Genomic DNA, 57671 nt, shown 5'->3' with positions numbered 1-57671 from the left:
CGCCGACCTCGACCGGATCGTCGACGAGTCCTGGACCCCCGCCGTCACCGTCGGCGTGCGTCTGGCGAGCGTGCTCTCCGACGACCTGCAGCACGCCGGCCAGGCCGCCTTCGTGCGCGGCCTCGCCGACCGCGCCGGCGTCTGACCCCGGTTTACTCCCGTACAGAACAGTACCCAGCGTGCGGTGAGTTCACCCCGGCACAGGGTCGACCTCCGCAGTCGGCCTGCCCCGAGCGAACTAGCCGCCTACAGTCTGCCCGGTAGGGTCCGGAGCCGGCGAACGATCTGGTCGCGCACCGTCACAGTGCGCCAGTCCAGCCGGTGGGCGGCGATGGGGCCGCCGCCGGCGAGGGCCGGGTCGTGACCGAGCACCACGAGAATCTCGCGCCCAAACTCCGACCAGAGGGCGTCGAGCAGCCCGGCAGTGCCCGGGCGCCGACCGTTGGAGATGGCCACAACGGTTGTGCGCGCCAGCCCCGCCTCGCTGTACCTCGCCCGCACTGCCTGCAGCACACGATGCGCGGCCGCGAGCCCGATCGGAGTGTTCGCCGTCACCACGATGCCGAGACCGCTCGGTGATTCGAGCAGGTCGAGTCCTTCACCCTCGGCGTGCGCGCCCAGGTCATGCAGCAGGACCGTGGGGTCGACCAGGGCGGAGCCGTCGCCCCTGGCCAGCCGCGCGCCGAGGTCGCCCGAGGTGTGGTCGGCCAGGGTGGCGACGCCGCCCGAGGTGGAGACGCGATCGAACAAGAGTGCCGTGAGGGTGGTTGTACCCACACCGCCGGCTGTGCCGGCGAGCACGATGCGCACGGTCACGAGACCACCACCGGCACGCGCGCCTGGGCGATCTGCACGATGCGCGGCCGGTCACCGCGTCGCACCAGACGCCCGCGCCCTGGCGGGAGCTGCTCGGCATACACACCGGGTGAGATCTGCCCTTCGGAGCGTTCGCCGTTGAGGATCAGGCTCGTGGCCCCGGTGTCACGCAGCGACTGCAGCACGACGTCGTAGAGTGCCCGCGTCGCGCCGGCGACCGGACGCGTCACGATGACGTTCAGTCGCAGCTCGCGGGCGCTCGGCAAAAACGGCAGCAGCGGGTTCAGCGGTTCGGTGCCGCCGGAGGCGAGAATATCGAGGTCGTCGGCGATGACGACGATGCGCGGCCCCACGGTGCGGTCAGCGGATGCCTGCCGCGCCGTCAGTTCCCCAGCGATCGCCGTGGCGAGCGTACGGGCCTCGCCGCTCGATGCGGCGACTCCGCCCAGGTAGTCGTCGGGGCAGGCCACCGAGATTTCCCCCCGCACGTCCATGATCGCGATGACGAGCTCGTCGGGTGTGTACCGATCGGTCAGGCCCTGGATCAGGCCCTGCAGCAGGGTGGACTTGCCCGAAGCGTGGTCACCGAATACCAGCAGGTGCTGGTCGGTCGCGGCCAGGTCGAGGTAAGCGGGTTCCATGGTGTCCTGGCGCAACCCGAACGGCACCGCGTCGGGGGAGTCGATCGCGTCGGGCAGTTCGTCGGCCGAGAAACTCTCCGGCAGCAGTCGAATCGGTGCCGCCGCCGGGCCCTCCCAGCTGCGCGCCGAGCGGGCGGCGAGCGCTGCGAGTTCGTCACCGATGAGCTCGTCGGCGGTGTCTTCGAGTACCGGCAGCGCGATCTGCGCGAACAGGCCGGAGTCGGTGAGCGCTCGCCCCGGCTGGTCGACCCGCAGCGTGGCGGACAGTTTGCGGCCCATCTGCGAATCCATGGCGTCGTTCAGGCGCAGTTCGATGCGGGTGCCGATGAGGGGTTGCTGCGCCATGCGCAGCTCGTTCCAGCGGGTCATCGACATGACCACGTGCATGCCGAAGCTCGACCCGCGTGCCAGCAGGTCGTAGAGCGCCGGTTCGAGGCCTTCGAAGTCGGCGCGCAGCGCCCCGAGCCCGTCGACCAGCAACACGATGTCGGCGGCCACGAGCTCCGGAATGCGTCCGGCGGCGTGCTGGCTGCGCAGGGTGGCGAGCGAGTCGATGCCGCGTTCGGCGAACAGGCGTTCTCGCACGTTCAGCATGGCGGCGAGTTCCTCCAGTAGACGCCGCAACCGGTCCGGATTCGACCGGGTCGCGACGCCGCCCACGTGCGGAAAACCGTCGATCCGGGTGAGTCCGGAACCGGTGAAGTCCATCGCGTACACGCTGACCTGCCGCGGCGTGTGGGTCAGCGACAGCGATACGGCCATGGTGCGCAGAAAGGTGCTGCGCCCGGTCTGCGGGGCCCCGAAGATGGCCAGGTGGCCGCCGCTACGGGTGAGGTCGACCAGCCACGGGTCCTGTCGTTGCTTCTCGGGCTCGTCGAGCAGGCCCATCGCCACCTGCAGATTCGACGCTGGCGCGTCCGCGATGATGCGGGAGAGCGCCATCCGCTCTGGCAGTGGCGACAGCCAGATCGGCGGCACGGCCTGGTCGGCGTGGCGCAGTTCGTCGACGGCGGCGTCAACGAGGATGCGCCCGGTCGTCGGTCGGGCGAGGGCCTCTTCGGCGGTCTCGGAGTCGTCACGCTGGCCGAGCCCGTTGTACAGCGGCAGCCGGCGGGCTTCGAGCCGGTCGCCGCCGAGGTCGCTCGGCGTCAGCTCAGCCAGGGCGAGGGCGCCGGAGACGTAGCCGGAGCGGAACCGGCGGTACACGGAGGTGTCGACCTTGAGATAGGCGAAGCCGGGAATGGCCGGCAGGTGAAAGGCATCGGGCGTGTCGAGCACGATCGAGCTTTCCGAGGCCGAGAACGTGCGCAGCCCCACGCGATAGGAGAGATACGTTTCGAGGCCGCGCAGTTTTCCGGCTTCGATGCGCTGGCTGGAGAGCAACAGGTGTACCCCGATCGAGCGCCCGATGCGGCCAATGGTCAGCAGCAGGTCGACGAAGTCAGGTTCGGCGGCGAGCAGCTCGCCGAACTCGTCGATCACGATGAGCAGGTGCGGCAGTGCCGGCAGGTCGGGCCGGGTGGCCTGCAGCTCGCGGTAGTGGGTGATCGAGGGGGAGTTGTCGGCGTCCTTGAGCAACTGCTGGCGCCGCACCACCTCCCCGGCGATGCTCACGCGGGCCCGCTGGGTGAGCTGCGGGTCATCGGCGAGGTTGTCGATGATGCCGGCCACGTGCGGCAGACCGGCGAACGGGGCGAAGGCCGCGCCGCCCTTGTAGTCCACGAGCACCATGCTCACGTCCTTGGGTCCGTGCGAGAGGGCGAGCGCCAGAATCAGGGTGCGCAGCAGTTCGCTCTTGCCCGAACCGGTCGCCCCGATGCACAGGCCGTGCGGTCCCATGCCGAGCTGGGCGGATTCCTTCAGGTCGAGCAGCACCGGTTCGCCGAAATCATCGAGCCCGATCGGCACGCGCAGAAAGTCACGCGGTGAACGCTGTTCCCAAGCGGATGCCGTGTCGAAGTTGGCAATGTCGTCGATCTCCAGTAGCTCGGCGATATCCACGGCTCGCGCTGATTCCACCTCGTCCTGACGGGTGAGATTCAGCCGCAGCGGCGTGAGCATGCGGGCGACCGTCTCGAACAGCGCCCCGGAAATGCGGTCGAGCACGGCCCGCTGCACCGCGACCTGACCGTCGGCGTCGTCGCGGGCATCCGTTATTTCGGCGTTTCCGTCGGCGACCGTCACCCGGATGGTCACGTCCGACGGCTCGTGCAGCCGATCGCTGAGCAGGTGCACCATGGTGATGCGCAGGTCGGACGGCGACAGGTCGGCATCGGGCACTGGCAGGGCGGATGCCACGTGGCCGTAGTCGTCGACAAAAACGATGAGCCGGGAGTTCTCGGCGACCACGGCGTTGCTGCCGCTGCGCTTGGATGTCGCGGCGAGCTGCGCCCGATCTCCGAGTTCCTGGCCGAGCACCTTGCGCAGGGCCGTGATATCGGGCGCGACACGGCGAGCCGGAACCGGCCCGTCGAAGGTGGATTCATCGACGAAGTGCGGGAGCAGGTCGACGCCGGCCCAGTCGCCGGCCGCACCGGGTGGGTAGGCGATGGCGAGGTGCACATCGTCAGGGGCGTGCAGGGCCGCCAGCTGCAGCATGAGCGCACGCGCGACCTGCACGGTGTCGGAGCGGTCGCCGATGATGGCGACGGTGCCGGCCCCGTCGAGCCGCAGCTCGATCGGCATACCGCGCAGGGTGGAGTAGTGCAGGGCGACCTGGCCGGCTTCGCCCGCAAGAATCGGGTCGAAGGGCTGCACCGGGTTCTGTTCAGCCGGAATGATCAGGTCGAACCAGGTCTGATCGCCCAGACCGAGCCGGGGACGCAGAAAATCGGCGTGCTGGCGGCGGCGCTCCCACAGGCGGCCGGGATCGCGGACGAGCTCGATCAGGGCGGCCGGTTCGGGGCTCAGCAGTGATGCCAGCGCGCGTACATCCTTGCCGCGGCCGCGCATACGGGAGCGGAGCCGTTCGAGGTAGTCGAGGTAACGTTCGCGCTGCACGCGGCGGGTGCGGGCGGCGTTGCCGCGCTGGGTGAGGGCCATGGCCAGGCCGCCGACGATCGCGACGATGAGAATGAGAGCGCCGATCACCATGAACAGGGCGTTGCCGCGCAGCGTCACCATCATGACCACGCTGGTCGCCGCGCCGAGCACCGGGATGAGCGCCTGGATGGGCAGCCCACCCTGGGCTCCGTCCTGCATGGCCGGCGGCGGGGAGATGATCTCGGGTTCCGGGCGTCGCAACGGCCGGGTGACCCGGGTGGGACGGTGGATGAGTTTCAGGGTCATCGCCGGGCCTCGATTCGGGCGGGGCCCGGCAGCAGCGTCAGCTGCGCCTCGGCCAGGATGGTGCCCGCCAGGATGGCGTGGGCGATGCGGGCTGCCGTGCTCAGGTCTTCGCTGGCCACGGGGGTGGCGCCGCCGGCCGCCGCATCGTACGGCACGTGCACGATCGGCACGCCGAGGTGCGGCAGTATGCCCAGGCGGGGCGTCAGTCGTGCCCCGCCACCGACATCGACGATCACGAACACGATGCGGGGGGCATCGGCCCGGCCGAGCAAGGCCGGAACGATCGCGGCCGCTTCTTCGATGGCGTGGCGTTCCGACCGGGTGACGACGCAGATGACGTGGCTGGCCACGGCCACCTGGGACAGGTCGATCTGCCAGCCGCGTACTCCCCAGTCGGTGATGACGAGGTCGAAGAAGCGCGAGCGCGGGTTGATCAGGTCGAACCAGGTGCGGCTCGCGGCCGGAGTGGTCGGTTGCGACGGGTCGCGCAGTTCCAGCCCGATCAGGCCCGACGGTGCCACGCCCAACCCCGCGGTGGCGTGCCGGGTCTCACTCGGCGTCGCCGGCGCGGCCTGGCCCGCGACGGCGTCACCGCTGCCGACTCCGGCGTGCCAGAGCATATTGTGCGAACCGGCCGAGGCGTTCACGCCGAGTACCAGACCGGTGCGGCGGTGCGCGAAGATGCTGGCGATGCTCGCCGCCACAACGGATGCCCCGACGCCGCCGGCCACCTGCACCACCCCGATGCGCCGGTTGAGGGTGAGTGGCATGCGAATGCGCGCATCCGCTTGGGTGAGGTCGTGCAGGCGGGCGCTCGCGCTGCCCAGCACGGCCAGCGGAAGCGAGCGCAGCGCCGACGCGATGCGTGACACTTAGAACGTTCCCAGCAGGTCGGGGTAGATGCCGAAAATGCCCAGCAGTACGGGCAGCAGCGAGACGACAGCGAGCATCTCGATGCCGTTGCCCACCCGTCGCAGTCGGGCCCTGGTGTGCGGCGGCGGGGTCAGCGCCACGGTCACCAGGGTGATCGCGGCCAGCGCCACGAGCGCGACGATGATGCCCCAGCCGTCGGCGTGCGCGAATGCCACCAGCACGAGGGTGAGCAGCGCCGCCGCCCACAGGGTGATCGCCTGGGCGGCCAGCGGAAAGGCGCGCGTGCGCAGGGCCGTGACCACGGCGAGGGCAGCGCCGAGCGCGATCGCCCACCCGTTGGCCGAGGCGGCGAGCGCGGTGGCGGTGACGAAGAGCGGCACGGCCACGGCCACCGTCGACCAGGTCAGCGAGCGATAGGCGTCGTTGACGGTCGTCAGCACCGCCGCGCGGTGGGTGAGCCGGCCCGCGATCACGAGGTCATCGAGTCCGGTCAGTCCCGAACTGTTCATGGCGTACCAGGGCAGCAGGCCGCACATCAGAGCAGCCGTGATTCCGACGATCCCGGCCGTTTCCAGCCCGCCGACACCGATGAACGGCAGCGCGAGTGCGAGAACGACCAGAATAAGGGCGAGGGCGCTCGCCCGCAGGGCCGGGCGGAGGCCCAGACCGATTCCGAGGGCCAGGCCGATCGTGAGCCAGGCGAGGCCGAAGGCGACGATGGCGGCGGGGGCTGCGGCATCCGTTGGCAGCAGAGCGGATGCGAGAGCGAGCGCCGTCGCCGGAACCAGGCCGAACGCGGCGGCGGTGAAGCCGATGGCCGGCCAGCGTCGACCGAGCAGGCCGAGGGCCGTGGCGACGGCGAGGCAGCCCAGAAAGGCGATGCCGAGCCCGAGCGCGACCGGGGTGGCCGACGTTCCCAGGGGGATCGCGAGCCAGCCAGCGGTGCCGGTGAGCAGGCCGACCAGCACGGCACCGACGCCCTGTCGGTGTGCAGCCTGCCAGAGGCCGCGCCGATCGTCGCGGGCTTCAGCGACGACGTCGGTCACGTCGGCGACTTCGGGCGGCGCCGGAGCTTCGTCCACCCGCAGCAGGCGCAGCAGCTCACCGGCCGCGACCTCCTGGTCGGCCAGCGTCAACGCGGTGTCCAGCTGCTGACCGGTCGCGCGTACGAGGGTGAGCGGGCGGGCCACGGACCCGGTGTTCTCGTCGAGCAGGTCCATCAGCTGGGGAATGAGCGCAGCGATCGTCTCGTCGTTGGGCACGACGATTTCGGCCTTGCGCGTGCGGCCCACAATGGTGAGCCGGGTGAATCCACTCACGGGGTGTCCGTTTCTACTGCTGTCGTCGGTGTGGGCACCGGGGCGACGGGGGTCTGGGTCTGGCTGGCAGCAGCGGCGCGCTGCGCCAGCAGGTCCACCACGAACGAGACGCCGATGCAGCCCGCACACAGCACGGCGGCCAGCACCATGCTCCCGATCACTCGGCGCACATTGTCATTGGCCGTGCGACGCTCCGACAACTCGCCGAACAGAAAGGCGGCACGCAGCCGGTCGCGGTGCGTTTTGACTGTTTCCAGCAGCACCACATCGTGGTCAGAAGACACCGGCCGACCTTCTTTCCATTGTCTCGGCGTTGGTGGTCTCAGGCACGCGCACCCCGAAGGTACGATCGCCGAGCTCCACCGTGCAGCCGCTGGCGGCGGCGGTGGGTGTTCCGGCGACGAGGCGCATCCGCTCGCCTGACGGCGTCACCAAGGTGGTTCCGTTCGCGGAGCCGAGGTCGGTCACCCAGAGCAGTGATCCCGACCAGGTGAGCAGGGCATGCGTCTTCGACAGGGTGCGCGACAGGTCGGCCCAGGCGAACAGCGGATGCTGCGCGCCATCCGCTCGATTGGCCGGTCGTCGACCCATCAGCAGCGACGACGCGACCTGCAGGGTCTGGTCGTTGTCGAGCACGATGCTGACCATCGCCACTTCCGGCGGCTTCGGCGCGTAGCCGTCGTCGGCCGGCTGCACCGCGCGCGCGGGTACTGCGGGTGCTGCGGGTGCTGCGGGTGCTGCGAGTGTCGCCGGTGCGTCGAGCGGATGCTGCGCCACGGGTTCGCGCGCAACCTCCGGCATCACCGTCGCTGGCCCGGCCGCATCGATGCTGACGGCTTCGAGGCCGCCGGTGTGCGCGGTCGAGTGCGAGGGGCGCACGTTGTGCCCGAGTTGGTCGGCGCCGAGCGGGGGCAGGGCGGGAGCAAGCGGGTCGCGTCCGCGACGCAGGTTGGTGGTGACGGTCGCGCCCGCCGCCTGGGGCGTCACGACCAGCACCGAGGCCGCGGCCCGAACAGTCGTCGGCGGCAGGCCGGTGAGGGAGTCGACCGTGCGCAGCCCGAGCAGCAACCGACCCACGCTGCGCCCGAACGTGGTGAAGAGTGCGACCTGAAGCACCAGGAACGCCGCGAGCAGCAATGCGAGCAGGACAGCCACGGCACCGTGCCCGGTGAGCGCCCCGCCCACGGCGAGGGCGACCAGCACAACGGCTGGGACGGCATCGAGAGAAAGGGACCAGAGCCGCAGGCTGACGCTGGCCGGCACGACGCCGCCGAGCATGCCGTGGCTCGATCCAGGCGCCAGGGCTGCGATGCACACGACGCCGCAGCGGTCGCAGTAGTGGCCGAGGGTGGGCAACCGGGCGCCGCACCGGCCGCAACTGATCGCGCCGAGGAGTGCGTTGCCCACGTGTGCACCCCAGCTTCCGATAGATCACCCACAGTGGGGTTCCCCGGCGCGCCAACGACGTCGCCCCATTGCCCAAAATCCCCGAGGTTAATGAGTAGCCTATCCTGAGGTCTCACCCACCTTGGGGGTGGGGTGGGCGCTGCGCGTACGGGGGGTAGCATTTCATCTAGGATTGTGCAGCTTTACCCAAAAACCCCCGCTGTACAGCTTGGTGGCCTATCCTGAGGGCTCACCGACTATTGGGGGTACACGATGTCCGGCATGAAGTTCGCGATGGGGGCCGACGTTCTGTCGCATCTCGTCAAGAAGACCAGCACGTCGTCTGACGACCTCGGCACGCTGGTGAAGCAGTTGTTCGAGGCCGCTGCGCCGCTCGAGGGCCGGTTCAATGGTGCTGGCCGTGCGGCATTCGATCGGTTCAAGAACGAGACGGATTCCATTTCGGCTGAGTTGAACGGCGCGCTGTCGTCGATCCTCACCGGTATCGCCGACCAGGATGTGGCCTTCGGCCAGGCCGACCAGGAGCTCGCTGACCAGACGACATCAGCACAATCCGGGGCGGGTTTCGACTCGGCTCGGTTCGGTTCACGGGGATAGGGGCACTCTCATGGCTTCAGGCGGTAACGCGGCGGATCGTCGCGACTATGACATTGCTGCATCACAGAATGCGCAGGACAACTTCAACGCTATTGCGGGTCGACTCGAGGCCCTCATCGACCAGCGCGACGCCGATGTGAAGGCCATGATGGCCGATTACCAGGCAGACGGCGTGTCGGAAGAGTACGCGTCGAAGGAAATTCGTTGGAACACGGTGGCCGGGCAGGTGAAGCAGATCATCACGTCCCTGCGCACCTCCCTCGCGTCGAACGATGAGACCGCTCAGGCCGCTCTCGCTCGTGGTCGTTCCGCCGTTCAAAACATCGGATAAACGTCTGCCTTCGGGCGCACGGAAAGGCTCGGGGGAATGAGCGGCTGGAGTATCAACGCGCCTGGCGTGCAGTCCGTGCTCGCATCGGTGGAAACCGCCGCGACCGAGCTGAGCAGTGCGCTCGACGGCATGTCGACGGCATTCTCCGAGCTCACCAGCGGTGCCGGCTCCGGCCTGGCCGACGTTCCGGCAGCCGTGCAGGCGCTGATCACGAGCGAGCAGAACCGCCTGATCGCCATCGGCAACCGCATCACGGCGGGCTCGCTCGGGGCCAGCACCGCCACCATCGGGTATGTGCAGGGTGACGAGGAGATGGCGGCGACCGCGCAGGCGGCGGCGAGCCAGGCCGCGTCATCCGGTGACCTGTCGTTCTTCACCGGTGCGTCCTGATGGCCGCGCAGATGTGCCTGGTTGATGGCGATCTGATTCAGCCCGATCTGATTCCGGGGGCGGATATCGATCCGGCGACGCTGGCCGGGTCGGCGACGGGCTTTTCGACGGCGGGTACGGCGGTGACCGAGAAGGGCGCCGCGGTTGTCACGCAGTGGGCGGGGTTGTCGGGTGTGTATGTGGCGCCGGAGTCAGCCGAGTTGCTGGAGGTGATGGCGCCGGTCGCCGTGGATTCCGCGGCGCTGGGGCAGACGTTCTCGTCGTTGTCGACGATTATCGCCAACTTCGCCGACGATGTGGCTCCGGTGAAGGCGCGTTTGGCGATCATTCGCGAGGAGGCTCGGGCGTTCGTCGCCCGGGTGTCCGACGGCGTCACCGTCGACATTTGGGACGGCGACCACCCCGCTTACAACGCGGGCGTCTTGAGCTTCATGGTGACCGATTTCGCCGATATGGGACCGACGGTGATCAACTGGCGTGAGCACAAGCCATCCGTGGAAGAGAACAAAGACCTGATCCACCGGGTGAACGTCGAGGTCGCCGCGCTCGACACGGTACGGGTCGACTGCGTGAACGCGATCAATGCGTTGCGCAGGGACGTGTGTGTGGTCGACGCCATGGCGCTGACCGTCGCCGACCTTGACAGTGAGGGCGTGTCCCTGCCGTGGGGCGCGGCTACTGACGGTGACCGGTCGTGTTCCGAGTCGTTCGGCGACGGCATCGCCGATTCTGCCGTGGGCATGTGGGAGGGCGGCGGCGCACTCCTGAGCTACAACTCGGACACCGGACAGTGGGGCGACGGCCAGCTGGCCGGGCAGGTGTGGTCTGGCCTAGGCATGACCGTGGCCGGTCTCGCCCTGGTCGGGCCGATCTCGATTCTGTCGATGACGGTGCCGAAGTCGTCGGTTCCTGGCTGGCTGCACGGCACCCAGAACTTCGTCAACGGCTCGCAGGAGGCGCTGTTCGCTGCGGCAAAGGGAATCGTCGCGGCCGACAAGTGGGCCGAGAACCCGGCTGAAGCGGCCGGAACGGCACTGCTCAACATCGGCACCTTCTTCATCCCCGGAGGCGCGGTCGTCGGTGGGGTGAAGGCCGGCACGATCACGGCGCGCGTGTCGTCGATCATCGGTCACACCATCGACGTCGTCTTGCCGGGCGTGACGGTAGTCACCCGGGCCGGCGGCGCAGTACTCCACGTCGGCCAGGGTCTCACGGTTGTCACCGACCTGGCCAAAACCGGCCTGTTCTCCGGTGTCTCGACCGGTCGCGCCGCGCTCGCCCAGGCGTTGCACTCCATCGCCGACCAGACTCCCGCGGTGCACATCGAGCCCGGCTACCTGGCCGTGACTCCGGACGGCGCTGTCGGGTTTGGCGCGCCGCCGCACCTGGCCGTTGGCGAGGCTGGCAGCGGCGGGAGCGCGCTGCACAGCATCGCCGACCGCGTAACGCCTTCCGCCGCAGCGGCCGCACCTCCGGTCGCTGCGCACGTCGACGTGCCCGTTGACGCCGCGCCCCGCCCCACAGCGGATGCGCCCGCGGGCGCAATCGACGACGTCACGCCCCACGCGACGTCGTCCGATGCACCATCAACTGATGCTGGCCCCGCCGGAACGGTGTTCAATGGATCCGCGCCGGTGGCCTTGGAGAATGGAACCTCGTACACACCCGCGTTTTCCGACAGCGGGATCGCAGCGGCCGGATATTCGTCCTTTGAAGACAGCCTGCCGGTGGTTCTCGATCGTGCCGGTGTATCGATGCCGGAATTCACACGCCTCGTCGAGACGCCCCTGGCGGGCCTGACGCGCCACGAGATGTCACTCCTGATTGATATCCGGGATGCCCTGCCCTCTCCCGATAACACCGGTCACCTGCAGAAGACGGTTCCGTGGGAACAGGCCGAGATTATCATCGATCAAATGCCAGTCACGATGCAGGACCTGCAAGGTTTTGTGGCTCGCCCGGCGGACACGGCTGGAATGACGCCGACACAGATGCACGATGCACTGGGACTCAACTATCCCGGCAGCCAGTACACCAGCGATATCGCCGCGGGGCGCCCGTACTTCGACGTGCGCTTCGAAACCTCGGGCGTTGCCGCCCCGCGCGTACCGGATTCAGCAGTGCAGTGGATGGAGGCCGAGTTGCCGGACAGTATTTTCAGCATCTCAGATGCGATCCTGCGTGCTGACGCCGTCCAGGCCTTTTGGGACAATTTGTTTCCGGCCGAGAAGTCCGCCCTCGAGGTACGACACCCCTCCCTCGTTCGAGAACTCGCGCAGGCACTCGACCCGAAGAATCCGTTCCGCGGTTCGGGCTTCTCTGGAACCGGCTCGGGTTTCGTACCCGAGGCAACCTTTGGTCGCAATCGGATCGCCTTGCCGGACGGCAGCGAGTTGTGGCGCACGCTGCCCGATGGCACTCGGGAGCTTGTGGGCGTCTTCGACCGGTCGAACCCATCGATCGCTGGCAGCTGGGTCCTCGTCGATTCGCTGAACCCACGGTCGTTCTTGGACGCCACGCCATCAGGTTTTGCCGCACCCGTTCGATGAGTTCCCGAGGTGCTGCCCCCTCTGGAAGACTGGATGGGATTGCGGCGGTTGCCGGCGGCGCGCGCGCGGTCGATTTCGAGAAGGAGTCCAGCCGTGATTTTCGACAATGACCCGAGCGACCTGACTCATCCGCGTGATCTGAGTATCTTGCGCGACCGAGCCATTCCGGGGGGTCGCGTGCACCTAGAGGGGTGGGCACGGTTCAACGGGGTTCGCGTTCACGTGGAGTCGGTCAGCCCGCGGGGTTTGGTGGCCGTGAACGGTGAACTGCCCCTCAGCGGTGTGCACAACCTCAAGTATCTCGACGGGAGCTACCCGGGTTCGCGATTGCCGTTGATGTCTGGCGAGGTGAGTTTTCTTGATCTCGATCGCTTCTGGTTGACTCGCACGTCGGTCTTCGACGTGATCGACGACGAGACACCCCTGCCCGGATTATTGACGACGATCGACGGTACGGACTTCGGCGTTGCCGATTCCGCAGGCACGGTCAGCCTGGCCGGCGTGCCGCAACTTCAGCTGGTCTGGTTGGACGATGGCGAGCCGCCGGGCGATGAGTGGCAGCCGGACGGGTATCAGTCGTTCACCCGTCTGGTGCCGCGCGACCAGGTGCCGGGACTGCGGTATGTGGAATGGACCGCGGTGTGGCGTGACATCACGGTGAAGGTCGCGGGAATCCGAGGCACCCGCGCGCACATCTTCGTTGAGCGTGGAGGACTGCCAGCGGTCGAGCATCCCGAAATTCGGCACGGGGCGAACGTGAAGAGCGGATGGTCGGCAGTCGTCTCGCGCACCGAGCTCAGCCTGCGTTCGTGGTCAAGTGCAGAACGGCCCGTCGGCCGGGGAACGGTCATCGGGTGCGTGGCACACGTTCGCGGACGAGCGGGCGTCGTGGTGCTACCCGGCGACCGGGATGAGCACGACGAAGGAATCATCGTGCGCAAGGACCTCGGTGAGACCGTGACCGAAGACTATGGGCTCTACGCGCTCGGCACAGAGCGACATTCCCCCATGGAATGGCGCACGATCGTCGCGCCAGGCGATGCCGAAGAGGATGTGACCAGCGCTCGGCGAATAGAGTCCGCTGTTGAGTGGCAGGGCGAAATGCGGGCGGTGGAGGGTCTCGACGAGCCAAACGACGTGGCATTCGTGTCCGCGGTTTCAGCCCCGCTCGAGCAGGTCTCTCAACTGCGCTACACGATTCACCCGGTGGCGCTGTCAGACTTGCCTCGGTTCGGTTGGCAGATGCCCGATCGGCGCCGTCACTAGTTCTCGCACATTGCGATACGTCGCGTTCACAGCCAGACAATCATCGAAGTTGGAGATCACACAGTGAATACGGTTCTGCAGAAAGTTGTCACACCGCAGGCCAGCGCCGCATATCTGACGTCCGGGTGGGATCGCGTCTCAGGTTTCGCAGTCCAAGCCGGTGACGTGGCCTTCGCGACAACGCCTGCACAACTGTTCGAGATCCACGGCCTGGGCTATCCCGGGTCGCCATTCTCGGCAAGCGACCCATACCTCGACGTGCTCCGTTTTCCGTCCACTCCGACCCAGCAACTGGTCAACGCCATCGGCGGCATCGACCAGGCGACTCGGTCGATGACGGACGGGCCCTTCGTTGATCGGGCGCCTTTCACGGGAACCGGTTTCGCGACGGCCGGTGAGCGAATCGTACCTCTGTGGTGGCTCACCCATACTCGTCTCGCTCCCGACTCGGTGCTTGTGCGGATTTTTACCGACGGGTCGAGTCAGGAACTGGCGCGGTATCCGGATGTTGGCCATGGCTGGGTGGTCGACGGCCTGGCAGTTGCGCGTCGGTCGCCACGCTCCCGCTTCGTCGGAACGCTCGCGTCGTTCAATCAGGCGTATTACCTCGCAGACGTGTTGGATGGCGGAACCCGCATTGCACTCGCGATGGATGAGCAACCCGCGGATCCGTTGTTCGCGCAGACCGCTCCCGGCAAATGGCGACGAGAGATTGCCCGGGCGGAAGCTGGAGATATTGTCGAGCTCAACGTGGAGGCGAGTTGGAATGGCCTTCGCTTGCGCATTGTCGACGAGTGGAGTGACGACACCGGCGTCGTCCTGTCGCGGGGTTCATATGTGGGCCACAATGCGGACCTCGCGGAGGGATTGCGCCTGATCAAACTCGAGGCCGGAGTCTATGAGATAACGCTTCCCAAGGCCGCCTTGGAGGACGTAAAGACCATTCAGCTGACCTCGCCGTAATGGGGCGACTCACTGAAATGGGAGGGCCGCTGCAGGCCGAGGTGCTGCTCCTTCGGTCAGGAATCCGCGCCGCGACCGAGCGTCACCTCGGCCACCCCATCAATTTCACCAAGTGGATCGACACGATGGGCGGGCCCAAATCGGGCAATGATCTCCTGCTGGAGCGGCTGAAATCTGCGCTGCGCTGCCTGCACGAGCTGACGCTCCTCATTCCCGGTGCCGCGTTGCAGCTGACCCGCAATTCGGTCTGCATCGACGTGCCCGGCGCACCAGCGATGATGGTGACCTTCGACGCCCACCAGAGTCGCCTTTCAGCCCTCGCCTCGGGCGTGGAACGAGAGCTCGGCGTCTTCGCCAATCCCGATCTGCTCCTGCGGGCTGTCGTCTGGTCGATCGGCGCCGCAGCGTGGGGCGACCGATGGATCGACCCGCCCGCGGCACCGCTGTCGATCCTGCCTCCGGCCGATGGTCGGGGCTATCGCCTCGAGGATCCGGATCAGTCCGGCGGGGCGTGGCCCGAGATCGCGGCGGAGTTCGATGCGATCACGCTGTCGCGGGCCTGCGCCCACCCGATCGCTCACCTCATTACTGCCGCGACCACGCTCGCCGTGCCCGACTCGGTCGGCCTCGCCGAGCGAAAAACTGCGGCACAGGTCCGGCATCGGGATCGGGTGCGTGGCTGCCTGGTCGGCGGTGCCATCGGCGATGCCCTCGGCTATCCGGTGGAATTCTGGTCGGCCGAACGCATCCTCGCCTCGGTCGGCGCGGCGGGCGTGCTGCACTATCTGGCCCTGCCGAACCGCTCGCTCGGTGTGGTCAGCGACGATACGCAGATGACGCTGTTCACAGCGGATGCGCTCGCTCGCGACTCGACGCGAGCCAGCGACCCGCCGGCCACGCGAAACGCGCTCGCGCGGGCCTATCTCGACTGGTATGACACCCAGAACGGGTGGGAAAACCGCCCTATGCGCGAAGCCGCGACTTCGGCGTTGATGAGCGAACGGTGGCTCTACGTTCGACGAGCTCCCGGAAACACGATTATGGGGGCGCTGTCCCAAATCACGGATCGCACACTGTCGGTGCCCGACGCGCAGAATGACAGCAAGGGCTGCGGCACTGTCATGCGCAGCGCGCCGTTCGGGTTGGTTTTGCGGTGGAGCCCCGAGACGGTCTTCGCGGCCGCGGCATCCGCTGCTGCGATCACCCATGGCCATCCGGTTGCGCACGTCGCTGCGGGGGCATTGGCCCTGCTGGTGCGGCTGCTGGCTGCTGGCGGCGATCTCGAGCTGAGCGTTCTGGCCGCCCGGGATTACGCCGCTTCCCAGGAAGGGTACCGGCTCACGCTCACGTCGGAATCGCTGGACCAGGCTTTGCGGCTTTCCCACACGGCGTCCCCGACGCTGGCGACAGTGGAATCTCTCGGGGCTGGTTGGATTGCGGAGGAGGCCCTCGGCATTGCGGTCTATTGCGCGCTCGCGTTTCCGGCTGCGCACCAGGTCATGGAAGCCCTGACGCTCGCGGTGACGCACTCCGGTGACAGCGACTCGACCGGCGCGATCTGCGGCAACATCCTCGGTGCTCTCCATGGAGAGTCAGCGCTGCCCTCAGCGCTCGTGGCCGGAGTCGAGGGTCTGGCCACGACGCGCGGTGTAGCCGATGCCCTCGCCGAAGCGCGATGATGGAAGACGCACCTGCCCGTAGCGAGAGACGAGAGGCTGCTGGAACACCACATCGCCGCCATCCCAACGGATGCCGGCGCCCTCGCCCGACCCGATATCCTGAGCTGACGGGCGGATCGGGGGACGTGGTGACGGGCAAGGTGAGCGTCGAGCATCCGCTGGTCGATTTTGTCGGCGACGGCTTCGTCGCGACCATCACCACGGCGTCGCTCATCGCAGCGACCGAGGGTTTCGCGAGTCTCGTGGTCGACGCCGCCGGGGTCGGCCGGCGCGTGTTGCTGGTCACCGGGCGCGGGTCGCGGGTCACATTCGGCCTGCTCCAGCTGCTTTCGGCGACCGGGGCTGCGTGGGTAGTGCGCAGCTCCGACGGGGCACTGCGCAACGCCCTGACCGGCCGCACCCTGGCTTCCTTCGACGACGCGTTCCGGGAGACTGGCACAACGGGTGCCGCAGCCGACCCGGTATTGCCGCTCGAGCCCGTCGAGGCCTGGCTGCAGGTCACCGCATCCGTCACCCACCAGGCCCGGGACGAGACCACGCTGGGCGGCACCCTTGAGCTGCTCACCGCTCAGCTTGCCGACGCGGCGCCGGTGGGGTGGGGCGTGAACGAACCGGCAGGCCTGCACTGGAATCGCGCCAATGTGACGCGGTTCGTGCGCGGCCGCATGCCGCGCGTTTCCAAAATCTACGTGGCCGGGCGGGGCGAACGGGCGATGACGGCCACGGTGCGGGTCAGCCGCAGCGCCAGGGGCGTCACCGAGGAGACCAAGATGCTCGTCGCCCTCGGCAGCGATGAGGGTATCGCCCGGCAGCGGATTGTGGACGCCCCGGCCGTTTTGGGGAGGCTGGCCGATGCGCAGACGGTGCTGGTCGCATCCGCTGTGCTGCTGCGCGGTCGCGCCGATCTGTCGATCGACCCGGTACTCGCCGCTCCGCCGGTTCCGGTGGCGGTTGTGCTGGGTCCGCGCGCCGTGCAGGATCTCCATCTGGATCTGACGGATCTCGAGACTCGCTTCGGGGCCTTCCGCGCCGGTCGGCCGCGCATTCCGGCGCTTGTCGTACCGTTCACCGAGGGCGACGGCTGGCCGCAGTTCGTGAACCTTGCCCGCGAGTTCAGTGTGATCGACCTGGCGAAGGCGCTCGGCCTGCCCGCTGTGACGGAGGGACTCTGATGCCTCGCGAACTCGTTATCATCTCGCGGCGACCTGTCGACCTGGCCGATCACCTCGTGGCAGCGGTCGAGATCGACCCGAATCTGGGGCTGCGCACGGTGTGGAACGGCGGCGGCACACAGGTTTGCGCGGTCGACGGCACCGCGCTCCTCACGGTGCTGCGTACCAAGGGATTCGACGTTGCCGACGACGTGGAACGCCTGCTCGGCGCGAGCCTGGCCGCCGACCAGGTGTTCTGGACCGAGCTGTATGCGCCGCGCGGTCCCGCCGGCGCCGTCGGCACGACGATCGCGCAGGCCCTCGCCGCTACGGTCGGCGGCACCCTGTTCCAGCGTTCCGACCCCTGACGCTGTTTTTCCTCCGTTGGCGGAGAATGGGGGATTAGGACCCCGCGAGTGGGGTTTGTGCTTTCACCCAACACGCTGCGTTGATGTTGTGGCGGAGAATGGGGGATTAGGACCCCGCGAGTGGGGTTTGTGCTTTCACCCAACACGCTGCGTTGATGTTGTGGCGGAGAATGGGGGATTAGGACCCCGCGAGTGGGGTTTGTGCTTTCACCCAACACGCTGCGTTGATGTTGTGGCGGAGAATGGGGGATTAGGACCCCGCGAGTGGGGTTTGTGCTTTCACCCAACACGCTGCGTTGATGTTGTGGCGGAGAATGGGGGATTAGGACCCCGCGAGTGGGGTTTGTGCTTTCACCCAACACGCTGCGTTGATGTTGTGGCGGAGAATGGGGGATTAGGACCCCGCGAGTGGGGTTTGTGCTTTCACCCAACACGCTGCGTTGATGTTGTGGCGGAGAATGGGGGATTAGGACCCCGCGAGTGGGGTTTGTGCTTTCACCCAACACGCTGCGTTGATGTTGTGGCGGAGAATGGGGGATTAGGACCCCGCGAGTGGGGTTTGTGCTTTCACCCAACACGCTGCGTTGATGTTGTGGCGGAGAATGGGGGATTAGGACCCCGCGAGTGGGCGTTGTGCTTTCACCCAACACGCTGCGTTGATGCTGTGGCGGAGAATGGGGGATTCGAACCCCCGAGGGCTTTCACCCAACACGCTTTCCAAGCGTGCGCCATAGGCCACTAGGCGAATTCTCCTGGCCGCCATCGCAGTAAAGCAACGGCACCAGAGAATCTTACCTGTTTCCAGCGGATGCTGCCGCCACCTCGCGCAGACCACGCCCGGTTGGTGCCGCTCGGCCTCGTGCCCTAAACTAAACTTCGGCTCCTCGCGTGGCGCCACCTTGGCCAATTCCCCCAGGACGGAAACGTAGCAAGGGTAACCGGGCTCTGGCGGGTGCGCGAGGAGTCTTTTCTATGCCCCGCCCCGCAAGGGTAACCGGGGCTGCGCCGTTGTGCCGAGGTGCGCGAGGAGTCTTTTTTCGTGCCGAAAGCCGCAAGGGTAACCGGGACTGCGCCGAGGTGCGCGAGGCGTCTTTTCTGTCCCCGAACATAAAGATTGCGTGAAATCGTGACCCCCATTTAGCCGAACACGCGGGAGTCGGGACCTTTGGCACTGGGGTAGACGCCGAGGCTCAATAGTATGGAAGCAGCGCGGCTGTGTCGCCGCGCGACAACGCGGAGGACCGATGATCGACGATTCCGGCACCATGACCTGGCCTTCGCGCGCGCCGAAACCGCTCAGCGCAGCGGCCCTCGACAGCATCGACGCCTGGTGGCGTGCCGCGAATTACCTCGCCGTCGGTCAGATCTACCTGCTCAGCAACGCCCTGCTCACCGAGCCGCTCACCCGCGACCACGTCAAGCCGCGCCTGCTCGGCCACTGGGGCACCACGCCCGGCCTCAACTTTCTCTACGCGCACCTCAACCGCGCCATTCAGGAACGCAGCCAGAGCACCATCTACATCACCGGACCGGGCCACGGCGGCCCCGGCATGGTCGCCAACGCCTACCTCGACGGCACCTACACCGAGGTCTACGCCGACATCGAGCAGAACGCGCACGGCGTGCAGAAACTGTTTCGCCAGTTCTCCTTTCCCGGCGGAATCCCCAGCCACGCCTCGCCCGAGCTGCCCGGATCCATCCACGAGGGCGGCGAGCTCGGCTACGCCCTGAGCCACGCCTACGGGGCCGCATTCGACAACCCGAACCTGCTCGTGGCCGCGGTCGTCGGCGACGGTGAGGCCGAAACCGGCCCGCTCGCCACCAGTTGGCACTCCAACAAGTTCATCGACCCGCTGCAGGACGGCGTCGTGCTGCCCATCCTGCACCTCAACGGGTACAAGATCGCCAACCCCACCGTGCTCGCGCGCATCCCCGAAGACGAGCTGCAGGATCTCATGCGCGGCTACGGTCACACCCCTTATATAGTCTCCGGCGGCTTCGACGGCGAAGACCCCATGCTCGTGCACGCGCGCATGGCCGAGACCCTCGACGCCGTGCTCAACCAGATCGCCGAGATCAAGGCCGCAGCCGCCGAGGCCGACAAAAACCACGAAGACTTCGCCCGCCCGCGCTGGCCCATGATCATCCTCCGCACCCCCAAGGGTTGGACCTGCCCCGCCGTGATCGATGGCGTGCAGGTCGAGAACACCTGGCGGGCGCACCAGGTTCCGCTCGCCAACGCCCGCGACACCCCGTCCCACACGAAAATTCTCGAACAGTGGATGCTGTCCTACCGTCCTCGAGACCTGTTCGACTCACACGGTGCCCCCGTGCAAAAGATCCGGGATCTCGCCCCGGCGGGTGCCCTGCGAATGAGTGCCAACCCGATCGCCAACGGCGGCCTGCTGCGCCGCGACCTGCACCTGCCCGACTTTCGCGATTTCGCCGTCGACGTGCCGAAGCCGGGCGCAACGGTGGATGAGGCCACGCGGGTGCTGGGCGGCTACCTGGCCGAGGTCATCCGCTTGAACCCGGATAATTTTCGCATCTTCGGACCCGACGAAACCGCCTCCAACCGGCTCGCCCCGCCGGTCTACGAGGTCACCGCCAAGCAGTGGAACGCCGAGCTGCGACCCGGCGACACCAACCTCGCCCGGGCCGGCCGCGTCATGGAGATGCTGAGTGAGCATCAGTGCCAGGGCTGGCTCGAGGGCTACCTGCTCACCGGGCGGCACGGGCTGTTCAACTGCTACGAAGCGTTCATCCACATTGTCGACTCGATGTTCAACCAGCACGCCAAGTGGCTCAAGGTGACCGCCGACATTCCCTGGCGGGCACCGATCGCGAGCCTGAACTACCTGCTCAGCTCGCACGTCTGGCGGCAGGATCACAACGGGTTCAGCCATCAGGATCCCGGTTTCATCGACCACGTCGTCAACAAGAGCGCCGACGTCGTGCGGGTCTACCTGCCCTTCGACGCGAACACGCTGCTGAGCACCTACGACCACTGCCTGCGCAGCGTCAACTATGTCAACGTCGTCGTGGCCGGCAAGCAGCCGGCGCCCAACCTGCTCACCATGGAACAGGCCGTCGCGCACTGCACCCGCGGGCTCGGCATCTTCGACTGGGCCGGCACCGAGGTGCCCGGCCTCGCGCCCGACGTCGTGCTCGCCGCTGCCGGCGACGTGCCGACCCTCGAGGTGCTCGCCGCCGCCGAGATTCTGCGCCAGAACCTGCCCGATCTCAAGGTGCGGGTCGTGAACGTGGTCGACCTCATGCGCCTGCAATCCGAGGACGACCACCCGCACGGCCTGAGCGACAGCGCCTTCGACGCCGTCTTCACGCCCGACAAGCCCATCATTTTCGCTTATCACGGCTATCCGTGGCTGATCCACCGGCTCACTTACAAGCGCCACGGCCACGAAAACCTGCACGCCCGCGGCTACAAGGAGATCGGCACCACGACGACCCCGTTCGACATGGTCATGCTCAACGACCTCGACCGGTACCACCTCGTCATGGACGTCATCGACCGCACCCCCGGTCTTGCCGCACGGGCCGGGCTGCTCCGGCAGCAGATGCAGGATGCCCGCCTGGCCGCACGCCAATACACCCGCGACCATGGGGAAGACCTCCCCGCGGTCACCGAATGGTCCTGGTCGTCCCAAACGGATGCCGCCCCGACCGCCGCCGAGACCGGCAGCGACAATGTCTAGCGCCTGACACTTTTTGACATCCCGGGCCCGCCCGGCTCTCTCCCAACCCGAATACGTTTGAAATGGACATCGTGGCTCGAAGCATCTACATCACCAGTGCCGAAGGTAATACCGGCAAATCCTCGATCGCGCTCGGCGTGGTCGACACGCTCACCCACCTGGTGGAGCGGGTCGGCGTGTTCCGCCCCGTCGCCCGCACCTCGACCGAACCGGACTATGTCGTCGACCTTCTGTTGCGTCACCTGCAGGCCAACGCCGGTCCGGGCGCCGCAGCCGGGCAGACCTACGAGCAGAGCATCGGTGTCAGCTACGACGACGTCAACACCGACCCCGACGCCGCGCTGGCCCGCATCGTGGCGCGCTACAAGGCGGTCGAGGCCAACTGCGACACGGTCGTCGTCATCGGCAGCGACTACACCGACGTTGGCAGTCCCACCGAGCTCGCCTTCAACGCCCGCATCGCCGCGAACCTGGGCGCGCCCGTGCTGCTCGTGCTCGGCGGCCGCGTCGGCCCCGGCGAGGGCGAACGCCTCGGCCAGAGCGACGCCCGCTCGGCCGTGGACATCGGGCACCAGACCGACGTGGCGCTCGCGGAATTACGCGACGAACACGCATCCATTTTGGCGATCATCGTCAACCGGGCCGACGAAGTGGCCCTGACCGAGATCATCGACTCGGTGCGGGCCACGACCAACGCGCAGCCGGCGCGCTCGGGCGGAGCGTTCGGCGTGCCGATCTGGGCCATTCCGGAAGACCCCTACCTCGTGGCCCCGAGCATGCAGAGCATTATGGAGGCGACCGAGGGCACCCTGATCAAGGGCGACCCGGCGCTTCTGGCCCGCGAGGCGCTCGGCGTCGTCGTGGCCGCCATGTCGATGGTCAACGTGCTGCCGCGCCTGATCGAGGGCGCCGTCGTCGTGGTTCCGGGCGACCGGGAAGACGTGCTGCTGGCCGTGCTGCTCGCCAATGCCTCCGCGACGTTCCCGTCGATCGCCGGCATCGTGCTCAACGGGGGTTTCGAGCTGCCCGACGCGATCCAGCGGCTGATGGAGGGCCTCGCACCGTCGCTGCCGATCATCAGAACCTCGCTCGGCTCCTACGACACGACCATGCGCATCACTCGCACCCGCGGGCGACTCGCCGCGGATTCGCAGCGCAAGCACGACACCGCGCTGGCTCTGTTCGAGACGCACGTCGACGCATCCGCTTTGCTCGATCGGCTTGAAGTCAGCCCGACCGAGGTCGTCACCCCGCTCATGTTCGAGTATGCGCTGCTCGAGCGAGCGCGCCAGCACCGCAAGCACATCGTGCTGCCCGAGGGTGAGGACGACCGCGTGCTGCGCGCCGCCGCCACCCTGCTGGCCCGTGATGTGGTCGAGCTGACCATTCTCGGTGAGGAGTTCGAGGTGCGTTCGCGCGCCATCGGCCTCGGCCTCGACATCTCCCGGGCCCACGTCGTGAGCCCCTACGACGACTTGCTGCGTCTCAGGTTCGCGCAGGAATACATGGAGCTGCGTGCGCACAAGGGCATCACCCTTGACCAGGCCAATGAGACCGTCACCGACGTGAGCTACTTCGGCACCATGATGGTGCAGCAGGGGCTTGCCGACGGCATGGTCTCCGGCGCCACGCACACCACCGCGCACACCATCCGGCCCAGCTTCGAGATCATCAAGACGCAGGACGGCGTCGGTGTGGTGTCAAGCGTGTTCCTCATGGCCCTCGCCGATCGGGTGCTCGTGTACGGCGACTGCGCCGTCATCCCGGTTCCGACCGCCGAGCAGCTCGCCGACATCGCCATCTCGGCTGCGGCGACGGCGGTGCAGTTCGGCATCGAGCCGCGCATCGCCATGCTCTCCTACTCCACCGGTTCGTCGGGTGAGGGCGCCGACGTCGAGAAGGTGCGCGCCGCCACCGCCCTGGTGCGTGAGCGGCGTCCCGACCTGCTGGTCGAGGGCCCGATCCAGTACGACGCAGCAGCGGATGCCGCCGTCGCCGCCACCAAAATGCCCGGTTCCAGCGTGGCCGGCCGCGCCACCGTGTTCATCTTCCCCGACCTGAACACCGGCAACAACACCTACAAGGCGGTGCAGCGCAGCGCCGGCGCCGTCGCGATCGGACCCGTGCTTCAGGGGCTGCGCAAGGCCATCAACGACCTCTCGCGCGGCGCCCTGGTGCAGGACATCGTGAACACCGTCGCGATCACCGCCATCCAGGCGGCCGGGTTAGCGGATGCCGCGACCCCGGTTCTCGTCGCGACCCCGGCCGGAGCCACCCGATGACCGCGGTTCTGGTCGTCAACTCCGGCTCGAGCTCGTTCAAATACCAGCTCATCGAGATGGACACGGAGACCACCCTGGCCAGCGGGCTGGTCGAGCGCATCGGCGAGGTCATCGGCGATTCCGTGCACTCCATTGCGGGGGTGGCGGCGACCGTGTCGGCGGCGGAGGCAGCAGCGGAGACGCACGTGCCGGCATCCGCTGATCGAAAATGGAAGCGCGAGCTGCCCATTCCCGACCACGCGGCCGGATTCGCCGTGATGCTCGAAGCCTTCGCCACCCACGGGCCGTCGCTCACCATCCACGTGCCGGTTGCTGTCGGGCACCGCGTTGTGCACGGCGGGGCGCGCTTTCACCAGCCCACCCTGGTCACGCCGCAGGTCGAGCGGGACATCGACGAGTTGTCGGGGCTCGCGCCGCTGCACAATCCGGGCGCGCTGCAGGGCATCGTCGCGGCCGTTGAGGCGTTCGCCGACGTGCCGCACGTGGCCATTTTCGACACCGCCTTTCACCAAACGCTGCCGCCCGAAGCGTTCACCTACGCGATCAACGCCGACCTGGCGGAGAAGTTTCGCATCCGACGCTACGGATTTCACGGCACCAGCCACGGCTTCGTCGCGCGCGAGGCGGCCAACTTTCTGCAGCGCCCGGTCGAAGACCTGAACCAGATCGTGCTGCACCTCGGCAACGGCGGGTCGGCCTGCGCGGTCGAGGGTGGGCGTTCGGTCGAGACCAGCATGGGCATGACGCCGCTCGAGGGGCTCGTCATGGGCACCCGGTCCGGCGACATCGACCCGGGCGTGCTGTTTCACCTGCACCGCCGAGCCGGACTCGACTTTCCCGAAATCGACAAGCTGCTCAACCGGGGCAGCGGGCTGCTCGGCCTGACCGGACGCGGCGACATGCGCGATGTGATCATCGCGGCGGCCGCCGGTGACGGGCCCTCGCAGCTCGCGATCGACGTGTACGTGCACCGGGTCAAGGGCTACGTGGGGGCTTACTACGCGCAGCTCGGCCGGGTCGACGTGATCTCCTTCACCGCCGGTGTCGGCGAGAACGCGCCGCTCGTGCGTGAGCGCGCCCTCGCGGGTTTGGAGGCGCTCGGCATTCGCATCGACCCCGAGCGCAACGCCGCGGCCGACCGCGGCGCCCGCATCATCAGCGCCGACGACTCCGCGGTGACCGTGCTGGTGATTCCGACCAACGAGGAGCTGGAGATCGCCCGCCAGACCCTGGCGACGGTGGGTTAAGCGGCATCCCGCGAGTCCTTCCAGCCGTGCAGTGCATAACTGCCGAGGATCGTCGCGTTCGGCCGGGCGATTCCTGGTGTGGTCAGGCACGCATCGCTGACCCCTGACCCGTACGTAATTGCGGAGATGTGGTTCACCGCATTCTGAATCGGCCTCGTGGCGAGCGATCCTGCGTGGTTGCGTACCTGGCTCTGCCTGGTCAGGCTTCGCGGGGGCGAGTGTCGGTGCGGGCAAGTACCATGGAGAACGTGGTTACCGCCCTGTATCGCCGCTACCGGCCAGAGACCTTTGCCGAGATGATCGGCCAGTCCCAAGTGACCGATCCGTTGATGACGGCGCTGCGCACCAACCGGGTGAATCACGCCTATCTCTTCAGCGGCCCGCGCGGCTGTGGCAAGACCACGTCGGCGCGCATCCTGGCCCGCTGCCTCAACTGTGCAGAGGGACCGACCGACACACCCTGTGGCGTTTGCCCCAGCTGTGTCGAGCTGGCCCGTGACGGCGGCGGCTCGCTCGACGTCGTCGAGATCGACGCGGCCAGCCACAATGGTGTCGACGACGCCCGCGACATTCGCGAGCGCGCCATCTTCGCGCCCGCTCGCGACCGCTACAAGATCTTCATCCTCGATGAGGCCCATATGGTCACGCCGCAGGGCTTCAACGCGCTGCTGAAGATCGTCGAAGAGCCCCCGGAACACGTGAAGTTCATCTTCGCGACCACCGAACCCGAAAAGGTGATCGGCACCATCCGCTCGCGTACCCATCACTATCCGTTCCGGCTCGTGCCGCCGGGGCCGATGCTGGAATACGTGCAGCAGATGTGCGAGACCGAGAAGATGGTCGTCGCGCCCGGCGTTCTGCCGCTCGTGGTGCGTGCCGGCGGAGGCTCGCCGCGCGACACCCTGTCGCTGCTCGACCAGCTCATGGCCGGGTCTGACGGGCAGTCCATCGAGTACGAGCGCGCCGTCGCGCTGCTCGGCTACACGAGCGCCTCCCTGCTCGATGAGGCCGTCGACGCCATCGGCGCCCGCGATTCCGCCGCCGCGTTCGACGCGGTCGACCGGGTCATTCAGACCGGGCAAGATCCGCGCCGGTTCGTCGAAGACCTGCTCGAGCGCCTGCGCGACCTCATTATTGTCGCGGCTACCAGTGTGGCGGGCGCCGCGGCCGTGCTGCGCGGGGTGCCGCAAGACGAGCTCGAGCGTATGAACGTGCAGGCCGCAGCTTTCGGGCCGGCCGAACTTTCGCGTACCGCCGATATTTTGAACGCCGCGCTCACCGAGATGAGCGGGGCCACCTCTCCGCGCCTGCACCTCGAACTCATGATCGCGCGCGCCCTCATTCCGGCGACCGACGACACGACCCGCGGCGCCCTCGCCCGGGTCGAGCGACTCGAACGACGAATCGGAGTCGACGGTGTGGCGGCTGCGCCCGGTGCGGCCCCAATCGGTGGCGCTGGCCCGCCAGCGGGCTCCGCGTCCAATCCGCTGGTCGAGTCTCGAGAGGCCCGACAACCGGTAGCCGAGACCGCCCCAAATCCGCTGGTCGAGTCTCGACAGGCACGACAACCGGTAGCCGAGACCGCCGTTCCGGGAACGCCGGCTGCTTCACCAACCCAACCATCCCCGGCGAGCCCGCCCGTCCGCCCGGCCGTCGTCCCCGGAGCTCCCGTCACCCTGCAGCAGCTCAAGGACGCCTGGCCCGAGATTCTCGAGGCCGTCAAGAACGAGAAGACCACCGCCTGGCTCGTCGTCTACACAGCGCACGTGCTCGGTCTCAACGGCGACGTGCTCGCGCTCTCATTCCCGAGCCAGGCCGATGTCGACAGTTTCAAGCAGCAGAAGGTTCCCGGCATGGGAACCAGTGACTTTCTGCGCACCGCGATCGTGGCTGTGCTGGGCCTGCGGGTCAAGTTCATCGCCCGGGTCGAAGCTGGCCGGGAGACCTCCTCAGCCAGCGTGTCGTCCGGCTCCTCGCCGGCCGTCGCCGCGGAGCCTGCGCCAGCGGCCCCCGCACCCGAATCACCTCGAGCCTCAGCGACCACAGCGGATGCTGTCGGATCGGTCGAGCCCAGTCGCGAGGCGACCGCGCCGACCGCGTCGACGGTAACCGCAGCGCCCGCCGGCGAGGCCGGCGCAAGCCCCCGCACTGCGCCGGCCCGTTCCGCTGCGCGCGAGGTTGGAGTGCCGGCCACACAGGGCGCGTCGCCCGTCTCCGCGTCCACCAGCGGGTGGGCCACCGTCGCCATCCCCGGCTCGCCCGACGGCCCGGCGCTCCCCGTCACCGACGACGACACAGCGCATGCTCCCGACACGTCCGCGGCACCTCCAGTGAACGTCCAGGCTGCCCCGGATTCCCCGCCGCCCGTTCGAGCACCGTCCGTTCGTGCCGCAGAGCCCCCCGGCGGCCCGTCATCCGACGAGCCCTGGCCCGCGGCGTCGTTTGCATCGCCGTCTCGGGACGACGAACCCCCGTTCCACGACGTGCCGCCGCCGTTCGACGACGAGGTTCCCCCCGAGATTGACGCACCCGCCGATGAACGCGTACCCGATTACGAGGCGCACGCCGAGGTATCCGCTCTGCCGGCGAGCCCCGATCAGCGGCGGCAGCAGCAGGGTGTACCGGGGCAGAACTCGGGCCAGCAGAACTCGGGCCAGCACAACTCGGGCCAGCACAACTCGGGCCAGCGCGACTCGGGCCAGCAGAACTCGGGCCAGGGCCAGCGCGACTCCGCGCAGCGCCAGCATCCGAACGCTTCCGGCCAGCGCACGAAGAGCCCGTCGCGGGCGCCGTCCTTCGCCGAGAAACAGCGCTACGGCGAGGCCGTCGTGCGCGAAATTCTCGGCGCCACCTTCATCGAAGAGCAGCCGTACTCCGCGGCGCCCCGAACCAGAAACGACCACTAACCCATGTATGAAGGCATCGTTCAGGAACTGATCGACGAGCTCGGCCAGCTTCCCGGAATTGGCCCGAAGTCGGCCCAGCGCATCGCGTTTCACATTCTGCAGACCGAGAAATTCGACGTGACCCGGCTCGCCAACGTGCTGCTCGAGGTGCGTGACAAGGTGCGGTTCTGCGATATCTGCGGCAATGTCTCCGAGCAGCCGACCTGTCTGATCTGCCGGGACCCGCGCCGCGATCCCACGTCGATCTGCGTGGTCGAAGAGGCCAAGGACGTCGTTGCGATCGAGCGCACCCGCGAGTTCAAGGGGCTCTATCACGTGCTCGGCGGAGCCATCAGCCCAATCGACGGTGTCGGCCCCGACGACCTGCGTATCCGCCAGCTGATGCAGCGCCTCGCCGACAACACCGTGCAGGAGGTCATCATCGCGACCGACCCGAACCTGGAGGGGGAGGCCACGGCCACCTACCTCTCCCGCCTGCTGACGACCCTCGAAATCAAGGTCACCCGCCTCGCTTCCGGGCTCCCCGTCGGTGGCGACCTCGAGTACGCCGACGAGGTCACCCTCGGCCGCGCCTTCGAGGGTCGCCGCGAGGTCATCCACTAGCCTTCACCCCTTTCCGGGCCCGGGCCCGGAAACTGGGCCCACGATAGATCATGGGCCTGGTTCCCGAAGGTGGGCCCGGCCGCGCAGGTCCGGCCTGCTGGGCCCGGGCCCGCAGGTGGCCACCGCCGCGCAGCGTCACATGGCACCCACCCCCGAGCACCAGCATTTAGGATGGGAACTTGGACGCGAGCCCGAACGACAGGCCCGCGCACCCCCATCTCAGGAGTCACATGAGCTTGATTGTGCAGAAGTTCGGCGGGTCATCCGTCGCCGATGCCGAAAGCATCAAGCGGGTCGCCAAGCGCATCGTCGATACCCGCAAGGCCGGCAACGAGGTCGTCGTCGCCGTTTCGGCAATGGGCGACAGCACCGACGAACTGCTCGACCTCGCCCACCAGGTCACCCCGCTGCCCGCCCCGCGCGAACTCGATATGCTGCTCACCGCGGGCGAACGCATCTCCATGGCGTTGCTCGCGATGGCCATCAAGAGCCTCGGCTACGACGCCCGCTCCTTCACCGGCAGCCAGGCCGGCATGATCACGGATGCCCGCCACGGCTCCGCGCGCATCGTCGACGTCACGCCGGGGCGCATCCGCTCGGCCCTCGACGAGGGCGCCGTCGCCATCGTCGCCGGGTTCCAGGGCTTCAACCGCGACACGAAGGACATCACCACCCTCGGCCGCGGTGGCTCCGACACCACGGCCGTAGCCCTCGCCGCCGCGCTCGGCGCCGACATCTGCGAAATCTACACGGATGTCGATGGCGTCTTCACCGCGGATCCGCGCGTCGTGCCCCGCGCCCGCAAACTCGAGCGCGTCACGAGCGAAGAAATGCTCGAACTGGCCGCTGCCGGGGCCAAAGTTCTGTATATTCGCGCTGTGGAATATGCCCGCCGCCACGGGGTCACGCTGCACGTGCGCTCCTCGTTCAACAACAACACCGGCACCATCGTGTACAACGCCGCGACCGCGCGAGAAAATGGAGAAATTGTGGAAGAACCAATCATCGCCGGAATCGCCGCCGACCTGAGTGAGGCCAAGGTCACCGTCGTTGGTGTTCCCGACATTCCCGGCAAGGCCGCGCTCATCTTCAAGATCGTCGCGCGCACCAACGCCAACGTCGACATGATCGTGCAGAACGTCTCGGCCGCTTCGACCGGGCTCACCGACATCTCCTTCACGCTGCCCAAGTCCGAGGGCCAGCAGGTGCTCACCGCCCTGACCAACGAGAAGGAACTCATCGGCTTCAAAAGCCTGCAGTACGACGACCAAATCGCCAAGCTCGCCCTGGTCGGCGGTGGCATGCGCACCAACACCGGCGTCTCAGCCAAACTGTTCGAGGCGCTGTACGAGGCCGGCATCAACATCGAGATGATCTCCACGAGCGAGATCCGCATCTCGGTCGTCACCCGCGCCGACACCATCAATGAGGCCCTGCGCGTGGTGCACACCGCGTTCGGGCTCGACGGCGAGATCGAAGCAGTCGTGCACGGCGGCTCCGGCCGCTAACCCGTCGCCGAGGTGTGAGTTTCGACTCGTTCGCGGCCCGCAACGGCCGCAAACTCACACCTCGCCAAGCGGATGCCCCCACCCCCGCACGACGTCACCCGCTCCTCCCGGGGGCTAATTCAGGAAACCAAACCCGAACATCCGCTCTGGGGCCGAAACGCTCGCCCACCTGCCGACTTTTCCTGAATTAGCCACCGGGAAAATCAGCTCCCTCCAACTATCCGCAACACCGCACCACGCCGACTCTCGGTGGCGAATTCAGGAAAACGAGCCCCGGCATCCGCTCTGGGCAGGAAATATCGGCAGAATCGCTGACGTTTCCTGAATTAGCCACGGGAGACAGCCCCAACGACGTTAGGAAACACACGTGACCACCTCAGCCAGCACCCCCGGCATCAACATCGGCGTCGTCGGAGCCACCGGACAAGTTGGCGCCGTGGTGCGTCGCCTGCTGGAGGAGCGCGATTTTCCGGTCAACAGCATCCGCTTCTTCGCTTCGGCTCGGTCGGCCGGTACCACCCTCGATTTCAAGGGCGAGCAGATCACGGTCGAAGATGCCTCCGTTGCCGACCCGACTGGGCTGGACGTGGCCATCTTCTCGGCCGGCGCCACCCTCTCCAAGGCGCAGGCGCCCCGTTTCGCCGCGGCCGGTGTGCTCGTCGTCGACAACTCGAGCGGCTGGCGCATGGACCCGGACGTTCCCCTCGTCGTCAGCGAGGTCAACCCTGAAGCCATCAAGCAGGCCGTGAAGGGCATCATCGCCAACCCGAACTGCACCACCATGGCCGCGATGCCCGTGCTCAAGGTGCTGCACGATGAGGCTGGCCTGAAGCGGCTCATCGTCAGCACCTACCAGGCGGTCTCCGGCAGCGGTCTGGCCGGCGCATTCGAACTGGCCAGCCAGGTGCGCGTCGCAGCGCAGGATGAGAACCTGTTCCAGCTCGTGCACGACGGCAGCGCCGTAACCCTGCCGGAGCCCACCATCTACGCCCGTCCGATCGCGTTCGATGTGATCCCGCTCGCCGGCAGCATCGTCGACGACGGCCAGTTCGAAACCGACGAAGAGAAGAAGTTGCGCAACGAGAGCCGCAAGATTCTCGGCCTGCCCGAGCTGCTGGTCAGCGGAACCTGCGTGCGCGTGCCCGTCTTCACCGGCCATTCCCTGTCGATCAACGTGGAGTTCGCCAAGCCGATCAGCGTCGCCCGCGCCCAGGAACTGCTAAAAACCGCCCCCGGCGTTGAACTGACTGACATTCCGACACCCCTGCAGGCGGCCGGACAGGACGCCAGCTTTGTCGGTCGCATCCGGCAGGACGAAGGCGTAGCGGATGGCCGCGGCCTCGCCCTCTTCATCAGCAATGACAATCTGCGCAAGGGGGCCGCGCTGAACGCCGTACAGATCGCCGAACTCATCGCCGCCGCGCGAGTCGTCGCCTGAGTTGAGCCCGCCTGCTGCTGGGGCTTTCCCCGCTCGCTCTGGCGGACGGGGCCCGGGCCCCGTCCCAAATTCGGTGGGCCCCTGAGCTCGGACGCGGGCCACGAGCACGGCCACACCGTGACCCCATCTTCCCGGGCCCGGGCCCGGAAAGCGGGAGCACGATAGTTCATGGCCCCGCTTTCACAAGGTGCGCCCGGCACCGACGGCCCCGACCAACCCCACCAAATCCCACCCGCGCGTCCTCATCCGAGGTCAACTCGCGTAGGCTCTGACTGTGTGAGCCGAATTGGGGTGTCGGGCGTGCTGCAGCGCGTCGCCTTTGGCGTGTTCACGGCCCTGGGGCTGGTGTTCATTCCCGGTGCCTTCGCCATTGTTCTCGCTGAGCCTGCCACCAGAATCGTCGTTGCGCTCTTCGGCGCCGTCTGCGTGGCCGCCCTCGAAATAGCCTGGATTCGCGTCGGTAGTGTGCCCCATCGCACCCCGGCCATCAGCGTGCCGGTTCTTGCCGTTCCGGCGTTGGCCCCGGTGCTGCCGGCGCAGGCCATCATCGGCGTGCTCATGCTCGGTATTCTGGTTGCCCTGCTCCTGGAATCCCGCCGCATCGGCGTCTCCGTCTACAGCGCTGGCCTCGCGGGCCTCGGCTGCATGGTCTATTTCCTCATCGATGGGCTGCTGACCGGGATGGGGGTGGCCACGCTGCCAGCCGTCGCCGCGGCATCCGTCGGGTATGTGCTGTTGGTGCTGGGGCTCGAAGTTCTGCGCCTGCGCCTGATCAACGCTCCCGCTGAGCGGGGCCGCCAGCCGCTTATCTCCGCCGTGCGGCTGAGCGCCTTGCTGGGCGGTGTCGCGGCGTTGACCGTGTTCTCGGCGCACTGGGCCGTGGTCGGCCTGCCCACACCGGGAGTCGGCCGCGTCCCGATCGAAACCGCCGTCGGCACGCTGCTGGGCAGTGTCGGGGTGGCGCTGGTGCTCATCGTTCTGCGCTCCGTCTGGGACATGCGGCGTCGGCTGAGCGGCCTCGTCGTCGGCAGCAGCATGCTGAGCACCATGCGAAGTGCGGACAGCGTCGGCGATGCACTCAGCGAGGCACTGTGCGCGGCGGCAGCCACGGCCGTCGGCGTGCAGTCCATCGCCGTGCAGGCCGGCCCCGCCGAACCCGGGGCCATCGGGGTGCCGGTCACGCTCACGCCCGGCGTGCGGCAATTTCTCGTAGCCCGCCGTGACCCGATGGACGGCGCCTTCTCCTCCCTCGACCGGCGGGCGTTGCAGGCCCTCGCGGCCACCGCGGAACTGGCCGTGCAGGCCCGGCAGAATGTGGCCGGGCTCACGGCCAAGGCCAACACCGACTCGCTCACCGGCCTGCCCAACTACGGTGCCTTCCAGGAGGCCCTCGATACCATCAACACCACCCGCAGCGACGCCGAAAGCATCGCCGTGCTGTTCGTGGACCTCGACGGTTTCAAACGGCTCAACGATACCCACGGGCACCAGACCGGTGACGAAGTGCTGCGGGTCCTCGGCCAGCGCCTGCGCCAGTCGGTGCGTCCGCACGACGTCGTCGCGCGGGTCGGCGGCGACGAATTCGTCATCATCCTGACCCGCCTGGCCACACTCGCCGAAGCAAAAACCATTGCCGAAACGATGCTGGACGCCTGCGTCACACCGCTCGTCGTCGGTGCCGTCACCGTCACGCCCAGCCTCAGTATCGGCCTCGCCTACTCCGCTCTGGTTGAAACGGATGTCGCCTCCCTCGTTCACGACGCCGACCACAGCATGCTGCTGGTCAAGAAAAACCGACGTCGGGGCGACTGCCAGTCGAGCATCAACGTGTCTGGTCATCGCTCCTCGCAGTTCAATGACACGGTCGCCGAAGCCATCGACGAGAACCAGCTGCCGCTGGCGTATCAGCCGATCGTCAGCCTGGTCACCGGCCGCATCTGGGCCTTCGAGGCGCTGCTGCGCTATGTGCACCCGGAACTCGGTTCGATCTCACCGCCGTCGCTGATCGAAAAGGCGAAGAGCCTGGGTCGGTTCGACCAGCTGACCCGGCAGATTGCCGAGACCGCCCTGGCCGCCGCTGCGGAGTTTCGGCTGGCTGAACCGGGCATCGTCTGCATGACCATCAACGTCGAAGCCGGCCAGCTGGCACCGGAACGGCTCGGCCGGTTCGTGGAAGATTTGAACACGCGGTACCCCGAGATCTCGCTCTGCCTCGAGCTCAATGAGCGTTCGGTTGCGCGGGTATCGACGCAGATTCGTGAGCAGGCCGACCGGCTGCGCGACCTGGGAATTCTCATCGCCCTCGACGACTACGGCTCGGAAGATTCCTCGGTCGATTCGCTCGTGCGCGTGCCGATGGACATTCTCAAGATCGACCGCAGCCTCGTCGATGACCTCGACGATATCCGCCAGCGCGAGGTACTCACGGCGCTGCAGAGTTTCGGCGACAAGCTTGAGTATTCGATGATCGTTGAGGGCGTGGAGAACGAAGCGATGGCCGAGCACCTGGCCCGGCTCGGCATTCGCAGCGCCCAGGGGTTCCACTTCGGTGTGCCGCAGGGGTTCGCCGAGACCATCGACCGGCTCGATGAATTCGGGGCCAAGGCCGTGCTGCCGACGCAGACTGTCACGGTGCCGCCTCAGTGATGCAGCGCCGCCCGCGACCCGACCGAGCCCACCGCTACCGGGTGGAACGTTCCGTCTTTCTCTCCCAGCTGTTGGTCGGGGCAGCGACCCTTTTGTTGGTGGCCGTTTCGGGGCTGCTTGATCCACAGCTCCTCACCAACCAGCTGTTTCTGGCCGGCATCCTCATCATCCTCGTCACCACCGCAGCTGCGGCGGGAGTGCCCTGGCGTCACCTCGACAAGAAGTGGATCGTCGTGCTGCCGATCGTCGACCTGGTCGGGCTGGTGATCGTGCGCGAGGGTGAGCCGTTGCTCGGTACGACGATTCTGCTCGTTTTCCCCATCATCTGGCTGTCGGCGCACTTCGGCGGCCGCGGTGCTATCGGCGGGGTGGTGCTCACGTCGGTGCTGCTCTGGACCGGCGGGCTGCTGGGCGCAGAGCCGGCCACGGGCAATGAGATTCCGCGACTGGCCATCGTGCCCATCGTGCTGGCCTTTGTCGCTACCACGACCTACACCACCACCAAGCGTGCAGCGGCGCAGCGGGTGCTGCTCACCCAACAATCGGTTCTGTTCGAGGGAGCCCTGCGCCGTTCCCGCCGTGAGGAACGCACCCTCGACGAGATCTTCAACACCGTCGACTTCGGCGTCGTCGGGTTCAGCCGTGAGGCCAAACCGAACTTCATCAACCGCGCCCAGCGGGAGATGTTCGCCCGCTTTGGAGTGAAAGACGGCGAGCTCTCCCCCACCGTCGTCTATCACGAAGACCAGGTGACGCCGTATGCCGAAGCAGATCGGCCGTTCCAGCGCGCAATGCGCGGCGAAACGGTCGACCACACGACCATCTGGGTGGGGGAGCAGGGCCAACGGAAGGCCGCCGTGCTCATCTCCGCCCGGCCCATCCTCGACGAAAACGACAACTACGACGGCGGCGTCATGGTTGCCCGGGACGTCACCGCCGAACTGCGCGCGGTCAAGGCGCGGGACGACCTGGTCGCATCCGTTTCGCACGAATTGCGCACCCCGCTCACCTCGATCATGGGGTATCTGGAGCTGGCCCTCGATGACGACACCCTCGACCCGTCGACCCGGCGCATGCTCCAGGTCGCGTCCAAAAACTCCGACCGGTTGCTGGCGCTGGTCGCCGACCTGCTCAGCACCGCGGCCGCGACCAAACACGAGCTCGCCATCACCCTGGCTCCGTGCGACCTGTCGGTGATCGTCACCGACGCGATCGAATCACTCCGGCCGGTCGCGGCCGAACGGGGTATCACGTTCGTTCTTACGGCGATGCCGACCCTGCGCCTGCAAGCGGATGCCCTCCGCCTGCGCCAGGTCGTCGACAATCTGTTCTCCAACGCGATCAAGTACAACATCGCCTCGGGCCGGATTGAGGTGACGCTGCTCGATTCCCGCACCGAGGTCGAGCTGCGCGTGGCTGATACCGGTCGCGGTATGACGCCCGGCGAGCAAGTGCACCTGTTCGACCGGTTCTACCGGGCCGACTCGGTGCGCGGCTCGAGCATTCACGGAACGGGCCTCGGTTTAAACATCAGCCGGGACATCTGCCGCCAGCATGGGGGAGACCTCAGACTCGAATCGGCTCCCGGCAAGGGCACCACCGCCATCGCGACGCTTCCGCGCACCTCATGAACGGCCATCAAGGAATAGGCGCATGCACCTGGACACTCTGACCCTGCTCCTGCTCAACGGTGTGGTCGTCGCCCTGTGCGGGGTGTCGTTCGTACTGAACACCGCGTTCAACCGCAACGATGCCGTCGGCCGTATCTGGAGCATGGCCTTTATCGCTGCCATGACGGTGACCGTCGCGCACGGCGCCTCCGTGACCGGGCAGTTTATCTGGTGGGCCATCGTCGTGGCCAACGTGGCCCTGACCATCGCCGTCGGCGCGGTCTGGCTGGGACTTCGCCGTTACAACCGGCGCCGCCGCGGCTCCTGGGTGATCGCCACGATCAGTGTGGCTGTGCTGGCCGCAACGCTGCTGCACGGCGAATCGGCCGGTCGTTGGGCTGGCGCTGCCGAAATGTGGATCGGCCTCGCGGTGATGCTGGCGCTCGGCGCGCTCGAAGCCGTGCGCGGGCGGTTGCGTCGCAACCTGAGCGGTCGCATCCTGGCGGTCGCCCTGTGGGTCGCGGCGCTGACCGCCCTGGTGCGTGCCATCGTCTTCACGGTCGACGGCGTTACCGGGGAAATGTTCCTGACCTACTTCAACACGGCCAATATGGCCGCTCTCGGCCTGTGTCTCGTCGTGGTCGTGACCATAGCCGCTTCGGTCCTCCGTGCCGAACAGGGGACGACGAGCGCCGTCGGAGACCTGACCGACGGCATCCACTCGGCGGCCGGGGTGTTGTCAGCGGCAGCGTTCGTGCAGGCGGCCACGGACCATCTGGACCGTGCGCACACCGCGCGGGTCGGACTCGCCCTGATCGGGGCCGACATCGATAACCTTCCGGAGATCAATACCGCCTTCGGCCGGGTCGCCGGCGATGAGGCGATCGCCCGGTTTGCCGCGAAACTGCGTGAGAGCGCCCCGGTGCTCTCGATCATCGGACATCGGGCCAGCGGACGGTTCTTGGTTCTCGCTGCAGCAGACTCGGCGGCTGAAGCCCGCGCACTCGCGGAGCGCATCCAGACCGCGCTCGTCGAGGAGCCGATGACGGAGGCCTCCCTGATTCGGCTGACGGCGAGTTTCGGCATCGCCGACACCTTCGACCACGGCTACAGCCTGACCGCGCTCGGTGACGCGGTGAACACCGCCATCGGCACCGTCACGGTGCGCGGCGGCAACGACATCGCCGTGCAGCTCGCGCCGCTCGCATCCTGATTATTTGGCGGCGCAGCAGATTTACGGCTGATCGCTGGTCGCGGCGAGTTGCATCAGGCGCTCCGACGGGTTCAGTCGCAGGTCGTTGTGTTCGAATCGCCCATTTCGTGCGGTGCAGGATCGAGCACCGCACGGGCGGCGTCGACGGCCGGCACGAAAGTCGGAGCGGAAGCCACGGGAGTCGGTCGAAATGCCGGTGACGACATCGTGGCGAGGGGGGTCGCAACCGCCCCATCAGAAGCGGTGCGCACGAAAGGGCTGATCGGCGCGGCGACGCGCCGTTCGGCCGCCGCATCAAGGCTCGGGGGACCGGTGACGGCGCTCGCGCTGGTCATTGCCGTGGAGGACGCGGCCGGCACAGCCAGCGGCGCCGACGGGATGGCGGCATCCGCTGTGAGGGAGTGACGGGGACGTCGCAGCATAGCTTCGATGCGCGCGCGCAGTTCGCGCGGTCGAAACGGCTTGGTCAGGTAGTCGTCGGCGCCGGCTTCGAGGCCCTGCAGGGTGTCGATCTCGTCGTCGCGGGCGGTGAGCATCACGAGGTAGGTGGGGCTGAAAGCCCGAATGCGTTTGGCGGTTTCGAAGCCGTCGATGCCGGGCATGCTCACGTCGAGAGTGGTCACGACCGGATCGTAGGCGCGCACCGCAGCGAGGCCGTCAAGGCCGTTGCTCGTGGCGACGACGTCAAACCCGGCCTGGGTCAGCACGGCCTCCAGCAGGCTGCGAATGTCAGCGTCATCCTCGATGACAACGGCGATGCGACGATCGGTACGTTCTGGCCCCATGACCTAAGTATCCCCTACTCCGGGGAGCGGTCGACAGGCGGGTGCAGGCCCGGGTGCGGTCGGGCGCATCCACTCGCAGCGATACACTCGAAGGTGTGAATTCTCAGGGAACCGTTGACGTAGTCCTCATTGGTGGCGGCATCATGAGTGCCACCCTCGGCACGCTCTTGAAGGAGCTGCAGCCCGATTGGCGGATCGAGGTGTATGAGCGCCTCGGTGAACTGGCCCAGGAGAGCTCGAACCCGTGGAACAACGCTGGCACCGGCCACGCCGGATTGTGCGAGCTCAACTACATGCCGCAGGCCGCAGACGGTTCGGTCACCGCCGACAAAGCCGTCGTCATCAACGAGCAGTTCCAGATCAGCCGGCAGCTGTGGGCGCACCTCGTTACGAGTGGGGCCCTGCCGGAGCCGAACAAGTTCATCAACTCCACCCCGCACATGACCTTCGTGCACGGCAAAGCCAACGTGGAGTACCTGCGCAAGCGTCACGCCGTTCTGGCGACCCAGCCGCTGTTCGCCGGTATGGAGTTCAGCGACAACGTCGAAAAGATCGGTACCTGGACCCCGCTGCTCACCCGCAAGCGTGCGGCCGGCCAGAAGATCGCCGCCACCCGCATCGTGAGCGGCACCGACGTGGACTTCGGCGCCCTCACCCGTCTGCTGTTCGAAAACCTCGAGAATCAGGGGGTCACGATGCACATGAACGAGCAGGTCGTCGGCCTCAAGCACAAAGCGGACGGCACCTGGAATCTCAAGCTTCTGCGCCAGGTCGGACAGACCCGCAGTACCATCGACGCCCGCTTCGTCTTCGTCGGCGCCGGCGGTGGCGCCCTCGCGCTGCTGCAGCAGAGCGGGATCCCCGAAATCAAGGGTTTCGGTGGCTTCCCGATCAGCGGCCAATTTTTGCGCACCACCAACCCGAAGCTCGTCGCTCAACACCAGGCCAAGGTGTACGGCAAGGCGGCCAAGGGCGCTCCGCCCATGTCGGTACCGCACCTGGACACCCGCGTCGTCGACGGCGAAATGTCGCTGCTCTTCGGCCCGTATGCCGGGTTCAGCCCCAAATTCTTGAAGACCAGCACCTGGTTTGACCTGCCGTTCTCCATTCGTACGCACAACCTCGGGCCGATGCTCGCCGTGGCCCGCCACAACTTTGACCTCATGAAATACCTGATCGGCGAGGTGTTCGCGTCGAGGGCGGCCAAGCTCAAAGCCCTGCGCGAGTTCATTCCCGCCGCGGTCTCTGAGGACTGGGAACTCATCACGGCCGGCCAGCGCGTGCAGGTCATGAAGAAAGACGCCAAGCTCGGCGGAGTGCTGCAGTTCGGTACCGAGGTCATCACCTCCAGTGACGGATCGATCGCCGGTCTGCTCGGCGCCTCGCCGGGAGCCTCGACGGCCGCGCCGATCATGGTGGATCTCCTGGCCCGCTGCTTCCCCGACCGCATTGAGGGTTGGAAGCCGCGGATCCGCCAGATGATCCCGAGCTACGGCACCAGACTTTCCGACGATCCCGCCGCGGCCGCCGCGTCACTCGCCGCGACCGCTGAGGTACTGCACCTCAGCAACTAGGTTCAAGCGCCTGGTGGCGAATTCAGGAAATCTGCGGCAGGTGGGCTTCGGTCGCCCGGCGATGGGCTTCTCCGGCCCGTTCGGATGCTGGTTTTCCTGAATTAGCCCCCGTGGGCGGGGTACGGTCGGCTTGCGCGGGGCATAACTCCTGCAATCTGCGCGCCGAGAAGTGAGCTTCCGCGTGATTCCGCGGGTCGGCCGGCGCGCCCAGAACGAATTGCAGGAGTTATGCGCACCGAGCGGGGTGGCCGGGTGTTAACTCTCGCGGGGCGGAGCGGGCACCTTGGAGCGTCGTGGGAATTGGGTAGGAGGGTGCTGTCAACCCCTTGAATCGGGTGGCCAGCGGATGTCTACTTGAGGCCCAACCGGCCCGGAGGCGGCAAGTGAACCCGAACAATGGCGTTTCGGATGCGGAAAACCTGCGCGTATCGCAGCTCGGCATTCTCCAGCTCACCCCGACCGAATGGTTGGTGCGAGATCCGCAAATTCTTGATGGCGACCCGGCCGCCCTGCTTGGGGTCATCGAGCAAAGCGGGGACGCCTACGAGGTGACCAAGCTCGGCATTCTCACAACGAGGTGGTTCTACTCCTCGTTCGACCGGGCTCAGGCCAGCTTTCTGGTGCGGGGCGCTCCCGCGAAGCGGCCGGCTACGCGGTCGATCCAACCGCTCGCCTTGCGCCTCACGGACTAGTCGCGCGCGACACCTCGGCCCGGCGGGCTAGCCGGGCGCGACACTCGGCCGAACGGACTAGTCGGGCGCGACACTCGGCTAAACAGACTAGCCGGGCGCTACGCCCTCGCCAACCGGACTAGTCGGGCGCGGACACCCCGGCCCGGCGTACCAGCCGGGGTGTCTGCGCCGCAGCGGGTCTAGATTTCGTGACTGCCGTCATCCGCTGAGGGGGTTGCCTTACGTTCTTCATTCTTGACGGATGCCTCGGTGCGGTCGAGCAGATCACTCACCTTGGTCTGCGCCACGGATGCTGCGTCGCGCGCGATGGTCTCGGCCTGTGAGATGACCTTCTGGGTGGTGGGGTCGCCCCACAACTCGTGCGCCTTGGCGCTGAGCCGGTCGTAAGCCTGACGGCCGGCTTTGGATCCGAGCACGAAGCCAGTCGCGGTGCCGGCGAGGAACAGAAATTTGCCTTTCATGGGGGCTCCTTGTGGTTAGGCGGTGGGTTCAGCGAGGGTGGGGTCTTCTTCGTCGATGTCGTGACCGACCAGATCGGGATTCGATGGGTTATCGGCCGGGTCGATATCGGCGAGGTTCGGCTCGTTGTCGGCGTTGTCCTGGTCGTCTTCGGTGTCGCTGTCTGGCTCGATCGGGGTTGCGGCGGCGGATTCTCCGGCGGTCGATCCGTCGGTGCTCGGGGCTGGGCCGTCGGGACCGGTGCTCGCGCTCGCGACCGGAACGGCCGGGCCGGGGGATTCCCCGGCAGGTGTGCCGGACCCCGCCTGTTCCTCTGCCGGGCCGTCAGGGCCGTCTGGTCCCACGAGCTGCTCCGGGTTCGTCGGTGTGCTGGGCGTTTCGGGGGCGCCGAGCGGCGGCTCTTCAACGGGGTCAGAATCGTGGTTCACGGGCATGCCTTTCTTGACGGCCTCACTTTCGCCCCGGCTGGGCGGCATTCAAGTTATACCCCGAACGGGTGACATTCACTTAAAGTCCACGGCGACATCGCCCGATTCATTCACTGTCGCCGAGCAGGAGCGCCCGCAGCGCTGTCTCGACCGAGACCCGGCCCGTTGGGTCGATGGTTTCACCCGCCCGAAACAGATCGACGACTCTCGGGTCGACATAACTCGTGCGCGCGATCGCCGGCGTGTTGCCGAGAGCGTCGGCGGCCTGACGCATCGCTTCGGCGATGGCGCGGTCATCGGCGCGACGGTTGCGCGTCGCTGCGCGCGGCGGTCGGGCAGCGGATGCGTCGGGCGCCGACGCTGAGGCCGCTCCCGTCGCCGACGCTCCGCCCGAGCTCGAACCGCGCGTGGTCGTTGCGCCCGCAGCCGACCCGCCTGCTGACCTTGATCCGCGTTCTGAGGCCGCCCCGCCAGCCGCGTCCGATCCGCTCGCCGACGCCCCGCTCGCCGCGGCCGTCCCGGTTGTCGGGCCCATGCTCGCCGTCAGGCTTTGCGCCAGGCTTTGGGCCAGGCTCTGCGCGGCAGCGGCCGTGCCGCGCAGGGTGCGAAAGTCCTTCGCGGTGAACTCCCCGCCGGTGCGTTCCCGAATGAAATCGTTGATCTCGGACGCCGACACGACACCCTCGACATCATCCAGCACCCAGGACAGCAGCGGTGCGGCCGGCCGTTCGCGCAGGCGAGCGCGCAGGTAGGTGGCGAGGTCGGCATCCGTTATGACGCCCTGAAACTGTTGCCCACTCTTGGCGGGAAAATCCAGGCGCACCACGTCGCCGCGCACCGAGACGTGCGAGCAGAGCAAAGTGGAGAGGCCGTGGCTGCCGTAGGTATCGGCGTAGCGCTCGCTGCCGATGCGTAGGGAGGCGAGGTCGAGCATGCGAAACGCCGCGGCGAGGGCCCGGGCGCGTGGTGGGCCGTTGCCGCGCAGCTCGCGGGTGACCTGACCGCGTACCCGCGGCAGCGATTCGGCGAGCTGCAGCGCGCGTTCGAACTTGAGGCGGTCCTTCTGTTCACGCCAGGCCGGGTGGTAAATGTACTGGCGGCGTCCGGCGGCATCGAGTCCGATCGCCTGGATATGCCCGTTCGGGTGCGGGCTGATCCACACGTCGGTCCACGCCGGCGGAATCGCGAGCGTCGCGAATCGCTCACGCTGCTCCTTGTCGGTGACCGTTTCGCCCGCCGGGTCGCGGTAGCTGAAGCCCCGGCCCGACCGCCTTCTCGTGTACCCCGGCCGGGTCGGGTCGCTGCGTCGCAGCCGGGTCATGCCGCTTGTGCCTGTGATCGCATGCGGGCACAGTACTGCGAATCGTCCTGGTCGGCGTGAAGCGGATGCCGCCGGCCCGTGACGCCCGTCCCCTCGTGGCCCCGGCGTAGGTGCGCCCTCAGCTCGACCCTACGCCGCGGCGCCCTTCCGCTCGCGGCACGTGTTGGGGAAGCCCGCCCGCGTGCAAACCAGTGCCAACCTCTCAAACACGTGCCGCGAGGCAGGAGTGAGCGCGACGCGGAACGCGGCATCCGCTTGGGTGTGGGTTTTGCCGGGCACACTTGCACATCACTAGAACTTGTGTTCGACTTGATGCATGAGGTGGAGCGGACAAGAACTACAGACCGAGCAGGTCGGCGCGCTGCCGGGCCTTGCCCGCTTGAACAACCTCGTGCGCAGCGTTCAGACGCCCGAGTTCGCTGGAATCACGTTCCACGAGATCCTCTGTAAGTCGGCGCTCAACCATGTGCCCGGGCAGAGCGCGCTGCCGTTCGGCTACACGATCAATCCCTATCGCGGCTGCTCCCACGCCTGCACCTACTGCTTCGCGCGGCCCACGCACCAGTACCTCGACCTTGATGCCGGCACAGACTTCGACAGCGAGATCATCGTCAAGGTCAATGTGGCCGAGGTCTTGCGAAAAGAACTCGCCAAACCCACCTGGGGCCGGCATCCGGTGGCGCTCGGCACCAACACCGACCCGTATCAGCGTGCCGAGGGACGCTACCGGCTCATGCCCGGCATCATCGCGGCGCTCGCCCACAGTGGCACGCCCATTTCCATTCTCACCAAGGGCACCCTGCTGCGGCGCGATCTCGACCTGCTGGTCGAGGCGAGTGAGCACGTTCCGGTCGACCTCGCCATGTCCATCGCCATTTACGACGACGAACTGCAGCAGTCGGTCGAGCCCGGAACTCCCACCACCAAGGCGCGCCTCGCCACGGTCACCGCGGTACGCGAGCGCGGACTCGACTGCGGCATCTTTCTCATGCCGATTCTGCCCTTTCTCACCGACACCCGCGCCCACCTCGACGAAGCCCTGCGGCAGGCCAAAGCGGCCGGCGCCACGAGCGTGCTCTACTCGGGGCTCAACCTCAAGCCCGCCGTCAAGGACTGGTACCTGCGCTGGCTTGATCGCGAGCACCCCGAACTCGTCGGCCGCTACCAGGAGCTCTACGCCCGCGGACAATACGCCCCCAAGGAGTACCGCACCTGGCTCGCCGCCCGCATTCGCCCGCTCATTCGCGCGCACGGCCTCGAGCGTGGCGTCGTCGACCCCGCGACCGGCGGCATCCGCTCGAGTGCTCTGCCGTCGTCGCCAGAGCGGATGCCCGCGCCCGCCACCCGACCTCTCGCTCCGGCCCTCGGTACCGCCCCAAATTCTGGACGGGGCCCGGGCCCCGTCCACGGGCCCAGTTTAGAAACTGGGCCCGTGGCCATAAGGTGGGCCCAGACCGCGGAGGCGCCCGGATCGCTGATCGCCGCCGAGCTGCCGCCCGACTTGGCCCCCACCCTGTTCTGACCCTGACTTACGGACGGGGCCCGGGCCCCGTCCAGGGGCCCAGTTTAGAAACTGGGCCCCTGGCCATAAGGTGGGCCCGAAGCGTCGATGACTCCCGAAACTCACGGCTGGGCGCCCTGCCCAGGGTGCACACCCACGAACGGAAGCACAGACAACCACTCCCACTGCCCACCCCACCAAACCCACACCCACCCCAATGCCATACTTACCGAGGGGGAAAAATGTCTCTAGGATTACCCGGCCACCTGGTGCAGCTGACGCTGGCGCGCGCCCTCGCTCGGGCTGCTCACTGGTTTGCGCTGACCTGCCTCATGGCGGGGGCCGTGTCGGTCTCCATCCTCAGCCTGAACCGGCCCGAGCTCTGGATCACCGTCGTAGCCGTCGTTGCCATGGGCGCCCTGCTGGTGCTCTTCACCCGGCACCGTCGCATTGGGTTCGCGGTCGCCTATCTCGTCGTGGGCACCCTCGGCGTCTACGTCTTCACCCAGGCCGTGCTCGGCGTTCCCGACGTATTCCCCGCCTCGAATATGTTCCTCGTGGCCCTGCCGAAGATGGCGCTCGTCATGGTCGGCGGCGCCGGATCCACCGCCCTCGCCGGCGTGCTCTGGAGCACCGCGGCGTTCCTCTTGGCGGAGTTCGCCGCCCTTCTCGCCATCCTCGGCACCGCGGTGCCCTACCGCCCCGACCTGTTCACCCTCTCGACCTACCTCGTGCTCGTCGGCGTCATGGTGCTCGCCGGAATCGACCGCCGCTTGAGCAACGCCGCCCAGCCCGCCATTCACCGCGCGGTGCAGGACGGCGCCAACCGGCAGCTGCGCGACGCCCTCGACACGCGCGCCATCGCCCTGCTCAACGACACGACGGTGGCCCAGCTCGTCGCGCTCTCCCTCGCCGAACCCGGCGCTCTCTCTCCGGCCCTCCAGGCCAGCCTCCGCTACACCCTGACCACCCTGCACGACACCGACTGGCTCACCGACATCGACGCCCGCGGCAACACCGGCCCGCAACCAACGTCGCCCGTTAAGGCTCAAACACCCGCACCATCGCACCAGCACACGCCCGAACCGACCCAGCAAACCGTGACCAGCGCCGTCACCGCTGCCATCGAACGGGGCCGCGACCGCGGGCTGAAGATCGACGTCACCGGCGACGTCGACGCCCTCGCCCGCCTCGATGCCGGCAGCGACCGCGCGGTCGGCCTCGCCGTGCAGCAGTGCCTGGTCAACGTCATCCTCCACGCCGGAATCGCCTCGGCCGAGGTGGCCATCGAACAAGACCTGACCACGATTTCCCTGCGCATAACGGATGCCGGGCGCGGCTTCACCGAATCCGAATCCGCTTCCGACCGCCTCGGACTCCGGCAGTCCGTGCGGCGCCGCATCGAACAGCTCGGCGGATCCGTGCTGATCTGGAGCCGCCCCGGCGCCGGAACGAGTATTCGTCTGACCGTACCCGCGGCTCAGAAGGACTCATGACTCGCGCGACCCCCACTCCCCGACGGCCGCGCGCGCCGGCATCCGCTTCACAGCAGCGCCTCGACCCGATTGGCGGCCTTGCTGCCTGGCCTCTGGCCCCCGTCGTGGCCGTCATCGTCGTCACCTACGCCGTCGTCGCCACCACCAGCCGCCAGCACGAGATTCAGCTCGAAGAGTTCGCCGCGGCCGCCGTTGCCGTGCTCATCATCGCGGCTGCCGTGCTGGTCTGGTCGGCCAGGCCCGACCTGGCTCCCTTCACCCGCACCCGAGCCGTCATGATCGTGGCCCTCGGCCTCACAGCGCACCTGCTCGCTGCGGCCAGCACCTGGCAACTCAACGGCACGGTGCAAGACGATTTCGCCCCGATCGGCCTCGGCCTGCTGATGCTCGCCCTCGCGCCCTTCCGGCCCTGGAAAGAAATCCTCGTCCTCGGAACCGGCTCAGCGCTCACCGTTGGCATCACCGCCCTCGCCCAATCGCCGTTCCTCGGCATTCAGACCCCGCCCATGCTGTTCGCCATCATTGCCATGACCCAGGTGCTCGCCCCCACCCTCGCCTCCGCTGCGTATTCGCGTCAGGTCGTCAACTCCATTCACCGCTGGCAAACGGATGCCCGCCGCGCCATCCGCGCGCGCACGGAAGCCAGTCGCGGCCTCCTCGCCACCGAAGTGGTCGACCATCGGCTCAAGAACCTCGGGGCCGATGTGCTGCCCTTTCTGGCTGACGTTCTTGAGCGACAGACCCTGACAGCGGCCGACATCAAACGCGCGCGCTCCCTCGCTTTTCAGGTGCGTCGGGTGCTCGTCGCGGAGGTCGACCACACCTGGCTCGACGACCTCATCGACCGCGAACGCGCAGCCCTGACCGCCCGCGGCCTCACCCCGCTCTGCGTCATCGCCGACCCCGAGCGTCGCGCGACCGGTTTCGACTCCGACCAGCGCGCCGCCGTCGCAGCCCTGATCGTGGCTCTCTGCCGGCTGAAAGGCTTCGACCCCACGAGCCTCGTCGTGCAGATCGACGGATCCGGCGCCGCCCCCGCCGACACCGACCAGATCACCCAGGCCTTCGGCCAGCGCGGAGCCCGCCCCACCCCGGCCACCGACACGACGACCATGGCCATCGTCACCGCCGCGCAGACGCAGGCGGCCGCGCAGGCCAGGGCCCAGGCCCTCGCGCAGGCCCAGGTGCACGCCGCGACCACGCCCCGAACCCCCGGCACCGCCGCCCCGCGCGACACGATCACCATCCAGGCCGGCATCTCCCTGCCGCCGTTTCAGCGGCGCCGGGCCCTGCGCCCGTACCTCAGCGTGCTGCGGTCCGTGTTCACCCGGGTGCGCGTGACCAGCCGGCATCCGCTGCTCACGCTAGAATTTGACGCTGAACGCTTCCAGACCAAAGGCACCCGATAATGGCCAAACTGTACTTTCGCTACGGCGCCATGAACAGCGGCAAAAGTACGTCTATGCTGCAAGCGGCATACAACTATGAGGAGCGCGGGCACCACGTCCTGCTCGCCAAACCGTCCGTCGACACCAAGGGCGACCGCGGCATTCTCTCCCGCCTCGGCGTCACACGGGCCGTTGATTTTCTGCTGACCCCCGAAACGGATGCCTACGCCGCCTTCCAGCAGCACCGCGCGCAGGTGCTGAAACAGTCCGGCCGCGATGTGAGCGCCCTCTTGCTCGACGAGGCCCAGTTTCTCACCGAGACCCAGGTCGACGATCTGCTGCGCATCGCCATTCTCGAGAACGTGCCCGTGTTGGCTTACGGCATTCGCACGGACTTTCAGACCGTCGCCTTTCCCGGCAGCCGCCGCCTGCTCGAGGTGTCGCACAGCCTCGAAGAGCTCAAGACTATCTGCCGATGCGGGCGCAAGGCCGTTTTCAACGGTCGCAAGATTGGCGGCGTCTACGTTTTCGACGGCGACCAGGTGGCCATCGACGGCGAAGAGGTCACCTACGAGTCGCTCTGCGGCAGCTGCTATCTCGAAGAGAGCCACGGCGTGCTCAACAACCGCAGCCGGCCGACCCCCGCCTAGCTGGAGCGAACACGACTGAATTAAACACCCCCACTACGGGTGCTTAACCGCGTTTCTTCGCATATTTTGCGCACAAGATGACAAAACAATTGTGTATTGCACCAACCAGCCCGCTAACCTGAAAGTCGCCTAGGTATTTCACGACGATATGCCGGGAGGCGCCGACTTCGGCGCATCAGCCATTCACTTACCCGGGGGGACCCTCACTATGTTCAAGAAAAGCCTCGCTACAGCGGCACTCGCCGTCGTCGCCATCTTCGCCTTCGCTCCGGCCGCCAACGCTGTCGACTACGTCTCCGACGCCAAGGTGAGCATTGTCTCTGCTCCCGTCGCCGGCGAGACCGCCGTCGTCGGGTTTGCAGCCAGCGCCTTCGGCAGCGAGGAGAGCGTCACCTACACGGTGTCGGGATCGCACACCGCCGTACTGACCGTCATCAAGACCGCCGTCACCTCGTCTCTCACCAAGAACGCGGAGTTGAACGGTTCTTCGTTCGTCAATGTCGCTATTCCGAGCAATGCCACCGGCGACTACACCGTCCTTGCCAAGTCCGCGACTAAGTCCTACACCGCGACCCTGACAGTCGTCGCAGGCGACGCCGGAGCCGGCACTGCCACGGGCAATGCCCTTCCGTCCACCGGTTACAACGCTCCGGTCCTCGTCATCTGGGGTGCCGCTGGCCTCCTGATCCTCGGTGCCGCTCTCGTCGCCGTGCGCATCTCGGTTCGTCGTCAGCACGCTGCAGCGTAATTAGCTTTACCGCGTAGCCCCCGCTACACCAACACGCCTCGACTCCAGACGGAGTCGAGGCGTTTTGCGTGCCCGCTGTGCCCGCGCACAGGCCGCCTCCGCCCAGCACGAGCCCAAACCCCCGCGGGCGCAAGAAAGCCCGACCAGAAGTCTGGCCGGGCCGGAGCATCCGTTTGTGCGAAAAAACTACGCAACGCGCTGAGGCGGCTCGTTCACAATCTGCAGGCCGGTCGTCGAGTTGGCCGACAACGACAGGGCTTCGACCCAGTCCCGGTTAAGGGCCGGCCCCTTGCTGCCGAAATACTTGTAGGCAATGGAGATGCCGGGATGCACCCAGACCGTGCTGCGGCCTCCGCCCACGAGCGGATCGTCTCGCCAGGAGAAATAGAACGATTCGCCGCGACGCAGCTTGGCGCCGATCACGATCTGAATGTGCGCGAGCACGCGATCGTCAAAGTCGACAGTCAGATTAGAGTCGTACGTGAACTTGCCCATAAGCGTGCCTCGCGTTGGTTCATCGTCGAACGCGAACGGGGTAGCCGAGTCGCATGCAACCGGGGTTTCGTTCCCAATGCGGGACCGATGATTACTCTCAGATTTTGATCCTAGTGAAGCCGTTCCCGAAAAGGCTAACCCGGTTAGTCAAAGTTCAGCCCCAAAGATGGGGACAGTCAGATCGATCTGGATCCCTGGCCGGCCGACGTCAGAAGCTCAGCACAGCCGGCACGATCACGAGCCCGTTGAAGGTCACATGTGCAATGATCGCGCCGCCCATTCGCCCGGTCGCCAGCGAAACGGATGCCGCGGCCAGCCCGAAAATCAACGTCGAGACTCCGACCACCACGACGGCATCGGTGCTGCAGGGGTCAATGGTCACGAGGTGCATGAGCGCAAAAGTCAGCCCGCTGACACCGATCGCGATCGGCGCCGCCCACCCGCCCAATCGGCTATGACGGTCAATCTGAGACACGCCGGGTAAAACGGGCGCCGAATCCGGTGTGGCGCAATTCTTACCGGTGGTACGTTCGCGACTCGCCGCCACCTGCCCGTAGACGGCCTGCAATACGAGCCCGCGAAAAAAGAGTTCCTCGACGACCGGGGCGAGCAGCACGGGGGCGAGCAGCGCGCCGAACAGCCACCAGAAATCGTAGACGGTCTCACCGAACGTCGCGCCGGCTGCTCCCATGCTGCCGTACCCCCAGATCTCGATCAGGCTGGCCAGGGTGCGAGCCAGCAGCCCGATCGCGAGCCCCCAGATCAGGTCGATCGGGCGAAAGAACAGCCGCAGCATCGAGCGGATGCCGCCCCTCGAGTCGGCCGCGAGCCTCCCACCCGGCCCCGGGCCACCCGCGCCGGCCGGGCCGGCTCGCCCAATAGAAGCGCCAGCCACCCCGATCGCCGCGAGCAGCGGCACCCAGACGCACAGATAGCCCAGCAGCGTGGCCAGATGAGGGTCGGAGAACGTTGTGGCGCCCACGAACACCAGCAGCACCATGGCCACCACAATCCCGATGCCGGCGGGCACGAGCAGACGCCGGGCCTCCGGGTGAACGATTGCCCCCATAAAATGCACCCTCCCCATCACCACAAAACTACCGGTCTGCGTGCCCGCTAAAGTTCGATACCCTCGGAAGAGGGGAGCCGCACGTTCGTGCGGTGAAGTACGCGCCGAATCGGGGGCTGCATTCCTCGTTTAAGAGGGGATCGCCGCCGCATGGAACTTCGCGACTACATTCGCATTCTGCGCAAGAGCTGGGTGCTCATCGTGCTGTGCACGCTGGTGGCCGTGGGTGCGGCATCCGCTTATTCGATTCTGCAGACGCCGCAGTACAGCGCGACCTCCAAGGTGTTCGTTTCCACCCAGTCCAGCGGCTCGACCGCCGACCTGGCCCAGGGCAATAACTTCTCGGTGGCCCGGGTCAAGACCTATTCCGCGCTGGTGACCACGCCCATCGTGCTGCTGCCGGTCATCGCCAGCCAGGGCCTCGCTGTGCCGGCCGATGCCCTGGCCGAGAAGGTCGTCGCCAGCGCCCAGCTCGACACGTCGATCATTGAAATCACGGTCACCGACACCGACCCGGTGCGCGCCGCCGACACGGCCAACGCCGTTTCGGCTAGCCTCACCCTGGTCGTCGAAGACATTGAGACGCCCGACACCGCCGACGCGGCCTCCCCGGTCAAGCTCACCCGCGCGCAGGAGGCCAGCGTCGCCACCGTTCCGGTGAGCCCCAACGTGCCGCTCAACATCGCCCTCGGCGCGCTCGTGGGCCTGGCCCTCGGCGTGGGCATCGCCGTGCTGCGCGAAACCCTCGAAACCCGCATCCGCAACACCCGCGACGTGGAACAGCTCACCGACCTGCCCATTCTCGGCGGCATCGTCTTCGATCCCAAGGCCAATGACCGGCCCCTCATCGTGCACGTCGACCCGCGCAGCCCCCGCGCCGAGTCTTTTCGCACGCTGCGCACCAACCTGCAGTTTCTCGATGTGGGCCGGGTCGAACGCTCCTTCGTCATCACCTCCTCGATCGAGAGCGAGGGTAAGAGCACGACCGGCGCCAACCTGGCCATCGCCCTGGCCGACGCCGGTTCCCGCGTGCTGCTCGTCGACGCCGACCTGCGCCGCCCCAAGGTCGCCGACTATATGGACATCGAGGGCGCCGTCGGTCTCACCGACGTGCTCATCGGCCGCGCCGACCTGGCCGACGTCATTCAACCCTGGGGTAAGGGGCAGCTGTTCGTGCTTCCGGCCGGCCACGTTCCGCCCAATCCGAGCGAGCTGCTCGGCTCCACCCGCATGACCCAGCTCATCGTCGAATTCAACCGGGCCTTCGACGTTGTGCTGTTCGACGCCCCGCCGTTGCTTCCGGTGACGGATGCCGCGGTGCTCGCCAAGAACGTCGGCGGCGCCCTGGTCGTCGTCGCGGCCGGACGCACCCACAAGAACCAGCTCACCGGTGCCATTGCCGCGCTGGGCAATGTGGGCGCCCCCATTTCGGGTCTCGTGCTCACCATGCTGCCCACGAGCGGCCCCGACGCCTACGGCTACGGGCATTACGGCTACGGCTATAGCTACGGCGAAACCGACCCGGTCGCCCCCGCGTCGATTCCCACAGCGGATGCCGCGCCGGCCCGCGCTCGCGGCGCTCGCGTCAAGCCGTAACCGGCCGCGCGCTCTGCTTGAATAGGGCAATGTCTTCCTCCCCCTCGGCACCGGCAGCACCCCCGAAGCGCACGCGCACCATCGTGGGGCTGGTCGTGCTCGGCCTGCTCGTCATGGTGGTGGCCGCCACCGCCTGGGTCGGCATTCGCGGGCTGCAGGCCAAAGACGCCCTCGAAGCGGCCGTGCCGCTGGCCGAGAACATCAAAGACCAGATCACCGCTGGTGACGGTGCGGCCGCCGCCGTGACCGCCGCCGAGCTGGCCGATTTCGCCGCTACCGCCCAGGAGCGCACGAGCGACCCGATCTGGAACACCTACGAACTGCTGCCGTTCCTCGGCCCCAACCTCGTGGCCGTGAGCCAGCTCGCCGCCGTGGTCGACGATGTCGCCCAGAAGGCCGTCACCCCGCTCGCCGCGCTGGCCGGCAACCTGAACCTGGCCGATTTCAAGCCGGTCGACGGCGCCATCGCGCTGCAGCCGCTGCTCGATGCCCAGCCCGCGGTGACGGCGGCCAACACCGCGTTAGAGCGCGCCGCGACCGACGTGAGCGCCATCGAGACCGACACCGTGCTCGATGTCGTGCGCAGCGCCGTCACCCGGCTGCAGACCGTCACGGTCGAGACCTCTGTCACCCTCGACGGCATGAACCGCGCGGTCACCCTGCTGCCGGTTATGCTCGGCGCCACGGCACCGCGCGACTACATTCTGTTGTTCCAAAACCCGGCCGAACTGCGCTCCACCGGCGGCATCCCGGGTGCGCTCGCCCTGCTCCACACCGACAGCGGCAGCATCGAACTGGCCCAGCAGGCCACCTCGAGCTCCTTTCCCCAGTACCCGGCCCCGGTGCTGCCGCTCAGCGACGAAACCCGCAGCATCTACGGCGACATCACCGGCCAGTTCATTCAGAACGTCACGATGACGCCCGACTTCGCGCAGAGCGGCGCGCTCGCGCGTGAAATGTGGCGTCTCGAATTCGGCACCGAAGCCAACGGGGTACTCTCGGTCGACCCGGTCGCGCTGAGCTACCTGCTCGACGCCACCGGCCCGATCACCCTCGCCACGGGCGACGAACTCACCGCCGGCAATGCCGTGCAACTGCTGCTGAGCGAGGTCTACGCCCGCTACGAAGACCCCCAGCAGCAGGACATCTTCTTCGCCGCCGCCGCCGGTGCCGTGTTCGACGCCGTCAAGAGCGGCAACGCCGACCCCACCAAGCTCATCGCGGCACTGGCCCGCGCTGCCACCGAGAACCGGGTGCTGGTCTACAACGCCGACCCGGCCGAGCAGGCCATCCTCCACGGCACCACCCTGGCCGGAGCTCGCCCGATCAGCGACGACATGACCAACCGCTTCGGGCTCTACCTCAACGACGGCACCGGCGCCAAGATGGACCTCTACCTCGATGTGCAGACCGCGATCGGCCAGCAGACCTGCCGCAAGGACCTGCGCCCGCAGTACGCGCTCGAGGTCACCCTCACCAACACGGCCCCAGCGGATGCCGCCACCACCCTCCCCGCGTATGTCACCGGCGGCGGCGCCTTCGGGGTACCGCTCGGCAACATCAAAACCATGGTGTCGGGCTACGGCACTCCCGAGGTGCAAAACCTCGGCCTCACCCGGGACGGCGCCGAGGTGCCGTATCACCCGGCGATCGACGCCGGCTACGCGGTGAGCACCATCGGTATCGAGCTCGCGCCCGGCGAAAGCACCGTGTTGCGCTTCAACTGGCTCGGCCCCAAGCCCTTCAGCGGCAACCTCGAGCTGCGCAGCACTCCGCTGATCGCGCTGAACGAGACGGCATCACTAGACTTCAGTTGTTAGGGTTCGCCACGGGGTGACCACGGCGATCGCACACTCAGAGAGATCCGGGCAACCACGGTGATCCGGCACCAACGCACTACGGGGGATTCACCTTGATCAAAAAACTTCTGGCCACACTCGCGCTCGTAGGCGTTGCCCTGCTGGCTGGCCCGGTCGCCGCGCACGCCGCCGGCTACGTTGCCGCCGATCTCATCACCGTCTCCGGCAGCCAGAGCGCCGGCAGCACGGTCACCGTGGCGTTCAACGACGGCGCCTTCACCGCTGCCGAAAAGGTCGCCGTCGCCGTCTCCGGCGAGGGGTCGGTCACCCTGGCCGCCCTGCGCGCCACCACCGTCGACACTCGGAAGACGGCCACCGGCGCCGGCGCCCTCGACCTCAAGGTCACCCTGCCCACCGGGGCAACCGGTTCCTACACGCTCACCGCCACCGGGCTCAGCTCACAGAACGTCGGTACGGCCACCATCACGGTTGCCGCCGCCGATGGCACCGACCTCGCCGCGGCGGGTTTCGACCTCCCGATCGTGCTCATCTTCAGTGCCGCCGGCGCGCTGCTGCTCGGCGTCGGCCTCGTCATTGCGCTGCGTCTCACCCTGCGCCGCCGCGCCGCCACCGTCTAGTTCAACGGCTCACCCCCTGATTGCGGGCCGCAGACGCACCCAGACGGCCCCGTCACCTGTGTCAAGCTACGGGTTGGCAGCTTTGTATCGCAACGAAAGGTAGCAGCGTGGAACTCCGCGACTACATCCGTATCCTGCAGAAGAGTTGGATGCTCATCGTGGCGCTGACCCTCGTGGCCGTCGCCGCGGCATCCGTTTTCTCGATTCTGCAGACGCCGACCTTCAGCGCCACCTCGAAGGTGTTCGTGTCGACGCAGTCGAGCGGCACCACGAGCGACCTCGTGCAGGGGGCGAGTTTCACCGTGGCCCGGGTCAAGTCCTACTCCGGTATCGCCGTCACGCCGCTCGTGCTGCTGCCGGTCATCGAGAGCCTGAAGCTCGACGTGTCGGCGGCGGAACTGGCCGACAGCGTGGCCGTATCGGCGCCGCTGGACACCTCGATCATTGATATTGCCGTCACCGACGCCGACCCGAGGCGCGCCGCCGACATCGCCAACGCCATCTCGCAGAGCCTCGCCCGCAATGTGCAGCAGATCGAGCAACCCGATGCGGTCACCGGGGCACCGGCCGTGAAACTCACCCGGGTGCAGGTGGCGAGCGTGCCGTCGTCGCCGGTGGCTCCGAACGTTCCGCTCAACATTGCGCTCGGCGCGCTTGTGGGCCTGGCCCTCGGCGTCGGCCTCGCGGTTCTGCGCGAAACCCTCGACACCCGCATTCGCAGCCAGCGCGATGTGGAACAGGTCACCGACCTGCCCATCATTGGCGGCATCGTGTTCGACCCGAAGGCCACCGAGCGCCCGCTCATCGTGCACGCCGACCCGCGCAGCCCCCGAGCGGAGTCTTTTCGCACGCTGCGCACCAACCTGCAATACCTCGACGTGGAGCGCGCCGACCGCTCGTTCGTGGTGACCTCGTCGATCGGCGGCGAGGGCAAGAGCACCACGAGCGCCAATCTCGCCATCTCCCTGGCGGATGCCGGTGCCCGCGTTCTGCTCGTCGACGCGGACCTGCGCAGACCGCGCATCGCCGAGTACATGAACATCGAGGGCGCTGTCGGTCTCACCGACGTGCTCGTCGGGCGGGCCGAACTCGAAGACGTCATCCAGCCCTGGGGTCGCGGCCAGCTGTTCGTGCTGCCCGCCGGCCACATTCCGCCGAACCCGAGCGAGCTGCTCGGATCGTCGCGCATGGCGCAGATCATCGAGGACTTCAACCGCACCTTCGACGTCGTCATCTTCGACTGCCCGCCGCTGCTTCCCGTAACGGATGCCGCCATCCTCGCGAAGAGCGTCGGCGGTGCCATTCTCATTGTCGCGGCCGGGCGCACGCAGAAGAACCAGCTGACCGGCGCCATCGCCGCGCTCGACAAGGTCGGCGCCCCAATCAGCGGGGTGGTCATGACCATGCTGCCCACCAAGGGACCGGATGCCTACGGTTACGGCAACTACGGCCAGTATGGGTACGGCCAGACCTACGGCGACGTCGGCCCGGCTCCCGAGATCGTCGCCCCCAACTACTCCCGTCGATTGAGGTCCAAAGCATGATCGCGCCCCTGCACCCCGACCGTCCGGCCGCCGCCCGTGCCCGCTCTGAGTCTGGCGCCAGTGCGGTGTCTGGTGCCCGCTCTGAGCCTGGTGCTGCCGCGGCGTCCCAGCGCCCCGCTCTCCATACCCCGCGCATTCTTATCGTCTGCACCGGCAACATCTGCCGGTCGCCGCTCGCCGAACAGCTGCTGCGTGAGAACCTGCGGGCCGCCGGCATTGACGCCGTCGTCTCGAGCGCCGGAACCCACGCCATGATCGGCAGCGTCATGACCCCCGAGGCTGCCGCGCTGTCGTCGCAATACGGAGCCTCCAGCACCCAGCACGTTGCTCGCCAGCTCACCGAGCAGCTCATCGCTGACGCCGACCTCGTGCTCACCGCCACCCGCGACCATCGCCGCGAGGTCGTCACGCTGCTGCCCAAAGCCACCCGCTACACCTTCACCCTCAACCAGTTCGCCCGCCTGGTCGCCGCGAACCCGACCTCCGGCACCGACTCCGCCCAGTCGATCGCCACCCATCCGTTCGTCGAGCCGGTCAACACCGACCCGCAGGTTGAGCCTGTCGGGACAAATCCGTTGGTCGAGCCTGCCGAGACCGCCATCGGACTGCCGCACGCCGCCTCAGCATCCCGGCCATCCCTCGACTTCACCGCCTTCATCGCCGAGGTAGCCTCGACACGCGGACTCCACCCCTCGCCCAACCCGCCGACCCTCGACGACGTCGATGACCCCTACCGCCAGTCGGCTGCCGTTTACGCTCGCGCGGCCGCGGCCATCAACGCCTCCGTCACCACAATCACGGCCGCCCTCGTCGCGGCCGGAGCCTGATGTCCCAGCAGTCCCGTCGTCGTCGCCGGAGCCTGATGCCCCAGCAGTCCCGTCGCCGCCGCCTGATCGCTTATGCCGCCGTCGGCTTGTTCCTGCTCATCGACGCGGTGCTCATCATGAGCGCGCTCACCTCCACCTCCGTCGACGCAGCCGTCGACGCGTCGTCGACGCCGGCGGCATCCGCTTTCCCCACGGCAAGTCCCACTCCGTCGCCCACCCCCACCCCCACGCGCACGGCGGCACCCACCGTCGCCCCGGTACCGGCCTCCCGCCTGCTCTCCGCCGTGTCGAACACCGCGGCCTGGCGCGCCACGACCGGACCCTGCCCGGCCACCCCGGCGTCGCCCGAACTGAGCACCGACTCCGGTGCCAGCTGGACCGCCAGCAACGCCACCGCACCGACCGGTGTCACCGGCCTGCAATCGATCACCGCCCAGAGCGAGTCGGTCGCAGAATTCATCGGCCTCGACGACGCAGACTGCGCTCCGCAGTTCGTGAAGACCTTCATCGGTGGCGACAACTATTCCAGCTACCCCGACCAGCTCGACGCCGCCTGGTACGTCGACCCCGCCGACCGGGCCACCGTACACGGCCCCGACGGGCTCGCCCCGGCTCCCTGCGACGCCGTCGTCACCTTGGCCGCGAGCTCGGACGATGCCGACTCCGCCGCCGTGCTCTGCACCGACGGTCGCCTCTTCGCCACAACGGATGCCGCCGCCACCTGGTCACCGCCCGTCACCGTGGCTGGAATGGTCACCCTCACCGGCACACCCACCGGATACTTGGCGGTCACCACCACCGTCACGGCCCGATCAGCCACCGCCGACCCGGCGACCTGCGCCGGAGTGAACCTCGTCGCGCTCAGCGTCGACCTCGTACCCACGGTCACCGGCTGCTACGAGACCGAGGAGACGCCAACCGCCCTGGCCGGCAATGTTGCCGTCGCGGTCGCCGACGACACCCTGTGGCTGTGGATCGGCGACGCCACCGCTCGTTCCGCCGACGCCGGCCGCAGCTGGCTTTAGCCGCCCTGCGCCCTCCGGCGCTGGCCACCCCGTGCCCTCCGGCGCTGGCCGTCCCGGTGCCCCGGCTCTGGTCGCCCCGTGCCTTCCACAGCCCCAGCTCGCGCCCGCCGGTCCCCGTGCGTGGCCGCAGCGCGTCAAGCATCCGTCGCCGTGTACGTTATGCCGGTAAAACTGCGACACGCCGAGCCATCTGCACCCAATTCACGGCGTGTCGCGAAATCTACCGGCATAGCGTGCGGCGAGGCCCCCGCCGCGCGATTTGTCCACAAGGCAGCGAATTCCTGACGCATGGTCGCCCGCGGGACTAGTCTCAGCCCATGGACGATAACGTCTCCTGGCTGTTCCAGAAGAAAGACGTGCATCAACCGCGCCACTGCCCGCAGTGCGGCGACCCCATGGAGGTCATCTGGCAGGGCACCGGCTACGACTACGGCTGCACGAACCTCGCCTGCACGAAGCTCTACTTCGGCCCGCCGTACACCGAGGCCGAGCTGGCCACCAGTGTGCCGTCCGGGGTGCGCACGCCCAATTGCCCACGCTGCCTCATGCCCATGAACATCGTCCCCGACGGTGATGACTGGCAGTTCGCCTGCCAGCAAAGCGGATGCGACGGCACCTGGCCCCCCGCCGACTCCTGACCCAGCCCCCGCCGGCCCGAACCCTCCGGTCCCGTCCCGTCGCGTCCCGCCTCTTTCCTTTCCGGGCCCGGGCCCGGCAAGTGGGCCCATGATAGAGGCGGTTTCTGGGGGTCGTTGCAACACCGGGTGGTCTATTCAGTAGTCAGCAGTTTAGCGAAGCGCTCGGCGGGGGTGTCCCAGTCGAGCGTCTT

At 67.5% G+C, this 57671-nt stretch carries 46 protein-coding genes, 1 tRNA gene and 1 other RNA gene (1 of these 48 running past the window's edge); 35 read left to right on the top strand and 13 right to left on the bottom strand.

Going from position 1 to position 57671, the window contains the following annotated elements; all coding sequences use genetic code 11:
• Positions 1-145, top strand: partial view of a DinB family protein gene (locus E3O25_RS14730; protein ID WP_134361521.1) — the final stretch only. Its footprint begins 368 nt before the window's first position; only the last 145 of its 513 coding nucleotides appear in the window; its start codon lies off the left edge, out of view; the stop codon is at positions 143-145.
• A gap of 101 nt (positions 146-246) precedes the next feature.
• On the opposite strand, the gene E3O25_RS14725 is transcribed toward E3O25_RS14730, so the two are convergent.
• Genes E3O25_RS14725 through E3O25_RS14705 form a run of 6 tightly spaced genes read right to left on the bottom strand, consistent with a single transcriptional unit; the run spans position 247 to position 8344 of the window.
• Entirely contained in the window at positions 247-816 is a 570-nt protein-coding gene (locus E3O25_RS14725) for a hypothetical protein (protein WP_134361520.1), read from the bottom strand.
• Positions 813-4745, bottom strand: coding sequence for a type VII secretion protein EccCa (gene eccCa / locus E3O25_RS14720; protein ID WP_134361519.1), 3933 nt, complete (start codon positions 4743-4745; stop codon positions 813-815). Before eccCa ends, E3O25_RS14725 begins: the two co-directional genes overlap by 4 nt.
• Positions 4742-5617 (bottom strand): hypothetical protein, encoded by an 876-nt coding sequence (locus E3O25_RS14715; RefSeq protein ID WP_092106093.1) that lies wholly within the window; start codon positions 5615-5617, stop codon positions 4742-4744. Before E3O25_RS14715 ends, eccCa begins: the two co-directional genes overlap by 4 nt.
• Positions 5618-6937, bottom strand: a complete 1320-nt coding sequence (locus E3O25_RS14710; protein ID WP_166787756.1) for an EsaB/YukD family protein — start codon at positions 6935-6937, stop codon at positions 5618-5620.
• On the bottom strand, positions 6934-7221 hold the full coding sequence (locus E3O25_RS17035) for a hypothetical protein (protein ID WP_166787755.1): 288 nt from the start codon (positions 7219-7221) through the stop codon (positions 6934-6936). Before E3O25_RS17035 ends, E3O25_RS14710 begins: the two co-directional genes overlap by 4 nt.
• Complete coding sequence (locus E3O25_RS14705) at positions 7211-8344, bottom strand: FHA domain-containing protein (protein WP_134361518.1); 1134 nt, start codon at positions 8342-8344, stop codon at positions 7211-7213. The genes E3O25_RS17035 and E3O25_RS14705 overlap by 11 nt, the downstream gene beginning before the upstream one ends.
• 252 nt (positions 8345-8596) lie before the next feature.
• On the opposite strand from E3O25_RS14705, the gene E3O25_RS14700 reads away from it, so the two are divergent.
• From E3O25_RS14700 to E3O25_RS14660, 9 genes are all read left to right on the top strand, one after another.
• Positions 8597-8941, top strand: coding sequence for a hypothetical protein (locus E3O25_RS14700; RefSeq protein ID WP_370448771.1), 345 nt, complete (start codon positions 8597-8599; stop codon positions 8939-8941).
• A 10-nt stretch (positions 8942-8951) separates the two neighbouring features.
• Entirely contained in the window at positions 8952-9272 is a 321-nt protein-coding gene (locus tag E3O25_RS14695; RefSeq protein WP_092106086.1) for a pore-forming ESAT-6 family protein, read from the top strand.
• A gap of 36 nt (positions 9273-9308) precedes the next feature.
• Positions 9309-9662 carry a DUF6507 family protein gene (locus E3O25_RS14690; RefSeq protein WP_134361516.1) on the top strand — a complete coding sequence of 118 codons (354 nt, stop codon included), beginning with the start codon at positions 9309-9311 and terminating at the stop codon, positions 9660-9662.
• An 11-nt stretch (positions 9663-9673) separates the two neighbouring features.
• Positions 9674-12211 carry a hypothetical protein gene (locus tag E3O25_RS14685; protein ID WP_134361515.1) on the top strand — a complete coding sequence of 846 codons (2538 nt, stop codon included), beginning with the start codon at positions 9674-9676 and terminating at the stop codon, positions 12209-12211.
• Between the two features lie 93 nt (positions 12212-12304).
• Entirely contained in the window at positions 12305-13477 is a 1173-nt protein-coding gene (locus tag E3O25_RS14680) for a hypothetical protein (protein WP_134361514.1), read from the top strand.
• Between the two features lie 63 nt (positions 13478-13540).
• Positions 13541-14440, top strand: a complete 900-nt coding sequence (locus tag E3O25_RS14675; RefSeq protein WP_092106078.1) for a hypothetical protein — start codon at positions 13541-13543, stop codon at positions 14438-14440.
• Between the two features lie 17 nt (positions 14441-14457).
• Positions 14458-16119 (top strand): ADP-ribosylglycohydrolase family protein, encoded by a 1662-nt coding sequence (locus E3O25_RS14670; protein ID WP_206750222.1) that lies wholly within the window; start codon positions 14458-14460, stop codon positions 16117-16119.
• A 125-nt stretch (positions 16120-16244) separates the two neighbouring features.
• Positions 16245-17291 (top strand): DUF6177 family protein, encoded by a 1047-nt coding sequence (locus E3O25_RS14665; protein ID WP_092106076.1) that lies wholly within the window; start codon positions 16245-16247, stop codon positions 17289-17291.
• Positions 17291-17638: a hypothetical protein gene (locus tag E3O25_RS14660; protein WP_092106074.1), complete on the top strand. Its 348-nt coding sequence runs from the start codon at positions 17291-17293 to the stop codon at positions 17636-17638. The genes E3O25_RS14665 and E3O25_RS14660 overlap by 1 nt, the downstream gene beginning before the upstream one ends.
• A gap of 665 nt (positions 17639-18303) precedes the next feature.
• On the opposite strand, the gene E3O25_RS14655 is transcribed toward E3O25_RS14660, so the two are convergent.
• Positions 18304-18391: transfer RNA gene (locus tag E3O25_RS14655), tRNA-Ser, on the bottom strand.
• 122 nt (positions 18392-18513) lie between these two features.
• On the opposite strand from E3O25_RS14655, the gene ffs reads away from it, so the two are divergent.
• From ffs to E3O25_RS14600, 11 genes are all read left to right on the top strand, one after another.
• Positions 18514-18610, top strand: an RNA gene (gene ffs / locus E3O25_RS14650) — signal recognition particle sRNA small type.
• A 293-nt stretch (positions 18611-18903) separates the two neighbouring features.
• On the top strand, positions 18904-21354 hold the full coding sequence (locus E3O25_RS14645) for a phosphoketolase (protein ID WP_241988634.1): 2451 nt from the start codon (positions 18904-18906) through the stop codon (positions 21352-21354).
• Between the two features lie 71 nt (positions 21355-21425).
• On the top strand, positions 21426-23636 hold the full coding sequence (gene pta / locus E3O25_RS14640) for a phosphate acetyltransferase (RefSeq protein ID WP_134361682.1): 2211 nt from the start codon (positions 21426-21428) through the stop codon (positions 23634-23636).
• Positions 23633-24883, top strand: a complete 1251-nt coding sequence (locus E3O25_RS14635; RefSeq protein ID WP_092106070.1) for an acetate/propionate family kinase — start codon at positions 23633-23635, stop codon at positions 24881-24883. Before pta ends, E3O25_RS14635 begins: the two co-directional genes overlap by 4 nt.
• A 248-nt stretch (positions 24884-25131) precedes the next feature.
• On the top strand, positions 25132-27789 hold the full coding sequence (locus E3O25_RS14630) for a DNA polymerase III subunit gamma and tau (RefSeq protein WP_134361512.1): 2658 nt from the start codon (positions 25132-25134) through the stop codon (positions 27787-27789).
• 3 nt (positions 27790-27792) lie between these two features.
• Positions 27793-28392 carry a recombination mediator RecR gene (recR, locus tag E3O25_RS14625; RefSeq protein WP_092106068.1) on the top strand — a complete coding sequence of 200 codons (600 nt, stop codon included), beginning with the start codon at positions 27793-27795 and terminating at the stop codon, positions 28390-28392.
• Between the two features lie 230 nt (positions 28393-28622).
• A complete protein-coding gene (locus E3O25_RS14620) occupies positions 28623-29900 on the top strand; it encodes an aspartate kinase (RefSeq protein ID WP_092106066.1) in 1278 nt (425 codons plus the stop codon).
• Positions 29901-30267: 367 nt separating this feature from the next.
• Complete coding sequence (locus E3O25_RS14615; protein WP_092106064.1) at positions 30268-31338, top strand: aspartate-semialdehyde dehydrogenase; 1071 nt, start codon at positions 30268-30270, stop codon at positions 31336-31338.
• 276 nt (positions 31339-31614) lie between these two features.
• On the top strand, positions 31615-33984 hold the full coding sequence (locus tag E3O25_RS14610) for a bifunctional diguanylate cyclase/phosphodiesterase (RefSeq protein ID WP_166806034.1): 2370 nt from the start codon (positions 31615-31617) through the stop codon (positions 33982-33984).
• Positions 33984-35615, top strand: coding sequence for a cell wall metabolism sensor histidine kinase WalK (locus E3O25_RS14605; protein ID WP_092106059.1), 1632 nt, complete (start codon positions 33984-33986; stop codon positions 35613-35615). Before E3O25_RS14610 ends, E3O25_RS14605 begins: the two co-directional genes overlap by 1 nt.
• A 22-nt stretch (positions 35616-35637) precedes the next feature.
• Positions 35638-36807: a diguanylate cyclase gene (locus tag E3O25_RS14600; RefSeq protein ID WP_166806033.1), complete on the top strand. Its 1170-nt coding sequence runs from the start codon at positions 35638-35640 to the stop codon at positions 36805-36807.
• Between the two features lie 71 nt (positions 36808-36878).
• On the opposite strand, the gene E3O25_RS17785 is transcribed toward E3O25_RS14600, so the two are convergent.
• A complete protein-coding gene (locus E3O25_RS17785) occupies positions 36879-37592 on the bottom strand; it encodes a response regulator transcription factor (RefSeq protein ID WP_092106055.1) in 714 nt (237 codons plus the stop codon).
• A 95-nt stretch (positions 37593-37687) separates the two neighbouring features.
• Between E3O25_RS17785 and E3O25_RS14590 the strand changes: the two genes are divergently transcribed.
• Positions 37688-39166, top strand: a complete 1479-nt coding sequence (locus E3O25_RS14590; protein WP_092106053.1) for a malate:quinone oxidoreductase — start codon at positions 37688-37690, stop codon at positions 39164-39166.
• A 383-nt stretch (positions 39167-39549) separates the two neighbouring features.
• Positions 39550-39858, top strand: coding sequence for a hypothetical protein (locus E3O25_RS14585; protein ID WP_134361508.1), 309 nt, complete (start codon positions 39550-39552; stop codon positions 39856-39858).
• A 179-nt stretch (positions 39859-40037) separates the two neighbouring features.
• Here E3O25_RS14585 and E3O25_RS14580 read toward each other — a convergent pair whose 3' ends face one another.
• From E3O25_RS14580 to E3O25_RS14570, 3 genes are all read right to left on the bottom strand, one after another.
• Positions 40038-40319, bottom strand: coding sequence for a hypothetical protein (locus E3O25_RS14580; protein WP_134361507.1), 282 nt, complete (start codon positions 40317-40319; stop codon positions 40038-40040).
• A 15-nt stretch (positions 40320-40334) separates the two neighbouring features.
• A complete protein-coding gene (locus E3O25_RS14575) occupies positions 40335-40745 on the bottom strand; it encodes a hypothetical protein (RefSeq protein WP_134361506.1) in 411 nt (136 codons plus the stop codon).
• A gap of 106 nt (positions 40746-40851) precedes the next feature.
• The gene (locus E3O25_RS14570) at positions 40852-42066 is read right to left on the bottom strand and encodes a DNA topoisomerase IB (RefSeq protein ID WP_134361505.1); all 1215 of its coding nucleotides are present in this window, start codon (positions 42064-42066) and stop codon (positions 40852-40854) included.
• 316 nt (positions 42067-42382) lie between these two features.
• On the opposite strand from E3O25_RS14570, the gene E3O25_RS14565 reads away from it, so the two are divergent.
• The 5 genes from E3O25_RS14565 (at position 42383) to E3O25_RS14545 (ending at position 47849) form a co-directional block, all read left to right on the top strand.
• The gene (locus tag E3O25_RS14565; protein WP_134361504.1) at positions 42383-43588 is read left to right on the top strand and encodes an Rv2578c family radical SAM protein; all 1206 of its coding nucleotides are present in this window, start codon (positions 42383-42385) and stop codon (positions 43586-43588) included.
• 221 nt (positions 43589-43809) lie between these two features.
• Positions 43810-45063, top strand: coding sequence for a sensor histidine kinase (locus E3O25_RS14560; protein ID WP_134361503.1), 1254 nt, complete (start codon positions 43810-43812; stop codon positions 45061-45063).
• The gene (locus tag E3O25_RS14555; RefSeq protein WP_092106036.1) at positions 45060-46472 is read left to right on the top strand and encodes a hypothetical protein; all 1413 of its coding nucleotides are present in this window, start codon (positions 45060-45062) and stop codon (positions 46470-46472) included. Before E3O25_RS14560 ends, E3O25_RS14555 begins: the two co-directional genes overlap by 4 nt.
• Positions 46472-47101 (top strand): thymidine kinase, encoded by a 630-nt coding sequence (locus E3O25_RS14550; RefSeq protein ID WP_092106034.1) that lies wholly within the window; start codon positions 46472-46474, stop codon positions 47099-47101. Before E3O25_RS14555 ends, E3O25_RS14550 begins: the two co-directional genes overlap by 1 nt.
• Before the next feature lie 208 nt (positions 47102-47309).
• Positions 47310-47849, top strand: coding sequence for an LPXTG cell wall anchor domain-containing protein (locus tag E3O25_RS14545; protein ID WP_134361502.1), 540 nt, complete (start codon positions 47310-47312; stop codon positions 47847-47849).
• A gap of 186 nt (positions 47850-48035) precedes the next feature.
• Here E3O25_RS14545 and E3O25_RS14540 read toward each other — a convergent pair whose 3' ends face one another.
• A complete protein-coding gene (locus E3O25_RS14540) occupies positions 48036-48344 on the bottom strand; it encodes an ATP-dependent DNA ligase (RefSeq protein ID WP_134361501.1) in 309 nt (102 codons plus the stop codon).
• A 208-nt stretch (positions 48345-48552) separates the two neighbouring features.
• Complete coding sequence (locus tag E3O25_RS14535; protein WP_166806032.1) at positions 48553-49413, bottom strand: type II CAAX prenyl endopeptidase Rce1 family protein; 861 nt, start codon at positions 49411-49413, stop codon at positions 48553-48555.
• A gap of 150 nt (positions 49414-49563) precedes the next feature.
• On the opposite strand from E3O25_RS14535, the gene E3O25_RS14530 reads away from it, so the two are divergent.
• From E3O25_RS14530 to E3O25_RS14500, 7 genes are all read left to right on the top strand, one after another.
• Positions 49564-51009: a polysaccharide biosynthesis tyrosine autokinase gene (locus E3O25_RS14530; protein WP_134361499.1), complete on the top strand. Its 1446-nt coding sequence runs from the start codon at positions 49564-49566 to the stop codon at positions 51007-51009.
• Positions 51010-51038: 29 nt separating this feature from the next.
• Positions 51039-52829 (top strand): DUF4012 domain-containing protein, encoded by a 1791-nt coding sequence (locus tag E3O25_RS14525; RefSeq protein ID WP_134361498.1) that lies wholly within the window; start codon positions 51039-51041, stop codon positions 52827-52829.
• A 92-nt stretch (positions 52830-52921) separates the two neighbouring features.
• Positions 52922-53446: a hypothetical protein gene (locus E3O25_RS14520; RefSeq protein ID WP_092106022.1), complete on the top strand. Its 525-nt coding sequence runs from the start codon at positions 52922-52924 to the stop codon at positions 53444-53446.
• A 107-nt stretch (positions 53447-53553) separates the two neighbouring features.
• The gene (locus tag E3O25_RS14515) at positions 53554-54990 is read left to right on the top strand and encodes a polysaccharide biosynthesis tyrosine autokinase (protein ID WP_092106020.1); all 1437 of its coding nucleotides are present in this window, start codon (positions 53554-53556) and stop codon (positions 54988-54990) included.
• The gene (locus E3O25_RS14510; RefSeq protein ID WP_134361497.1) at positions 54987-55817 is read left to right on the top strand and encodes a hypothetical protein; all 831 of its coding nucleotides are present in this window, start codon (positions 54987-54989) and stop codon (positions 55815-55817) included. Before E3O25_RS14515 ends, E3O25_RS14510 begins: the two co-directional genes overlap by 4 nt.
• Positions 55817-56842 carry a hypothetical protein gene (locus E3O25_RS14505; RefSeq protein WP_134361496.1) on the top strand — a complete coding sequence of 342 codons (1026 nt, stop codon included), beginning with the start codon at positions 55817-55819 and terminating at the stop codon, positions 56840-56842. Before E3O25_RS14510 ends, E3O25_RS14505 begins: the two co-directional genes overlap by 1 nt.
• Positions 56843-57159: 317 nt before the next feature.
• On the top strand, positions 57160-57480 hold the full coding sequence (locus E3O25_RS14500; protein ID WP_092106014.1) for a hypothetical protein: 321 nt from the start codon (positions 57160-57162) through the stop codon (positions 57478-57480).
• The last annotated feature ends 191 nt before the right edge of the window (positions 57481-57671 follow it).

Origin of the sequence: Cryobacterium sp. TMT1-3, from assembly GCF_004402315.1 — a bacterium.
Classification (GTDB): domain Bacteria; phylum Actinomycetota; class Actinomycetes; order Actinomycetales; family Microbacteriaceae; genus Cryobacterium; species Cryobacterium luteum.
This window is presented reverse-complemented; position numbering and strand designations above follow the sequence as displayed.

Coding starts and splice junctions, on each gene's coding strand:
- E3O25_RS14635 (WP_092106070.1), top strand. CDS start 23,633: ATGACCGCGGTTCTGGTCGTCAACTCCGGCTCGAGCTCGTTCAAATAC.
- E3O25_RS14505 (WP_134361496.1), top strand. CDS start 55,817: ATGTCCCAGCAGTCCCGTCGTCGTCGCCGGAGCCTGATGCCCCAGCAG.
- E3O25_RS14690 (WP_134361516.1), top strand. CDS start 9,309: ATGAGCGGCTGGAGTATCAACGCGCCTGGCGTGCAGTCCGTGCTCGCA.
- E3O25_RS14500 (WP_092106014.1), top strand. CDS start 57,160: ATGGACGATAACGTCTCCTGGCTGTTCCAGAAGAAAGACGTGCATCAA.
- E3O25_RS14605 (WP_092106059.1), top strand. CDS start 33,984: ATGCAGCGCCGCCCGCGACCCGACCGAGCCCACCGCTACCGGGTGGAA.
- E3O25_RS14525 (WP_134361498.1), top strand. CDS start 51,039: ATGTCTTCCTCCCCCTCGGCACCGGCAGCACCCCCGAAGCGCACGCGC.
- E3O25_RS14700 (WP_370448771.1), top strand. CDS start 8,597: ATGTCCGGCATGAAGTTCGCGATGGGGGCCGACGTTCTGTCGCATCTC.
- E3O25_RS14565 (WP_134361504.1), top strand. CDS start 42,383: ATGAGGTGGAGCGGACAAGAACTACAGACCGAGCAGGTCGGCGCGCTG.
- E3O25_RS14670 (WP_206750222.1), top strand. CDS start 14,458: ATGGGAGGGCCGCTGCAGGCCGAGGTGCTGCTCCTTCGGTCAGGAATC.
- recR (WP_092106068.1), top strand. CDS start 27,793: ATGTATGAAGGCATCGTTCAGGAACTGATCGACGAGCTCGGCCAGCTT.
- E3O25_RS14545 (WP_134361502.1), top strand. CDS start 47,310: ATGTTCAAGAAAAGCCTCGCTACAGCGGCACTCGCCGTCGTCGCCATC.
- E3O25_RS14560 (WP_134361503.1), top strand. CDS start 43,810: ATGTCTCTAGGATTACCCGGCCACCTGGTGCAGCTGACGCTGGCGCGC.
- E3O25_RS14685 (WP_134361515.1), top strand. CDS start 9,674: ATGTGCCTGGTTGATGGCGATCTGATTCAGCCCGATCTGATTCCGGGG.
- E3O25_RS14540 (WP_134361501.1), bottom strand. CDS start 48,344: ATGGGCAAGTTCACGTACGACTCTAATCTGACTGTCGACTTTGACGAT.
- E3O25_RS14510 (WP_134361497.1), top strand. CDS start 54,987: ATGATCGCGCCCCTGCACCCCGACCGTCCGGCCGCCGCCCGTGCCCGC.
- E3O25_RS14580 (WP_134361507.1), bottom strand. CDS start 40,319: ATGAAAGGCAAATTTCTGTTCCTCGCCGGCACCGCGACTGGCTTCGTG.
- E3O25_RS14645 (WP_241988634.1), top strand. CDS start 18,904: ATGACCTGGCCTTCGCGCGCGCCGAAACCGCTCAGCGCAGCGGCCCTC.
- E3O25_RS17785 (WP_092106055.1), bottom strand. CDS start 37,592: ATGGGGCCAGAACGTACCGATCGTCGCATCGCCGTTGTCATCGAGGAT.
- E3O25_RS14660 (WP_092106074.1), top strand. CDS start 17,291: ATGCCTCGCGAACTCGTTATCATCTCGCGGCGACCTGTCGACCTGGCC.
- E3O25_RS14620 (WP_092106066.1), top strand. CDS start 28,623: ATGAGCTTGATTGTGCAGAAGTTCGGCGGGTCATCCGTCGCCGATGCC.
- E3O25_RS14530 (WP_134361499.1), top strand. CDS start 49,564: ATGGAACTTCGCGACTACATTCGCATTCTGCGCAAGAGCTGGGTGCTC.
- E3O25_RS14600 (WP_166806033.1), top strand. CDS start 35,638: ATGCACCTGGACACTCTGACCCTGCTCCTGCTCAACGGTGTGGTCGTC.
- eccCa (WP_134361519.1), bottom strand. CDS start 4,745: ATGACCCTGAAACTCATCCACCGTCCCACCCGGGTCACCCGGCCGTTG.
- E3O25_RS14555 (WP_092106036.1), top strand. CDS start 45,060: ATGACTCGCGCGACCCCCACTCCCCGACGGCCGCGCGCGCCGGCATCC.
- E3O25_RS14695 (WP_092106086.1), top strand. CDS start 8,952: ATGGCTTCAGGCGGTAACGCGGCGGATCGTCGCGACTATGACATTGCT.
- E3O25_RS14535 (WP_166806032.1), bottom strand. CDS start 49,413: ATGGGGGCAATCGTTCACCCGGAGGCCCGGCGTCTGCTCGTGCCCGCC.
- E3O25_RS14570 (WP_134361505.1), bottom strand. CDS start 42,066: ATGACCCGGCTGCGACGCAGCGACCCGACCCGGCCGGGGTACACGAGA.
- E3O25_RS14550 (WP_092106034.1), top strand. CDS start 46,472: ATGGCCAAACTGTACTTTCGCTACGGCGCCATGAACAGCGGCAAAAGT.